The sequence below is a fragment of the Sandaracinaceae bacterium genome (assembly GCA_020633055.1).
In the GTDB taxonomy this organism is placed as follows: Bacteria; Myxococcota_A; Polyangia; order Polyangiales; family Houyiibacteriaceae; genus JADJJE01.
Genome location: JACKEJ010000016.1, coordinates 115,344 through 173,014 on the forward strand (window position 1 = coordinate 115,344; position 57,671 = coordinate 173,014).

The 57,671-nt window shown below is 71.8% G+C and carries 40 protein-coding genes (2 of these 40 cut by a window edge); 17 read left to right on the forward strand and 23 right to left on the reverse strand.

Annotated features, from left to right (window positions below):
• Together H6726_31260 and H6726_31265 are read left to right on the forward strand one after the other, a co-directional pair.
• Nucleotides 1-680, forward strand: the 3' portion of a protein-coding gene (locus H6726_31260; protein ID MCB9662162.1) for a PrsW family intramembrane metalloprotease. 397 nt of this gene lie to the left of the window's left edge; 680 of the gene's 1,077 nt are visible here — the last part of the coding sequence; its start codon lies off the left edge, out of view; the stop codon is at nucleotides 678-680.
• A gap of 4 nt (nucleotides 681-684) precedes the next feature.
• On the forward strand, nucleotides 685-1,851 hold the full coding sequence (locus H6726_31265; protein MCB9662163.1) for a hypothetical protein: 1,167 nt from the start codon (nucleotides 685-687) through the stop codon (nucleotides 1,849-1,851).
• Nucleotides 1,852-1,887: 36 nt separating this feature from the next.
• On the opposite strand, the gene H6726_31270 is transcribed toward H6726_31265, so the two are convergent.
• Nucleotides 1,888-2,445 carry a DUF4920 domain-containing protein gene (locus H6726_31270; protein MCB9662164.1) on the reverse strand — a complete coding sequence of 186 codons (558 nt, stop codon included), beginning with the start codon at nucleotides 2,443-2,445 and terminating at the stop codon, nucleotides 1,888-1,890.
• Between the two features lie 93 nt (nucleotides 2,446-2,538).
• Here H6726_31270 and H6726_31275 point away from each other — a divergent pair, with 93 nt between their 5' ends.
• Nucleotides 2,539-5,040, forward strand: a complete 2,502-nt coding sequence (locus H6726_31275; GenBank protein MCB9662165.1) for a tetratricopeptide repeat protein — start codon at nucleotides 2,539-2,541, stop codon at nucleotides 5,038-5,040.
• A gap of 28 nt (nucleotides 5,041-5,068) precedes the next feature.
• On the opposite strand, the gene H6726_31280 is transcribed toward H6726_31275, so the two are convergent.
• The gene (locus H6726_31280) at nucleotides 5,069-6,673 is read right to left on the reverse strand and encodes an EAL domain-containing protein (GenBank protein MCB9662166.1); all 1,605 of its coding nucleotides are present in this window, start codon (nucleotides 6,671-6,673) and stop codon (nucleotides 5,069-5,071) included.
• Nucleotides 6,674-6,879: 206 nt separating this feature from the next.
• Between H6726_31280 and H6726_31285 the strand changes: the two genes are divergently transcribed.
• A complete protein-coding gene (locus H6726_31285) occupies nucleotides 6,880-7,971 on the forward strand; it encodes a hypothetical protein (GenBank protein MCB9662167.1) in 1,092 nt (363 codons plus the stop codon).
• A 113-nt stretch (nucleotides 7,972-8,084) separates the two neighbouring features.
• Nucleotides 8,085-8,687 carry a Crp/Fnr family transcriptional regulator gene (locus H6726_31290; protein ID MCB9662168.1) on the forward strand — a complete coding sequence of 201 codons (603 nt, stop codon included), beginning with the start codon at nucleotides 8,085-8,087 and terminating at the stop codon, nucleotides 8,685-8,687.
• Here H6726_31290 and H6726_31295 read toward each other — a convergent pair.
• Complete coding sequence (locus H6726_31295; GenBank protein MCB9662169.1) at nucleotides 8,647-9,312, reverse strand: hypothetical protein; 666 nt, start codon at nucleotides 9,310-9,312, stop codon at nucleotides 8,647-8,649. The genes H6726_31290 and H6726_31295 overlap by 41 nt on opposite strands.
• A 239-nt stretch (nucleotides 9,313-9,551) precedes the next feature.
• Between H6726_31295 and H6726_31300 the strand changes: the two genes are divergently transcribed.
• The 3 genes from H6726_31300 to H6726_31310 all read left to right on the forward strand — a co-directional run bounded on the left by H6726_31300 (nucleotide 9,552) and on the right by H6726_31310 (nucleotide 13,286).
• Nucleotides 9,552-10,769, forward strand: coding sequence for an imelysin family protein (locus tag H6726_31300; GenBank protein ID MCB9662170.1), 1,218 nt, complete (start codon nucleotides 9,552-9,554; stop codon nucleotides 10,767-10,769).
• Nucleotides 10,770-10,771: 2 nt separating this feature from the next.
• On the forward strand, nucleotides 10,772-12,283 hold the full coding sequence (locus tag H6726_31305) for an HTTM domain-containing protein (GenBank protein ID MCB9662171.1): 1,512 nt from the start codon (nucleotides 10,772-10,774) through the stop codon (nucleotides 12,281-12,283).
• A gap of 64 nt (nucleotides 12,284-12,347) precedes the next feature.
• The gene (locus H6726_31310) at nucleotides 12,348-13,286 is read left to right on the forward strand and encodes a hypothetical protein (protein ID MCB9662172.1); all 939 of its coding nucleotides are present in this window, start codon (nucleotides 12,348-12,350) and stop codon (nucleotides 13,284-13,286) included.
• Nucleotides 13,287-13,406: 120 nt separating this feature from the next.
• On the opposite strand, the gene H6726_31315 is transcribed toward H6726_31310, so the two are convergent.
• The 7 genes from H6726_31315 to H6726_31345 all read right to left on the reverse strand — a co-directional run bounded on the left by H6726_31315 (nucleotide 13,407) and on the right by H6726_31345 (nucleotide 22,643).
• Nucleotides 13,407-14,408 (reverse strand): AAA family ATPase, encoded by a 1,002-nt coding sequence (locus tag H6726_31315; GenBank protein MCB9662173.1) that lies wholly within the window; start codon nucleotides 14,406-14,408, stop codon nucleotides 13,407-13,409.
• Between the two features lie 14 nt (nucleotides 14,409-14,422).
• Entirely contained in the window at nucleotides 14,423-17,434 is a 3,012-nt protein-coding gene (locus H6726_31320; protein MCB9662174.1) for an AMP-binding protein, read from the reverse strand.
• A complete protein-coding gene (locus H6726_31325) occupies nucleotides 17,431-18,309 on the reverse strand; it encodes a hypothetical protein (protein MCB9662175.1) in 879 nt (292 codons plus the stop codon). The genes H6726_31320 and H6726_31325 overlap by 4 nt, the downstream gene beginning before the upstream one ends.
• Nucleotides 18,306-19,118, reverse strand: coding sequence for a class I SAM-dependent methyltransferase (locus tag H6726_31330; protein MCB9662176.1), 813 nt, complete (start codon nucleotides 19,116-19,118; stop codon nucleotides 18,306-18,308). Before H6726_31330 ends, H6726_31325 begins: the two co-directional genes overlap by 4 nt.
• A complete protein-coding gene (gene asnB, locus H6726_31335) occupies nucleotides 19,115-21,124 on the reverse strand; it encodes an asparagine synthase (glutamine-hydrolyzing) (GenBank protein MCB9662177.1) in 2,010 nt (669 codons plus the stop codon). Before asnB ends, H6726_31330 begins: the two co-directional genes overlap by 4 nt.
• On the reverse strand, nucleotides 21,112-22,110 hold the full coding sequence (locus tag H6726_31340) for an alcohol dehydrogenase catalytic domain-containing protein (protein ID MCB9662178.1): 999 nt from the start codon (nucleotides 22,108-22,110) through the stop codon (nucleotides 21,112-21,114). Before H6726_31340 ends, asnB begins: the two co-directional genes overlap by 13 nt.
• A gap of 110 nt (nucleotides 22,111-22,220) precedes the next feature.
• Nucleotides 22,221-22,643 carry a PilZ domain-containing protein gene (locus H6726_31345; protein MCB9662179.1) on the reverse strand — a complete coding sequence of 141 codons (423 nt, stop codon included), beginning with the start codon at nucleotides 22,641-22,643 and terminating at the stop codon, nucleotides 22,221-22,223.
• Nucleotides 22,644-22,731: 88 nt separating this feature from the next.
• On the opposite strand from H6726_31345, the gene H6726_31350 reads away from it, so the two are divergent.
• Nucleotides 22,732-25,242: an insulinase family protein gene (locus H6726_31350; protein MCB9662180.1), complete on the forward strand. Its 2,511-nt coding sequence runs from the start codon at nucleotides 22,732-22,734 to the stop codon at nucleotides 25,240-25,242.
• A gap of 96 nt (nucleotides 25,243-25,338) precedes the next feature.
• Here the strand turns inward: H6726_31350 and H6726_31355 are convergent, their stop codons facing one another.
• Nucleotides 25,339-26,121 (reverse strand): class I SAM-dependent methyltransferase, encoded by a 783-nt coding sequence (locus tag H6726_31355; GenBank protein MCB9662181.1) that lies wholly within the window; start codon nucleotides 26,119-26,121, stop codon nucleotides 25,339-25,341.
• A 112-nt stretch (nucleotides 26,122-26,233) separates the two neighbouring features.
• Here H6726_31355 and H6726_31360 point away from each other — a divergent pair, with 112 nt between their 5' ends.
• The 5 genes from H6726_31360 to H6726_31380 all read left to right on the forward strand — a co-directional run bounded on the left by H6726_31360 (nucleotide 26,234) and on the right by H6726_31380 (nucleotide 33,112).
• Nucleotides 26,234-26,863 carry a TetR/AcrR family transcriptional regulator gene (locus H6726_31360; protein MCB9662182.1) on the forward strand — a complete coding sequence of 210 codons (630 nt, stop codon included), beginning with the start codon at nucleotides 26,234-26,236 and terminating at the stop codon, nucleotides 26,861-26,863.
• 640 nt (nucleotides 26,864-27,503) lie between these two features.
• Nucleotides 27,504-28,343, forward strand: a complete 840-nt coding sequence (locus H6726_31365; GenBank protein ID MCB9662183.1) for an electron transfer flavoprotein subunit beta/FixA family protein — start codon at nucleotides 27,504-27,506, stop codon at nucleotides 28,341-28,343.
• Between the two features lie 30 nt (nucleotides 28,344-28,373).
• Nucleotides 28,374-29,336 (forward strand): electron transfer flavoprotein subunit alpha/FixB family protein, encoded by a 963-nt coding sequence (locus tag H6726_31370; GenBank protein MCB9662184.1) that lies wholly within the window; start codon nucleotides 28,374-28,376, stop codon nucleotides 29,334-29,336.
• 227 nt (nucleotides 29,337-29,563) lie between these two features.
• Nucleotides 29,564-31,177: a zinc ribbon domain-containing protein gene (locus H6726_31375; GenBank protein ID MCB9662185.1), complete on the forward strand. Its 1,614-nt coding sequence runs from the start codon at nucleotides 29,564-29,566 to the stop codon at nucleotides 31,175-31,177.
• Between the two features lie 246 nt (nucleotides 31,178-31,423).
• Nucleotides 31,424-33,112 carry a zinc-ribbon domain-containing protein gene (locus tag H6726_31380; GenBank protein MCB9662186.1) on the forward strand — a complete coding sequence of 563 codons (1,689 nt, stop codon included), beginning with the start codon at nucleotides 31,424-31,426 and terminating at the stop codon, nucleotides 33,110-33,112.
• Nucleotides 33,113-33,255: 143 nt separating this feature from the next.
• Here the strand turns inward: H6726_31380 and recD are convergent, their stop codons facing one another.
• The 8 genes from recD to H6726_31420 all read right to left on the reverse strand — a co-directional run bounded on the left by recD (nucleotide 33,256) and on the right by H6726_31420 (nucleotide 50,282).
• A complete protein-coding gene (recD, locus tag H6726_31385; GenBank protein MCB9662187.1) occupies nucleotides 33,256-35,289 on the reverse strand; it encodes an exodeoxyribonuclease V subunit alpha in 2,034 nt (677 codons plus the stop codon).
• On the reverse strand, nucleotides 35,286-38,975 hold the full coding sequence (locus tag H6726_31390) for a UvrD-helicase domain-containing protein (protein MCB9662188.1): 3,690 nt from the start codon (nucleotides 38,973-38,975) through the stop codon (nucleotides 35,286-35,288). Before H6726_31390 ends, recD begins: the two co-directional genes overlap by 4 nt.
• Nucleotides 38,972-42,901, reverse strand: a complete 3,930-nt coding sequence (locus H6726_31395; GenBank protein MCB9662189.1) for an exodeoxyribonuclease V subunit gamma — start codon at nucleotides 42,899-42,901, stop codon at nucleotides 38,972-38,974. The genes H6726_31390 and H6726_31395 overlap by 4 nt, the downstream gene beginning before the upstream one ends.
• Nucleotides 42,902-42,979: 78 nt before the next feature.
• Nucleotides 42,980-44,998, reverse strand: coding sequence for a protein kinase (locus H6726_31400; protein ID MCB9662190.1), 2,019 nt, complete (start codon nucleotides 44,996-44,998; stop codon nucleotides 42,980-42,982).
• A 147-nt stretch (nucleotides 44,999-45,145) separates the two neighbouring features.
• A complete protein-coding gene (locus tag H6726_31405; protein ID MCB9662191.1) occupies nucleotides 45,146-46,213 on the reverse strand; it encodes a hypothetical protein in 1,068 nt (355 codons plus the stop codon).
• A gap of 101 nt (nucleotides 46,214-46,314) precedes the next feature.
• Nucleotides 46,315-47,550: a serine/threonine protein kinase gene (locus H6726_31410; GenBank protein MCB9662192.1), complete on the reverse strand. Its 1,236-nt coding sequence runs from the start codon at nucleotides 47,548-47,550 to the stop codon at nucleotides 46,315-46,317.
• A gap of 34 nt (nucleotides 47,551-47,584) precedes the next feature.
• A complete protein-coding gene (locus H6726_31415) occupies nucleotides 47,585-49,735 on the reverse strand; it encodes a bifunctional (p)ppGpp synthetase/guanosine-3',5'-bis(diphosphate) 3'-pyrophosphohydrolase (protein MCB9662193.1) in 2,151 nt (716 codons plus the stop codon).
• Nucleotides 49,701-50,282 (reverse strand): hypothetical protein, encoded by a 582-nt coding sequence (locus H6726_31420; GenBank protein ID MCB9662194.1) that lies wholly within the window; start codon nucleotides 50,280-50,282, stop codon nucleotides 49,701-49,703. Before H6726_31420 ends, H6726_31415 begins: the two co-directional genes overlap by 35 nt.
• A 94-nt stretch (nucleotides 50,283-50,376) precedes the next feature.
• On the opposite strand from H6726_31420, the gene H6726_31425 reads away from it, so the two are divergent.
• Nucleotides 50,377-51,600, forward strand: coding sequence for an MFS transporter (locus H6726_31425; protein MCB9662195.1), 1,224 nt, complete (start codon nucleotides 50,377-50,379; stop codon nucleotides 51,598-51,600).
• A gap of 34 nt (nucleotides 51,601-51,634) precedes the next feature.
• Here the strand turns inward: H6726_31425 and H6726_31430 are convergent, their stop codons facing one another.
• Nucleotides 51,635-52,537, reverse strand: a complete 903-nt coding sequence (locus tag H6726_31430; protein MCB9662196.1) for a hypothetical protein — start codon at nucleotides 52,535-52,537, stop codon at nucleotides 51,635-51,637.
• A 142-nt stretch (nucleotides 52,538-52,679) separates the two neighbouring features.
• On the opposite strand from H6726_31430, the gene H6726_31435 reads away from it, so the two are divergent.
• Nucleotides 52,680-53,243 carry a Uma2 family endonuclease gene (locus tag H6726_31435; GenBank protein MCB9662197.1) on the forward strand — a complete coding sequence of 188 codons (564 nt, stop codon included), beginning with the start codon at nucleotides 52,680-52,682 and terminating at the stop codon, nucleotides 53,241-53,243.
• Between the two features lie 66 nt (nucleotides 53,244-53,309).
• Here H6726_31435 and H6726_31440 read toward each other — a convergent pair whose 3' ends face one another.
• Genes H6726_31440 through H6726_31450 form a run of 3 tightly spaced genes read right to left on the reverse strand, consistent with a single transcriptional unit; the run spans nucleotide 53,310 to nucleotide 56,544 of the window.
• On the reverse strand, nucleotides 53,310-54,059 hold the full coding sequence (locus tag H6726_31440; GenBank protein ID MCB9662198.1) for an ABC transporter ATP-binding protein: 750 nt from the start codon (nucleotides 54,057-54,059) through the stop codon (nucleotides 53,310-53,312).
• Nucleotides 54,052-55,278 (reverse strand): ABC transporter permease, encoded by a 1,227-nt coding sequence (locus H6726_31445; GenBank protein ID MCB9662199.1) that lies wholly within the window; start codon nucleotides 55,276-55,278, stop codon nucleotides 54,052-54,054. Before H6726_31445 ends, H6726_31440 begins: the two co-directional genes overlap by 8 nt.
• Entirely contained in the window at nucleotides 55,279-56,544 is a 1,266-nt protein-coding gene (locus H6726_31450; GenBank protein MCB9662200.1) for an efflux RND transporter periplasmic adaptor subunit, read from the reverse strand.
• Between the two features lie 211 nt (nucleotides 56,545-56,755).
• Between H6726_31450 and H6726_31455 the strand changes: the two genes are divergently transcribed.
• Nucleotides 56,756-57,671 carry the 5' portion of a glycosyltransferase family 39 protein gene (locus H6726_31455; GenBank protein MCB9662201.1) on the forward strand. Its footprint extends 1,874 nt past the window's final position, so the window shows 916 of its 2,790 coding nt (coding positions 1-916); its start codon is at nucleotides 56,756-56,758; its stop codon lies off the right edge, out of view.

A 57,671-nucleotide genomic window follows, 5' to 3' on the forward strand; every position in this document is an offset into this window, starting at 1 on the left:
GCATCATCTACGCCAGCTTCGTCGCGCTGGGCTTCGCGGCCGTGGAGAACGTCCTGTACTACGGTCGCGCCGCAGCCGAAGGCGGGCTCGGCGGGCTGGGGGCCAACTTCGTGCTGCGCGGCATCCTCTTTCCGTGGGGCCACCCCGTGTACACGGCCATGACCGGCATCGGCTTCGGCCTGGCGCGTGAGGGGCGGCACCCAGCCCTGCGTGCCCTCGGGCCCGTGTTCGGCTACGCGCTCGCGGTCACGTTGCACGCCATGTGGAACGGCGGCGCGACGTTCGCCGGGATGAGCGAAGAGGGAGGCGCCATCTTCTGCATCAGCATCCTGCTGTGGTTCGCGTTCGTCACGGCCTTCATCGGGATGGTCATCGCCCTTGTGCGTCGTCGCGGCCGCATCCTGCGCGCGCACCTGCTGGACGAGGTCGCGCTCGGCAACATCACCGCCAGCGAGCTCGAGATCGTCACGAGCGCCTTCGGCCTCCTGAACTTCCGCATGAAGTACGGGCGTGAGGGCGCCGAGTTCGTGCGCGCCATCGCGCGCCTGTCGCTCTCCAAGTGGCACACCACGCGCGCGCAGTCGCAGAACATGAGCACCGTCAGCATGGACTTCATCCTGCCCCTGCGCGCCAAGATCGCGATGGGTCGGCAGTCGCTGGCCAAGCGCGGATATCGCTGAGCGCATGCGGCTGCACGTCACCTGTGCCCCGGGGCTCACGGGGCTGCTCTCGGCCGAGCTCAGCGCGCTCCTGCTGCTCGCGGGGCGACCCGCAGACGCGCTGACCGCGTCGAACGCGCTCGGGGTGGAGGCCGTAGTCGTGGACGTGGACGACGCGTGCGGGTTCGACCGCATCGCCTTGCTGAACCTGGGGCTCGGGCTGGCGACGTCCGTGCGCGTCGAGCTGGCCTCGTTCTCGGCGTCTCAGTTTCCACAGCTCGTGCGCAAGCTGAGGCAGGTCGCCTGGGGGCCGTGGGTGTCCCCCACGCTACCGCTCGACCTGCGCGTGCGCAGCGTGAAGAGCCGTCTCTACCACACGAAGGCCATCGCCGAACGCACCCGCCGCGCCATCGAAGAGTCGCTGCGCAGCCCGTCTCTCGCGACGCTCGACGAGGGCAGCGACGTGCCACACACACGCATCCACGTGGACGCGCTCGAGAACCGCTTCCACGTCACAGTGGACACCAGCGGCGAGCCGCTCTACCGCCGAGGCTACCGGCTGGCCACGGGCAAAGCACCGCTGCGCCCTGACTTGGCGCGAGCGCTGGTGTTGGTGTCCGGGTGGGATCGCGCGACGCCCCTGGGCGACCCGTTCTGTGGCGCGGGGACGGTGCTCGTCGAAGCCGCGCTGCTGGCGACCGGTCGCGCCCCAGGCGCGGGACGGAGCTTCGCCTTCCAGTACGCGCCGGCTCACGTCGCGACCGTCCTCGACGCAGCTGCCGCCCAGCTCTCGGAGCGTGTCTCTCCCCGCACGGCGCTGCCGCCGCTGCTGGGCTCCGACCGCGACGCGGGGGTCATCGCGTCGGCCCACGAAAACGCCGAGCGTGCAGGGGTCGCGCAGCACCTCACGCTGTCGGTCGCGCCCGTGTCGGACGCACCGGTCTTCACCCAGCCGCTCGGGCCACGCGTGCTCGTCAGTAACCCTCCCTACGGCGTGCGGGTGGGTGACGAGCGCACGCTCCGGAACCTCTACCAGCGCACCGGGAGCCTCGTCCGCAGCCTACCGCAGGGCTCGCGCGCGGCCTTCCTGACCCCACCGCAGCGAGCGCGTGACTTTGGCCTCACGCTCGCGCGCGCCTTCGAGAGCAATCACGGCGGACAGCACGTCGTGGCCAGCGTCACACAAGGCTGACGCGAAGGGCAGCCCCCTGGACCGAGGAGACGGGCATCAGCCCGGCGCCGGCGCGAGAATGACCACGCTGGTGGCGCTCAGCTCGAGCGCCACGTCGGTCGCCCCCGCACCCTCGCTGGCGAGGTGTTCCCGCTCGGCCGCGCCGAGCGGACGCACAGTGAGCGGCCCCTCCACGATCGCGCGCCGACCTGCGACGTCGCGTGGAAGGAAGAAGGCGTGGCCGGCCATGGGCACGCGCACCGCGCGCGCCTGTGAGTCGCGCAGCTCCATCCAGCAGCCCATGCGCTGACACACGGCGCTGATCTCCCCTTCGGTGCGCACTACCTGTCCGGTATAGCGCGCGGGCTCGTCCAGGAGCGCGCCGAGCGGCACGGTCTCTCCGTTCCCCACCAACGGAGCGCCGAAGCTTCGTTCCCCCGTCTGGGCCTCGGATGCGCCCTCCGCCGCGCCGGGCACACCGCTCGGGGTCTCCGCGTGCTCCGTGCTCCCAGTGCTCTCAGGAGGGACACCCTCGCGTGCGCACGCCATCGTCGCCAGGAACGCGAGCGGGATGGTCAGGAGGTAGGTGCTGCGCGAGCGGGGGGAGCCGTTCATGGGGACAGGAATTACCAGACGCGCGTCCAGGATGCAGCGGGGTCGCGCGGCGAGGCTGGTGTTTCACGCCGAGAGCGGTAAAGATGGGTCCCGATGTCGGACAGCGAGTCGATCGACGACCTGATGCAACGCGCCCGCAAGGCGCTGCAAGACGGGCGCAACGAGGAGGCGCTGGTCGACCTCCAGCGTGTCATCGCCCTCGCGCCGAACCTTGCCGAGGCTCATGGGCGAAGGGGCGAAGCGCTGCGCCGGCTGGGGCGCTACGGCGACGCGCTCACGGCGCTCAACACCGCCATCCGTCTCGACCCGCGCTACGCCTTCGCGCTCGCCTCACGCGGCGACACCCACCATCGGCTGGGCGACCGCGCCATGGCGATCAGCGATCTCGGCGTCGCCATCGAGCTCGACCCACGCTACGTGTGGGCCCTGTACCGACGCGGCGAGATCCAGATGGACGCGGGTCAGTACGACGCCGCCATCGCGGATCTGAGCGCCGCGCTGGAGGTGGACCCCCAGCACGTCTCCGCCCTCGCGTCGCGCGGTGAAGCCAAGCGCCTGGCGGGCCGCTTCCAAGAGGCCATCCCCGACTTCGACGCAGCCCTGGTGCTGAACCCGAAGCTGGCCTGGGTGCTGGCGAGCCGCGGCAAGTGCCACGCGCAGTGCGAGCGACGCACCGAGGCGCTGGCCGACCTGGACGAGGCCATCCGGCTCAAGCCCGAGTTCCCCTGGGCGCTCGCCCAGCGCGGCGAGCTGCACCGGCTCACGAGCGACCACCGCCGCGCCATCGCCGACCTCAGCAGCGCGATCGCGCTGGATCCGGGCAACGCCTGGTCGTGGGGGAGCCGCGGGGCGAGCTATCGCTCCACACGGCGGCTCGAGGAGGCCTGGGCCGACCTGTCGCAAGCGGTGCGCCTGGACGCCAACTACGCGTGGGCGCTGGCGAACCGCGGCATGGTGCTCTTCGAGATGGGCCGCTACGAGGCCGCGCTGGTGGACCTCGACCGCTCCATCGCGCTCGACGGAAACAACCCGTTCGCCATCGGTCGCCGCGCCGAGACCTACGTGGAGCTGCGTCGCTACGACGCCGCCCTGTTCGACTTCGAGCGGCTCTTGCAGCGCAACCCACAGGACTCCTGGGCCATCTCACACCGCGCGGACACGCTGCGCCTGCTCCACCGCTTCCAGGAGGCCATCGCGGGCTTCGAGCGGGCCATCGACCTCAAGCCCGACTACGCTTGGGCCGTCGCGTCCCGCGGCGAGACCCGCTTCATGATGGGGGACCCGGAGAGCGCGCTCGCAGACTTCGAGCGTGCCGTGGAGCTGCAGCCCGACTACCCCTGGGCCCACGAGGGGCGCGCCCGCTGCCTGCAGCAGCTGGAGCGTCACGAGGACGCCCTCGACGCCCTGGAGCCGCTCATCGCCCAGCAGCCCAAGTCGGCGCGCCTGTTCCGTATGCGCGCACAGTCGCGCCTGGCCCAGGACGACCTCGAGCGGGCGCTGATGGACTACGAGGTAGCCCTCGGCATCAAGCCGGACCACGCCGACAGCCTCATGGGACGCGCCAACGTGCTGTGGCAGATGGGCCGGCACGTCGACGCGGCGCTCGCCTACGCGAAGCTCGTGGAGCACCCCACGCACGGCAACACGGCGCTCGCGCGACGCGGCGACAGCCTGCGCGCGCTGGGTCGCTACACCGAGGCGGTGGCCAGCTACACGCGGGCGGTGGAACGCGACGCTGGAGACGCGCTCTCACTCGTCGGTCGCGCGCTCGCGCTGCACGCGCTGGGGCGCCTCGACGACGCGCTGGACGACCTGAACGCGGCGGAGACGCTGGACGCGGAGCTGCCCGGCCTCGCGAACGCGCGTGCCGAGACCTGGCTGGAGCTGGGTCAGCTGGACCTCGCCCTCGAGGCCTACGACGACGAGGTGGGGCGACACGGAGACGACGCCACGCTGCTCGCCGCGCGGGCCGAGGCCCATCGCCGCAAGGGAGACGGCGCGCAGGCGCTGCTGGACCTCCATCGCGCGCTCGACCAAGACCCCGCTTGCCTCGAGGCCCGGCTCGGTCGGGCTCGCGTGTACGGGGACTCGGGACGGCACGAAGCCGCTCTGGTGGACGCCGAGGCGGCGCTGGCCGCGGTCGCCGATTCGGTCCCCGCGCACGTCGCGGTCATCGCAGCCTTACGCAAGCTGGGGCGCCTGGACGCTGCGCTGGCCCGCGCCGACGACGCGGTGGCGCAGCTGCCCGGGGAGGCGAGCCTCTACCTGCAGCGGGCGCTGGTGCATCGCGAGCTGGGCCACGGCGGCGACGCGGCAGCGGACTTGCGCAGCGCGGAGGACCTCACCCGGGCGCGGCTGGACGCGGCGGGGGGAGACCTACACGAGCACCCTGCGCTGTCGCTCGAGCTGCTGGTGTACGTGATCGCCGCCGGCCGCCCGCTCGAAGCGCGCAAGCTCGCGAACGAGCTGCTGGTCCATGCGCCGCCGCGACACCTGCTGCGGCGAACGGTCGAGCGCATCGACACCCTCCAAGCAGAGCTCGGCGACGGCGAGGCCGGGGCACAGGTGCGCGCCATGCTGATGCGCGCGAAGTAGGCTCCGTACCCGCGAGCGAGAGCGGTCTTCACCGGTCCGCGAGCAGTCGGCGCTGAGCATCGGCCCCAGACAGCGGGCGCTCGAAGAGGTACCCCTGCCCCAGGTCGCAGCCCATCGAAGTGAGCCGCTCGCGCTGCCCCTCGGTCTCCACCCCTTCGGCGACGATGCTCATCCCGAGCGACTGACCCATCGCCACGACGGCGGAGACGATGTCGCACGCGCGAGCGTCGCGATCGATGGGGTCGATGAACGTGCGGTCGATCTTGAGCACGTCCAGCGGCAGCTCGGCCAGCGCCCGGAGCGAGGAGTACCCCGTCCCGAAGTCGTCCATGGCGAGCGACACGCCGAGGTCGTGCAGCCCGCGCAGCACGCGGCGGCTGGCGACGGCGTCGCGCGCCAGGGCCGTCTCGGTGATCTCGACGCGCAGGCGCTCGACCGGAAAGAGGGTCTCGCGAAGCGTCTCGGCGACGCGGTCGATCAGCGTCATGTCGTCCGACCAGCGAGCCGAGACGTTGACGCTGAGCGAGAACGCGCCCGCCACGCCCGCCGCCCACGAGCACGCGTTGCGCATGACCCAGGTGTCGAGCTCACCCACCCACCCGAGCTTCTCTGCGATGGGGATGAACTCGTCCGGGCCGACCACCCCGAGCGAGGGGCTGGTCCAACGCACCAGCGCCTCGAAGCCCGCGACGCGCTGGGTGTCCAGGGCCAGGATGGGTTGGTAGACGAGGTGCATCTCCCCGCGCTGCACGGCCGAGCGCAGCGCGCTCGCGACCTCGATCACGCGTCGATCCTCGTCCCGGATGGCGGTGCGGAACACGGCGCTGCCCGAGGTGTCTCGGATGTTGGCGTGCAACGCGGCGGTCTCGGCGTCGCTCAACAGCGTCGCCGCTTCGAGGTACCCACGCTTCGCGCTGGCGAAGCCGACCGCATTGCGGAGCGTGACGTCGCGCCCCTTCACGCGGTAGGGGGAACGCAGCTCGTCGTGGAGGTCTTCCATCCAGGCCTGCACGAGCTCTTCGTCGTCACCTTGTGGGATCAGGAGCGCGAACTCCGAGGGGCCAATGCGCTGCACGCTCGCGCGAGCGCCCAGCGTGGTGGTGATCCGCGCCAGCACACCGCGCAGCAAGGCGTCCGCGTCTGCGGTGCCGAGCCCCGATACGACGCGACGGAACTCGGGTAGGTCCACCACCCCGACGGCAAACGCGGACTGCGCCTCGGCCAAGAGGTCTTGCACGCTGTCGAGAAAGCGATCTCGCCCCGCGTCGCTGCTGACGTCGTGCAGCGCCATGAGGCACGCGACCTGAACGCCGTCTGGCGCGTCCAGCGCCGTGATGCGGACGTTGGTGCGGACCGGGAGGCCATGCCCGCGAGGCAGCAGCAGACGCGCCGACATGGCCCCATCGCGCAGCGCCGTGGCCACGGACGCACGCACTCGGTCCGCCTCGCCAGCGGGCAGACCGTCGAGCCACCCAGCGGGCGCCGCACCGGCCCAGACCGGCTCCGTGCCTCCTGAGAAGAGCAAGGCCCCGCCCTCGTCGACCACGACGATGGCGGCGGGCAGCCCAGCCTGCGCGACCTGCTTGGTCCCACTGGCCTCTCCGTCCTCCATGTCGTGCGCCTCGTGGGTCACAGACTCGCGAGGGTACGTCTCCGCGCCGCCCGGATCAATCGGGCTGCTCGCCCCTACGGGGGATGGCGCGCGCACGACTGCTCCGGGCACCACGTGACGCCGCGACGGAGGAGCGCTTGACACCCCCATTCGTTGACGACAGGGTGGCGCCGAATTGCGACGAGGAGCCGGTGTTGGAGCCCGCGGGGCCGGAGATGGAGGAAGAGATGTCGAGACAGGGATTGGCGACGTTGTGGATCGTCGCGCTGATGGGATTTGCCGGGTGTGGTGGCGACGAAGGGAGCGTGACTCTCGAGAACTTCGACGAGAGGCTGACCCGAGCGGAGTGTGACGCGCTGTTCCGCTGCGGAGGCACGGACGAGTACGACGCGTACGACCGCGCGGCGTATCGCTCGGCCGCCGTGTGCGCTGGCGCCGACTCCGGTGATGACATCACCGCTCGCGTGATGCGGCCCTACATCGACGCCGGGACGGTGGTGTTCGACGCCGCCGCCGCGGAGGCGTGCATCGCAGCGACCCGGCGCACCTGCGCCACCACTCCCGCGGCGCAGCGCGCGTGCGCCTCGGTGCTGCGCGGCACGGTCCCCACCGGTGGCGGGTGTGCGGCTCACAGGGAGTGTGAGTCGAACAGGTGCTCGATGGTGGGCTTCGGTTGCGGGACGTGCCAGGAGGCGAGGGGCTTGCCGGGCTCGTTCTGCTTCTTCGACTTCGACTGTCCGTCGACCCTCCAAGCGCCCCAATACTGCGACGACGAGAACACCTGTGTCGCTGGCATCCGGCCCGACGAGCGCACGACGGACCCGCTGGCAGGTGAGGAGTGCGTCGGCGGGCGATGCGCGCCGGGCCACTACTGCATCGCGTCGATCTGCTCGCCCTGGCGCGAGCGTGGTGAGGCGTGCGACGTCGACGAGGACTCGTGTGCTCCCGGTACGATCTGCGGTGAGCTCTCGACCGACCCGGGCAACAACGTCTGCGTCCCCATCGTGTTCGAGACCCGCCCCGGCGAGCTCTGTGACGACCCGTGGGATTCGGACGTCGTCGACCAGCTCGTCGTGTGCGACTTGAACGCCAACCTGACCTGTCGGTCGGGCGTGTGCGCGCGACTCGGGGGAGACGGCAACGCGGGGACGTACTGCGAGGTCGCGGCAGAGTGTGCCGACGGCCTGTCCTGCGTGGGCTCCACCTGCGTGGGGGACCCGCTCCCCGACGGCGCGGCATGTATGTACGACGTCGAGTGCGCCTCCTACGTCTGCGACCGTCTGTCGCAGGTCTGCGTAGCGCCGCTCAGCTGCGAATAGGCGCCATGGCGCATCCGCTCTGCAAGAGCGCGGATGCGCTGCCGGCAGCATCACCGCGCGGCCGCGCCCCATCGGGCGGGCGCTGGAGCCGGGCGAGGCTAGAGTAGTCGGTGATGACGCTCAGCGAGGTCGACCTCTACGCCTACGCGACCGCCATGTGCGGCGTGGCCGACCTCGCGGAGGCCGACCTCGCCGCCGGCGTCGCGAGCGTGCGTATCCGCCTCCTGGCGAAGGGCGAGTTCCTCCTGCGCGCAGGCGATCAGGCCGAACAGGTCGCGGTGGTCGTGCAGGGCCTGCTGCGCGAGCACTTCGTGCTGCCGGACGGAACCGAGCGGACCAAGGCGTTCGTGCTGGAGGGTCAGCTCAGCGGCTCGTTGGCGGACCTACTGTCGAGCGCTCCCTCCCGCGCCTACATCGTTGCCGAGGAACCCAGTCGGCTGCTGCTCATGCCGTTCTCCGCGGCACGGCAGCTCGCTCAGGAGCGGCCCGCCTGGCGCACCCTCGGCGCTCGGGTGACCGAGTCGCTGCTGCGGGTAAAAGCCGAGCGCGAGTACGAGCTGCTCGGCCTGGACGCCGCTGGGCGCTACGAGGCGTTCCGCACGCGCTACCCGGGGCTCGAGGCGCGCGTATCGGCCAAGCACGTGGCCTCGTACCTGGGCATCACGCCCGTGCACCTCAGCCGACTGCGGCGTCAGCGGCGCGCGGTTGGGCGATGAACGCCACCCCGTAGAAGCCCAGAACGAGCGCGGCGTAGCGCAGCCAGACGAGCGCGGAGAGCCACGGCCCGTCCGCGATGGCCCACGTCACGGCACCCAAGGGCAGCTGGACGTAGACCAGCGAGACGTGCATGACGCGCGACACCACGTCCCTCCCCGCGAGCGTCATTCCGATGAGCGCGAACGCGGCGTGACCCAGCATCCACTTGAGCTGGCTGAGCTGCGAACGCAGGAGGATCTCCTCGAGCGGCGGCGTCTCCCCGCCCTCGGCGGCGCGCAGCAGCGCGAGCAGGTGGTGGTTCTCGGCGAGGTCGAGCAGACCCGCCGCAACGCTCGCGCCCAACGCGAGCAGGTGGAGAGGGTGTGCGTCACGAGCGCCGAGGAAGCGGACGAAGAGCACCGTGGCGGCCACGTACGCCGTGATGAACAGGTCATCCACGGCGATGATGGCGCGCAAAGGCGTGGCGTCGCGTATCAACCAGGCGGCGTAGACGGCGGGCGGGTGGACCCACTCGAAGAGCTGCTGGCTGACGCCGGTCACCAGCGTCATGCCGCACAGCGCGACGAGCAACGAGCCAGAGGCGAGCGCCGAGCGCTGCAACGATGAGCTTGAGAGCGTGGTCATGCACGGATCGTGGCGGACCAGGTGCCACCCCCGCATGAACCTGGGTTTAGAACGTCGCAGGGGCGGTGCCCGGTGCATGCGCGCGGGGGGAGCATTGCGCCGCGCGCAACGCACGACCTGGTCGTGCGCGGCCCTGGTCGCGCTTGACCCGCCCCGCCCCGCGGTCTACTTCTTGAGAATGAATATCAATCTCACTGGCCACCGCGGATCGGCCGCGCGGCCGTGAGCTTGGCGCCATCATGACCACCACCACCAGCCCACGTCTCGGCCGCACTGCGCGGTCTCTCTCCAATGTGCTCCCCTGCTGGCTGCTCGCGCTCACGGCGGCGCTGGCTGCCAGCGCGTGCGGCTCGTCCCCAGAGGTGCTGCCCGGTCGCCGCCCGGAGGTGCTGGCGAACCTCGGCGCGAACGTGCTCCTGCCGAGCTACCGCACGCTGCAGGAGCGCACCAACGCGTTCGACACGGCCATCGCTGCGTACGCCGCGAGCGGGCTCGTGGCGGATCGGGACAGCGCGCGCGCGGCCTTCCTGGCGCTGATGGAGACGCTGATGGAGGTGGAGATGATGACCACTGGTCCGCTCGGCTCTGCCACGCTCACGCCCGGTGGCCAGGACCTGTTCGACGAGATCTACTCGTGGGCCGTGCTCCCCCTCAGCTACTGTGGCGTGGACCGCTTCCTGGCGGGTGATTCGTTCCAGGACGTCGCGGCGCTCGACACCGCCGCGCTGAACATCCGCGGCATGGGCGCCATCGACTACCTGCTGTTCGTCGAGACCACGGACAACGGATGCGAGGCGCTCGCGGAGATCAACACCGACGGAACGTGGGCGGCGCTGTCCGCCGACGCCGACGCGCTCGCGCAGCGCCGCGGTCAGATGGCGCGCGCCTTGAGCGCTCAGGTGAAGCAGCGCGTGGATCGGCTGGTGTCGGCGTGGGACGGCGGGTTCCTGCTGGAGCTCCAGGACCCCACCCGCGCGGGCGCGCTCTACCGCACGGCACAGGAGGGTCTGAACGCGATGGCCGACGCGTTGTTCGTGTTGGATCAGGTCACCAAGGACATGCGCCTCGGTCACGCGGCGGGCGTCGTCGACTGCGCGACCACAACGTGCCCCGAGGCGCTCGAGACCCTGTACGCGGGGGACAACAAGGAGCGCATCCTGCACAACCTGATCGGCTTCCGGTTGGTGTACACGGGTGGCACTGGGCTCGGCTTCGACGACCTGCTGGTCGACGTGGGCGCGGCGGAGTTCTCCGTGTCCATGCTGGCGGACATCGACGCCGCCATCGCGGCCGTCGGTCAGGTGGACGGCACGCTCGCCGAGGCGCTGGTGAACGACCTCGACGACGTGCGCGCGCTGTATGAAGCGATCCAACGCCTGGACACGGACCTCAAGACGACCTTCCTGGGCACCCTCTCGCTCGACCCGCCCAACCGCGCGGGCGCCGACAACGACTGACCATGGCGCCGCCGAGCGCCGTCACGCGCCTGCGCGAGCGCCTGGTCCGCGAGTTGGACATCGCCTCGCTGGCCGTGTTCCGTGTGCTGTTCTTCGGCCTGATGTGCATCTCCTCGGTGCGCTTCATGGCGGAGGGCTGGGTGGAGCGCTGCTTCGTGCTCCCGTCGTTCTTCTTCCACTACTGGGGCGCGAGCGGCGTGCAGGTGCTCAGCCCCAGCGCGATGATGGCGCTGCACGTCACCATGGCGGTGTCCGCCGCGCTCGCGTGCGTGGGGCTGTGCTACCGCCTCGCCGCCCCAGTGTTCCTGTGCAGCTTCGTGTACGTGGAGCTGTGCGACGTCAGCAACTACTTGAACCATTACTATCAAGCGGCGCTGCTGACGCTGCTGTTCGCCTTCGTCCCCGCGCACCGCGCGCTCTCGCTGGACGCCCGGCTGCGGCCGAAGCTGCGCCGCGCGACCGTCCCGGCGTGGTGCGTATACCTCCTGCGCTTCCAGGTGGGCGTGGTGTACGTCTTCGCGGGTCTCGCGAAGGCACAGCCGGACTGGCTGCTCCACGGTCAGCCCCTCGGCATCTGGCTCGCGGCGCGCCTCGAGACCCCGGTGCTGGGGCCCCTCTTCGCGTTGCCCATGACCCCGCTGCTCATGAGCTGGGCAGGCTTCCTGTTCGACAGCACCATCGTCGTGTGGCTCTCGTGGCGCCGCACGCGCGCCGCTGCGTACGTGGCCGTGATCGTGTTCCACGCGCTGACCCACGTGCTGTTCCACATCGGCATCTTCCCCTTCTTGATGATGCTCTCGGCGCCCATCTTCTTCGACCCCAGCTGGCCCCGATGGCTCGCGGCGCGCCTCGCCGCACCGCTGCGCACGCTCGGCGTCCGCACATCGTCAGCCCCAGGCTCCTCGCGTGGCGAAGATGCCTCCGCGACCCGCGACGATGCCGCAACGAGGGCTGGTGTCGGCGGCCCGGCTGCCCCGGGAGGCGCGGAGACGACCTCCGGTCCAGCAGTCCTCGCGCCCCTGGCGACGGCCGCGCTGTGCGCGTACGCGGCGCTGCAGGTGCTCCTCCCGCTGCGCACCCACCTCTACGGCGGCAACGTGCTCTGGCACGAGCAGGGCATGCGCTACTCCTTCCGCGTGATGGTCCGGAGCAAGACCGGCGCGGTCACGTATCGCGTCCGCGCCAGCGACCTGGTCAACGAGCAGATCGTCGAGCCCTGCCACTACCTGAACGCGCTCCAGGAGCGCGAGATGGCGGGCCAGCCCGACCTCATCTTGCAGCTTGCGCATCGCATCGCCGACGACTACCGGGCACGTGGACATCGCGACGTCGAGGTGCGCGCCGACGTGTTCGTGTCGCTCAACGGCCGCCCGCGGGCGCGCATGATCGACCCCGAGGCGGATCTCGCGTCCATCCCGGACGGCCTCGGGCCCGCGACGTACATCCTTCCGGCCCCGACCACCGCGCCCCTCGCCACGCACCGCGGCCGAGCGCACGCCGCCCGCTCTCTCTGACGACCGCTCGAGCACGAGAATCGCTCGGCACGGCGCGTACAGCTGTGCGAAGCTGCCGGCCGAGATGATCGTCTTCGACCGCATCACCTGGCTCCGCATCCTCTTCCGCTGGCACGGGAGCGCCATCCAGAAGGTGTGGCGTCGCGTGCTCTTCACGACGGCGCTGGCCGCCGCCGTGACCATCGCGCACCGCTACCACGACACGATGTTCCACGAGATGCTCACGCCCCTCCCGTTCACGCTGATCGGCGTGGCGCTCGGCATCTTCCTCGGCTTCCGCAACAACACCAGCTACGACCGCTTCTGGGAGGGTCGCAAGCTGTGGGGCGGCATCGTGAACGAAGCGCGCACCATGACGCGTCAGATCCTGACGCTGGTGGGGCCACAGGAGCAGGACGCCGAGTCGCTGGCGGTGCGCAAGGCGCTCGTCTACCGCACCATCGGGTACGTCCACGCCCTGCGGAAGCACCTGCGCGACGACCGCGACTTCGAGGAGCTGCGCCCCTTCCTGCCGGCCCCCGAGTTCGCCAAGCTCGAGCGCGAGCTGAACCCGCCGGTGGCCGTCCTGCAGCGCATGGGCGACGAGTTCAGGCGCTGCTGGAACCTGGGTTGGGTGCACCCCATGCACTTCCCGGCGCTCGAGAGCACGCTCACCAACTTCACGAACCTGCAGGGGGGCTGCGAGCGCATCAAGAGCACGCCCATCCCGTTCAGCTACAACATCCTCCTGCACCGCATCGTGGCGGTGTACTGCGTCTTCCTGCCCATCGGCATCATCGATCAGGTCGGCGTCGGGACGCCCGCGGTGGTCGCGCTGGTCTCGTACGCGTTCTTCGGGTTGGACGCGGTCGGCGAGGAGATCGAGAACCCCTTCGGGCTGGACGCCAACGACCTGCCTCTGTCCGCCATCACGCGCATGATCGAGGTGAACCTGCGCCAGCGCCTGGGCGAGACGGACCTGCCCCCGCTGCGCAAGCCAGACGAGCGCCACGTGCTGATCTGACTCACGGTGCACCCCGTGGGCGCGCCGCCCAGCGTGATCGGACACGCGCCGTGCGGCCCGGTCCCGCCGCCGACCCAGCTGAGACGCGCCGGGGACCACAGCGCTCCCACGCCGCCCCGCTCACGGACGTGTCGCAGACAGCAGCGCGTCCACCGCGGCCTGGGCAGTCGCGAGCCGCTCGTCCCAGGCCCCCCGCAGCACGACGAACGCACGCCCGCGCGCCTCGAGCTCGGCCCGGCAACGGTCGAAGAAGCGCTGCCGGGTGTGCGGCAGGAACCGCTGGGGGTCCGGGACGAACGGCACGTCCGGCGCGGTCAGCAGCGTGAGGTCGTAGCGGGCCGTGTCCGCGCGTTCGGCGACCTCGGCCGGCACCGTGCCCACCAGCTCGTGGGCGTAGAGCGCGGTGGTGAGCGCGTCGGAGTCGCACACCAGCACCTTCCGGGCCTCGCGCGCGAGCGCCTCTTCGGACGCCGCCTGTCCGCGCGCGATGTGGACGAAGTCGTCCGGGACGAGCGGCGGCGGCTCGGTGGACGCCAGCGCCCCTCCGGGCGCCACACGTGGCTGCGCGAGGTAGGCGCGTGCGTACTCGGGCACCCACGCTGTGTCGAAGCTGCGGGCGAGGGTGCGCGCCAGCGTCGTCTTCCCCGTCGACTCGGGGCCCACGAGACACACGCGCCTGACGAAGTACGGACGGACCACACGCGGCAGGGCGCCCCACGCCGCGAGTGGGTCCGCGCGCACGGCGCTGCCGCTCAGGCCGAGCGCGCTGCGATCGATGTCCACCGGCACGAAGCGAGCGCCGAGCTCCTGCGCCAGCCGCGCGCCGTAGGGCTCGGAGGCGAACACGAGGTCGACGGGTTCCGGCAGGACCCGGCGCAGGCTCGCACGCCAGATGCTCCAGAACTCGGGGTGCTCGCTCGGGTCCTGGGGGTTCTCGTCGCGCAGGTGATGGACGTGGGCCTGCGGGACCAACTCGCACATCCACGCGTGCCGTAGCCCGCCTGGGATGGTCTCGCGCGCGAGGGTTCCGACGACGACGTGCAGGCGCTCGACGTGAGCGGCCGCGAACTCGCACAGGTACACGTGCCCACGATGCGGCGGGTAGAACTTGCCGAGGACCAGCCCGACGCCCGTCCTCACGCGAGCGCGCTCCGTACGTACCGGCGCAGCATCCGCTCGTCGGGCTCGGGGGGTTCGAGGCTCGTGCCGAAGAGTGCGCGTCGAGAGTCCAAGAGAGAGAAGTGTGTACCGGTCGCCGCGAACAGGTCGAGCGCAGGATCTTCGGCGGCTCCACCACGACCGAGGCGCCCCAGCGACAGGGCCGCCAACACGGCGTCGCCGCTCGCGTCCGCGCTCTCCGCGGCCCGGGCGCACAGCTCGGGCCACGAACAGGTCTCGAGCACCACGCCCTCGAGGCGCATGGCCCGCAGCAACCGGGCCAACGACACCGAGCGTGCGGCCGCGACGTGGTACGTGCCTCCAACGCCGTGGCGCAGGTCGTGCGTGAGCAGCGCAAGCGAGGCGCGTGCCGCGTGGTCGACAGGGGTCGCATCGAACCGCAACGAAGTCAGCTCCTCCAGCGTGGCATGTGGACGTGCGCCCAGCGCAGCGAGGCCACGGATGACGCGAGCCAAGTGACCGCGTGCCACGCCTCGCCCTACGTGGTCCTCGGAGAGCAGGCCGAGTCGCACGACCGTGGTGCGCGTGGAGCAAGGGTCGACGGTGCGCAGCAAGCGCTCGGCCGCCCACTTGCTGGCTGCATAGTGGCTCGCGAAGCCGGCGACGTCGCCCAGGTCGTCACCTTCCATGCAGCGCTCTGGCCGCGGCGCCGCGTCCGTGAAGATGGAGAGCGTCGACACGTGGAGCAACGCCTTCGGCCGCGCCGCGAGCGTGAACTGCAGGACGTGTCGCGTGCCATCGACGTTGACCTGCATCAGCGTCCTGCCGATGCTCGCCGCGTTCAGCTGGGCGGCGAGGTGCAGCACCACGCCAACGTCCCGCGCGAGCTGGGCGTACGCGTCGACGGCGAGACCGAGCATCGGATCCATCACGTCTCCCAGCAGCCACGAGACCGGCGCCTGGTCGTCCTGCGCCGAGCCGGACCTGCCCGGCGTAGGGACGGGCTTCCGCGCTCCGAGGACGCGCTGCGGCGCTCCCCCCGCGGCCGGCCCGTCAGCGAGGTCCTCCTCCGCGCTCACGGGCGCCGCCGGGCGGCGCACCAAACAGTGGACGCGTCCCTCGCGGCCCACTGCGGCGCGCAGCGGCTCGAGCAGGGCGCCCCCCAACGTGCCCGTCGCGCCCGTGAGGAGCACGTGCGCGCCCCGTAGAGACGCCGGTGCCGCGTGACCGTACGTCCCGCTCGTGCGACGCGCAATCGCCACGGCGCGGACGCCCTCGGACACCGCTGCCTCGAGGGTCGCGCGCGCGCACGACCCGACCGTGTCCGAAGCGCGGAGTTCGCACACGCCGCGCGGCGTTCGACCACGCGCGACGTCCGCCACGGACACCGCGAGACCTCCCGCCTCCGCGCGGGCGACGACCTCGAGCGCACGCAGCGAGTCTCCTCCGTGCGCGTAGAAGTCGTCGTCCGGTGAGAGGGGCGCACGTCCCAGCGCCGCTCCCATGAGGGCCGCGAGCAGCGCCGCGCGCCCGTCCGAGGGCCGGGACCCGGGCACCTCGGGCTCGCTTCGCGTGGGTGCGCAGGCAGGAGCCCTCCGCTGGGCCGCGCGCATCGTCGACGCCACAGCACGCGCGCTCGCACGGTCGTGGGCGACCTTGCCGTTCGCCGTCCGTGGGAGCGCAGCGACGACCTTCACCCGGTCGGGCACCAGCGACGGCGGGAGCGCCTCGCGCAGTCCGGCGAGCAGCTGCGCCTCCAGCTCGCGGGGAGCGACCTGCGCCGCGGTCGGGTGGCGTTCCACCGTGGCGACCAGCTGTTCGTCCGCATCGAGCGACACCGTCGCGGCGGCGACGGGCCCCGCGCCGAGCAGCGCCGCCTCGACGTGCTCGGGCGCGACGAGCTGTCCGCGGCGCTTGAGCTGTCGGTCGACGCGCCCCAGGAACTCCCACGCGCCCGAGGGCGTGCGACACACGCGGTCACCGGTGCAGAAGGCGCGCACAGGCCCATCCCGGAAGCGCTCACGGGTCTGTGCCTCGTCCCCGAGGTAGCCGTAGGCAACGCCAGGCCCCTCGACCACCAGCTCGCCCTCCCACCCGTGCGGCCCGGGTGTTCCTCCGTCACGCAACGAATAACGGATCCCGGCGATGGGGTGCCCGATGAACGGCCGGCTCCAGTCTGAACCACAGCGCGCGATACTGGTGCAGATGGTCGCCTCACTCGGACCATAGACGTTGAAGAGCGCGACGTGCGGTGCGAGGCGGCGTACGTCGCGCGCGGGTGGCACCTCGCCACCGACCACGACCGTCGTGAGCGACGGCGGCAGAGCGCGCTCGTCGAGCGAGCTGAGGTACGCGGGCGGTAGGTCCACATACGTGACGTGGTGCCGTGCGAGAGTCTGCCCCAGACGTCCCGGCGCGCACGCCACCTCGTCCTCCAGCACCAGCGTGGCGCCAGCGAGGATCGCCGTCCCGAGATCCGAGAGGCTCGCGTCGAAGCCCAGCCCGAGCATGAAGAGCGACCGCGACCCGGGCTCCAGTCCGAACGCGCGCCGCTGCGTGTCCAGCACGGGCAGCAGCCCTGCGTGCGGGACGAGCACCCCCTTGGGCACGCCGGCGCTCCCGCTCGTGTACACCACGTACGCCAGCCCGGCGGGGAGCTGCGCCCGCGGCGAGTCGTGGCCACGCGCGACGAGCGTCGACGCCAGGCGCCCTGCGGCGAGGGACCACGTGGCCCCGCTGCGCCGGACGCACTCTTCCTGGTAGCGACGCGGCCACCGCGGACAGAGCAGGAGCGGACACGCCCCGACCTTGAAGAGCGCGACCAGGTCCGCCACGCGCAGGACGTCGCGCCCCCCTCCCAACGCGACGAGCGCTCCCTCGGAGACGCCCGCCTCGCGCAACGTCGCCATGACCTGGACCACGCGTGCGGACAGCTGCCCATAGAGGTAGGCGCGGCCACGATCCAACACGGCCACGCGCGCGGCGTGCTGGGTGAGAGCTCGCTCCAGCCGCTGCCCCAGCTCGTTCAACCAGCCACCTCCAGGTCCCAGGACGCGGCCACGTACGCGTTCGACGCGTCGCCGCGGCTGCGGTCGTCCACCTGCGGGGCCCCCCGCCGCAAGCGCATGTCCGACAGCGCGACGAAGCGCAGGTCCACGCTGAAGCGCGTCTCCGATTCGTCGTGGGGCGTCGGCCCGTGCAGCTGCGCACCAGCAAAGAGCAGCCGCCCGGCGCGAGGCAGGGCCGGGACCCACGCAGGCCGGGGCGGGACGCCCAGCAGGCGCGGATACGCGGCTGGCGAACGCGGGACTCCGCTCTGGAAGCCCCCCTGCGCTTGGAAGACGCCATGATCGAAGCGCTCCGAGTCGTTGCGCAGCGGCCACCGCAACAGGTCGGGGAAGAGCGACAGCCCGTCCAGCCGGCCCACGGCCCGGAGCGGCACCCAAAGGTTGATCTGCGCGCGCGGGTTGGCGTACCACGTGTCGCGATGGAGCGCGTAGGCGTCGCGTGTGCCGAGCGCGCGGTGCCCTCCCGGAGCCACCCCACGAAGGCGGATGCGGTCCACGAGAAACCCCGGCCCCGTGACGCCCAGCTCGGCCAAGAGCGCGCGTCCGATGCGCGTGGCTCCCGCGTCGGCGTCGAGCGCCGCGCGGGCGCGGGTGAGCGCCTGAAAGAACGCAGCGTCGTCCCGCCCATGGTGAGCGTGCTCGACCTGTCCATCGAAGGCGGCCGCCACGAGACCCCTCACCGTGCCCACCAGCGCCTCGCTCGTCGCGCTGGGCGGCAGCACGAGACACGCGCCTGCGTGGATGGCGCGGCGCTGCGCCAGGCCCATGCGGTGTGGGCGGGGCTCGTTGGCACCCTGTGTTTCGGGGGCGCCGAGCATGCGCGTGGGAACCGTCACGCGCGCTCCCCCCCGCGCTCGGGCCGCTTCGCGAGCAAGATCCACCGCCCCGCGTCGGCCGGGTACCCCACCTCCGCCGGGGCGACGGGACGCACGATGTCGAAGCCCGCGGCGCGCAGCAGGGCGTCCAGCTCTTCGCGCGAAAACAGACGTGTCTCGCCTGTGGATACGCGCCGGATGCCAGCGGGCGCGCTGAAGGTCCAGCGGTCCACCAGCATCCCACGCGCCTCGTCCAGCGTCGCCTCGCGCACCGCCATCAGCGAGCCATCAGGGGTGTCGCGCGCGCGCACGGTGCGTGGTCGGAAATGAGCCCGAACACGGTCCACGTCAGGGTAGTCGAGGGCAAACCGCCCCCCGGGCTTCAGCGCCGCGTACGCGGCGCGCAACATGGCGAGGTTGCGCGTGTCGTCCTCGACGTACCCGAAGCTCGTGTACCAATTGATGGCGGCGTGGCAGGGCGCCCTGGGGACGTACACGAAGGCGTCTCCCGACTCGAAGCGCGCCGTCGCGCTGCTCTCGGTCGGTAGGCTGGCGGTGCGGGCGCGGGCGCGCGTGATGTAGCCACGGGCGCCATCGACCCCCTCGACGTGCACCCCGCGCGCGACCAGAGGCAACGCCACGCGACCATCGCCGCAACACTGGTCGAAGACACGATCGCCCGGGCGCAGCCCCAGGACGCGCATCAAGCCGGTCGTGCGCGCCTCCGTCTCACACGACCGCTCGTCCCGGAGCCAGAGCGCCGCGAAGTCCTCGTCGAAGAAGTCCGTCCACCAGCCCGCGCCAGCCGTGATGCGACGAGGTGCGGTCACGCGAGCAGCTCCGACTCCAGCAGCGCGGTCGTCAGGAGCCACATCAGCGGTCCCTCCCATGCGCGGCGCTCGGCCAACGTCGCGGTGCGCAGCCGCTCGAGCGTGCGCGCCACAGCCGCGCGGTCCACGAAGGCTGGCGCGCGAGCGCCCGTCAACGTGGCCTGCGCCAGATCGAACAGGGGGCCCGGGCGCTCGGCCAGCAGCATGGGCGAGGCGAAGAAGGGCTGCTTGCGCCGCGCGCGCGCGGCGTCGGGCAACGTGCCGGTGAGCGCTTCGCGCAGCGGCCACTTCTCGACGCCCTGGTACACGAACGCGCTCGGGGAGAACGCGGCGCAGGCGCGCTGGACCTCACGATCCAGGAACGGGGGCCGGGCCTCCACGCCATGCGCCAGCTCGACCGCGTCGCCCAGCGTCGACAGGATGTATCGCTCGAACGCGCTCGCGCGCCACCACGCACGCGAGCGCTCGAGCACGTCGTCCGCAGGCGCGAGCGGGCTGATGGCGGCCGTCCCTTCGCCCGACCCGCACACGTCGAAGGCGGATGGCTTCGCTTCGTTCACGTCCACACGGTCGACCGCTCGCGCCCACCGCCCCAGCGCCTCGCGCGCGTTGCTGACGAAGTCGCCGAATCGCCCCAGCGCGTGGATGCGCGCGCCCAACGCCAGCTTCGCGGACACGAAGCTCGGCAGCCCTTCGGTCAGCGCGCCCCAGAGGTCCGAAGACACGCCCGCGCATGCGGGCGGACCGGTCTCGGCCAGCATGGCGCCACCGAGCGCGGCGCGCTGCTGGTCCGTCGGCGCGAGCCCTGCGTCGACGAGGAAGTGAGGGTAGCCGAAGGCCACCTCGTCCGCGCCCTCGCCACACAGCAGGACTCTGTGACCTGCCCGCGCCACGGCCCGAGCCAGCGCCCACTTGCCCACGACATGCGCGTTGATGGCGCTGCCCTCGGCGTCACGCGTCACACGCGGCAGCAGGTCCGCGAGCGCCACCGCGTCCAAGGCCACCTCGTGGTGCGGCGCCTCGAACCGACGCGCCGTGTCCGCAGCGAGTGCCCACTCGCACTGCAGGTCACCCGCGAAGCGGACCGTGAAGGCCGGCGGGGCTACCCCGCGTGCCCTCGTCGCCAGCGCGAGCACGGCGCTCGAGTCGAGCCCCCCGCTGAGCGCGCACGCGAACGACACCTCGTCCGGAATGCGCACGCGGACGGCCTCGTCGAGCGCGGCGCGCAGCTGCGCGTGGGCCGCCGTCGCCAGGCGCGTGACGCGCCTCGGAGCCACCTGTGCCTCGCGTGCGTCGGCCGGCCCCGAGCGCGTCACACCACCGAGCGCACTGTCGGCCCACGCTCGAGCAAGGGACCGTACACGAACTCCGTCGCGTTCGGCGAGCCACACGGCGCCTGCGGCCAACGGCGTGATGCCCGCGAACAGCGTCTCGGAAGGACCGGGGTACTGCAGCGCGGCCGCGCGGGAGAGCGCGTCCGCGGAGAAGCCAGGGGCGTGCCCTGCGGCGAAGAGCGCACGCGCCGTGCTCGCCAAGCGCAGCGTGGTCCCGGAGCGAGCGAGGTAGAGAGGCCGCACGCCGTCGCGATCACGTGCCGCGACCAGGCGACGACGCGTCACGTCGTACAGGACGCATGCGAACTCGCCGCGCAGGCCATCGGCGAATTCAGCGCCCAGCTCCTCGTACAGATGCACCAGCAGCTCGGCGTCGCAGCGCGTGCGCAGCCGGTGCCCGCGAGCCTCCAGTCCCGCGCGTAGCCCGGCCGTGTCGTACAGCTCGCCATTCAACATCGCGACGACGCTGCCGTCCTCGTTGGCGATCGGCTGCGCGCCCCCCGTGACGTCGACGATGGCGAGCCGCGCGTGTCCGAGAGCCACGTCTCGGGCCGCCGACCACCACTGCCCGGACCCGTCGGGTCCGCGGGAGCGCAGCGCGTCGACCCCCGCGTCGAGCGCCCCACGCGACAGCGGCGCGACGGGATCCCAGAGGGCGATCAAGCCGCACATGCGCGCCCGTCGCAAGCGAGGAGAGGCTTGGACGCGGACTCCCCGACGACGCGTCCCCGCGCGTCTGCCGCGCCGCGCGTGAGCAGCGCGTGAAAGCGCTCGTAGGAGTGGACCTCGCCCAGCCACGCGCCGACGTCCACGGAAGGGTCCGCCAGCTCCTCGGCAGCCCGCTCGAAGGGCGCATAGGACACGGCGCGCACCGTCAAGTCGCGCTGCACCCAACGCGCGACGTCCACTGCCAGAGGCCGCGCCGGTCGGCTCTTCAACACGAGGGTACCAGCCGGGCGCAGCGCGTCGACCAACGCCGCCACCCCACCGGGACCGACTCGGGTCTCGATGCCCAGGTCGAAGCGCTCTCCGGCGGGCGGGGCGATTGCACATGTGACGTCGGTGAACCCCGCGCGGCGCAGCACGAATTCCGTGAGCGTCGCGATGCGTCCTTCTCCGACGAGCAGCGTGCGTGCGTGGGGAGCGAGCCCTGCGTGCGCCACCGCCAGCGCCGCGGCGTAAGGCTCCAAGAAGGCCGCGACGCGCGGGTCGCCCACCCCGGGCAACGGCACGCAAGCCCGCAGCGGCACCACGGCCTCCTCCGCGAACACCCCATCGACGGCGACCCCCAGCATGCGAGCATTCGGGCAGTGCTGCGGGCGCGAGCTCGCGCACGACGGACACACGCCGCACCCGAGGAAGGGGTGGAACGCCACCAACGTCCCGCGCTCGAAGGCCTCCGCGTGCGCTGCGCTCGGGTCGGTCCCCGCGCTCAGCCCGACGATCCTTCCGGCCGCCTCGTGCCCCAATACACGATCGACCGCACATGGCAGCTGTCCGCGCGCTGCGTAGACGTCCGTGCGACACAGCCCCGCCACGAGGAGCCGCACGCGCGCCCAGCCGGGCTCCCGGGGCAGCGGCGGGCGCGGGCGCACGCGCAGGGCCGCCCCTTCGGACGTGCGCACGATCGCACACATGGTCTCTCTCGGCGAGGTCATGCTGGCTACGTGCCCGGTCCGGGGGCGAGGCGTCAAGTCACCCTACGCGAACGCTCGAACGGCGTGGGGAGCCGCTCACCACCATGCCGACTCCGGAGCGCGAGCGCGCGTCAAGCTGGACGCAGCACGCGCACCCCTTGCCCCAGATCCTCCCAGCGCTCGCCACCCGGCTGCGTGGAGAGCCAACGCTCGAGGCGCACGCGGTGAGCCTCGGCCATCGCGCTGAAGCGCAACGCGCTGCGTCGATAGGCCCCTGACGGCTCGCAGGTCTCGGAGGGTGGCGCATCGTTGTGGGTGTGTACCACGTGTGCCAACCCCCACACGGGGTCCGAGTCGGGGCGTCCATTTGGGTCAGGCAGTCGAATCTCCAGCTGCACGGCCTCGGCCTGCTCCGCGACGGCCGAGCTCGGACGCTCTAGCAGGATGCCTCCCTTGGACAGGTTCATCACGAACGACGAGTAGCTCGACTCTCCCACGATCTCGCGCACGAAGAGGCCCACCTCGACTCGCTTTTCTTGGCGACGGTCAATCACGACCACACTGTGCGTTCATGTGGGATGACGCGGCAAGTTCCTGGCGTTCGCGCGCAGCCCAGAGGGCCGAGGCTGCTATACAGTCCGCGTGCGACACGCTGCCCCTCGCTGCCCGCTCCCGCTCCGTGCAGCGCTGATCACGGCGCTCGCGACCGCGCCGCTGCTCGGCTGCGCGCGCGGCACCGCCAGCGCGACGACACCCGGCGCGGTGCACGCGCCCCTCGCAGACGACGGCGAAGCGCTGCCCCACGAGGCCGAGCTCACCTGGTTCGTGCGGCCGTTGCCGACGAACGGCACGGTCCACGTCACGCTCTTCCTGGACGCTGGCTCCCGCGACGCGACGCCACCGCAGGTGGCCACCCTCGCAGCGTTTGCGTTGGCCGAGCGCCTGTCTCGGGGCGACGGCGGGCCTCGCGTCGATCCGCGCGTCACCCCTGACGCCACGTCCTTCGAGCTCACGTGTCCCGCGACCGAGCTGAGCGCGTGCGTCCGGCGCTTCGAGGCGGTGCTGCGCCCAGACGCCCTCGCCCCGAGCGAACTCGTCGCCGCGCACCGCCGCCTGCGCGGTGACCGCGCGCGGGCCGTCGCCGACGAGACCCGCGCCGCTCAGGCCGCAGCGCTACGAGCCCTATTTGGCGCAGAGGCGCCCCAGCTGTTCCCGCTCGGGGAGGAGCAGCAGGACGCGGCTGCCACACCGGAGCAGATCACCGCGTTCGTGGCCGCACACTACGGCAGCCAACGCGCCCTGCTGGTGGCGGAGGGAGACGTGCCCGCCGACGCCCTCGACGAACCAGGGGCGGCGCTCCGCAGGCTGCCTCACGCGCGCGTCGATCGCGCGCGGCGCGAGCTGGGCGGTGCGTCTGGCGTGGCCGTCGAGGTGGGTCACGCCGGCGCAGCGGCGGTCGCCCTGCGGGCCCGCGACGCGGAGCACGCGCGCGCCACGCTGAGTCTCCTGCGTGACGTCGCGTTCGTCGGCGAAGGCCCCGCCGGTGGCATCGACCTGGCCGCATTCTCGCTGCGCGGTGCGAGCGTGGTGTTGCTCACGGTGCCGAGCGCGCGCCTGCGCGAGCCGCCCTCCGCGACGGCCATGCGCCTCGCGACGCTCGCCCTGCGCGCGAGCGACGCGGCAGACGCCAGCCCGTGGCGCAGTCCGTCGGGCGCGGCCGAGCCGCCAGCGCGCGCGTGGCCAGGTGCGGGTGGGGTCGCGGCGCTCGGACAGCGCTGGGCGGCGCAGCAACCCGGCGGAGCCGGGACGACGGCGCCCTTCGAGCGCGACCGCCTGGGCCTCGGGATCAGCGTGGACGGGGGGCGCGCCGACGCCCTCGAAGCCGTCGATCCGGACGCCGAGACCCGCCGGGCCGCCGAGGCCGCGCTGGCGCGGGCGCTCGCCGAGGCCCAGCGACACGCGCGTCCGTGGCGTGCGCAAGAGGCGCTCGCGACCCAGTTCGCGCTGCCCGACGAGTCGGAGGGAGGGTCCGCGCCGCGTCTCTTCGGGCCGGTCAGCGCCGCGCTGCCGAACGGCGGACGCGTGCACGTCGGGTTGAGCCCGACAGGCGAGAGCGGGGTCCTGATCGTGTTCGACGGGGGCGCCGGGGAAGATGGAGAGCCGCTGCACGGACGCTCGGCGCTCGCCATCACGGCCCTCGCAGAGCGCTGTGCACGCATGCTCGGGGCACTCGATGGCGTAGCGGTGGCCACACGCATCGACGCCGATCGCTTGGGTCTCTGGTTCGAGGACACTGGGGCAGGCTGGGCCCGTACGGTGGACGTCGCAGCCCGCTGCGCCCTCGAGCACACCCCCGATGACACCGACCTGCAGGACGCGAAGCTGGCGCTGCGAGCCCAGCTCGGTCCCGAGGGCTCCGACGCGCGTATGCGAGCGTGGGTCGCGGCGGCGCTGAGCCCCGCCGAGCCAGGTCGTGTGGCGCCGTTGGGCTCCGGCGAACGCCCCGACGCGGTCCGCCTCGGCGATGTGTCGCGCGCGCTCGAGCGGCTGCGCGTGGGCGCTCGCACCCACGTCGTCGCGCTGGTCCGCGGCAGCTCCGTGCGCGCTGCACGTCGTATCGCCGTACGCGTAGCCGCCTTGCAGGCGGGAGAGCCCTTCGCGCCCAGCCGCAGTCGGGCAGTCGGCGACTCGCCCCACGCCGTGGCGTGGGTGGGCGCCACACCGAACCACGCACGCCTGTTGGTGGCGTTGCGCGACCCTGTCTCGGGCGACGATTCCGAGGACGTCCCTCCCGCGCTGCTCGGGCGCGCTCACGCGGCGGCCCTCGCAGCCCAGCTGCGCAACATCGGGCTCGACGTCGTGTGGGTCGGAGGAGGCGGGGGAGCCTACGGGCACTGGTCAGCGCTGGCCATCGAGACCACGCTGGACGAGCTCGACGCGCTCCCCGCCCGCATCGAGGGCGCGCTGCGCGGCGAGCTGCCCCTCCAACCACTGCTCGCCGAGCTCGCACGCACGGCCGACGCATCGCTTGCGGAGCGAGCCCTCACGCGGTTGCCGAGCGTGGCGGCCAGCGTGCGCAACGCGAGCAGCGGCCCCCGCTACATCGTCGCGCGACCTCAGGGCGCCGAGGCTGTGCGTCGCCGTGGGGGCTGAGCGGTCGCGAGGCGCAACGCTGGTCGATGGCACGCGAGACGCCAGGGCACCGGCGCTCGAGCCGCTCGGGCGGCGGGCGCCCTCGACCCGCCAGGGTCAGGGTGAGACAGCCCCGAGGTACTCGGACTCGAGCATCAGGTCCGCGAACACCGCCTGGTACTCGAGGTGCGTCTCATGCTCGCGCGTACGGAACACACGGCCCTCTTCCCGACGCATGAAGGCGTGGTAGTCGGGCGCGCCGGGCACCTTCACGTTGTCCGCCAACACGATCGCCCCGGGGCGCAACCAGCCGGCCTGCAGCACGAGCTGCAGGTCCGACAGGTAGACCGACTTGTCGTGGTCGACGAACACGAAGTCGAGCGAGCCCGCGTCGAAGCCGTGCTCGGCGCGCAGGCGACCCAGCGTGCCCCCGCCGTCCCCCAGCGTCCCGACCACCACCGTGATGCGATCCGAGACCCCCGCGTGCGCGAAGATGCGACGCGCGATGTCGGCGTTGGCGGCGCTGAACTCCACGCTGAAGACGTGCGCCTCGGGGGCCGCGCGCGCGACGCGGAGCGCGCTGTATCCACAGTAGGTCCCCAGCTCCAACACCCGCCGTGGGGCAGCGCGACGCACGGCCGCGTCCAGGATGACGCCCTTCTCATCCCCGACGTTGATCAGAAAGGCCTCGTCGTAGGCGTACTGATCGATGACGCGAATGACGTCCCCGAGGTCGCCCTGCCGCGCGTGGGCCGCGACGTACTGCGCGAGGCGCTCCTCCCGGCCGTCCCCCACCTGCCACGTGCGGAGCAGCCGCTTGCGGCCGAGCGCCATGCGCAAGAACGACCAGCGCAAGAACGGCACCTTCTTCCACGTGCGCAACGACCCCGGATCCACCATAGCGCCGCGAACGTAGCACACCGTTGAAGTCCTTCGCCGAATGAACCATCATTCAGTCGCGCGGAGCCCTCCTCGGGGCGTTGCGCCCGACCGCCCACCTCCAGAGCCCCCGATGTCGACCGCACGCACCGCCACGAAGACCAAGCCCCGCCGCGCCCCGGACAACGACAAGCGCGAGCGCATCCTGCGCGCCGCCATCAAGGTGTTTGCGCGCAAAGGCTTCTACGCAACGCGCGTCAGCGAGATCGCGAAAGCCGCGGGCGTCGCCGACGGCACCATCTACCTGTACTTCAAGAACAAGGACGACGTCCTGGTCTCGATCTTCGACGACCGCATCAGCCGCCTGCTCGTGGTGCTGCGCGACGAGTCCGCGGCCTGCGCGACCGTCGAGGAGCGCATCACGCGCGTGGTCGAGCTGCAGCTGGGCCTGCTGGAGGGGCAGCGCGATCTCGCCGAGGTGGTCACGGTCAACCTGCGCCAGAGCTCCAAGCTCCTGAAGCAGTACGCGGCCCCGCTCTTCATGGAGTACATCGAGCTCATCGCCGGCATCATCTCCGAGGGCCAGCGCGAAGGAGCCCTGCGCTCCGACATCAACCCCAAGGTCGCCGCCCGCGCCCTGTGGGGCGCCCTCGACGGCATCACCGTCACTTGGGCTGTCGGCGGCGACGCCGACCCCGTCGCGCTCCGCAAGGCCGCCAAGCAGCTGGCCTCCCTGTTCCTGGAAGGCCTCCGAGCTCGCTGACCCGGGCTGCCAACCCGGGGTCACAAGCCACCGGGACGCGAGCCACCGGGACGCGAGACACCGGGACACCAGGACTCGGGCCACGGGACACCAGGACACCGGGACGTGGGGATCGGGGACCGGAACAACGGGACGCCGTCGCGCACAGACGAGCCCTTCCCGCCCAGAAGCGGACCTCCCGCCCCCTCCCCCGGGCGACCGTCGCGCGCAGATGAGCCCCTTCCGCCGAAAAGCGGACCTCCCGAGTCCCGCCCAGGCCCAGTCCCGTCCGTCGAGCCTAGAGACGTGACCGAGGGAGGGGGGAGCTCCGCGCCCGGGTGTCGGGGGGGCCCCATTGCAAGCGCCTTGGCGCGCCGCAATGGGGGAGGCACCGCAGGGAGCGCCTGCGCGACCGAGCCCGGGCGCGGAGCTCCCCCCTCCCGCGCGCGATCCCCTCGCAACCTCGATCACGTCAGGAGCCCCACGGAGGAGGACGACCGAGAACCGCGCCCCGAGGCGTCCGTGCTTGACTTCTGGGCCTCGGCCACCTAGATCCAACGCGGTTTCTCGTGCTCGCGCGAGGCCGCATTTTCGCGCAGTCGTGGCCACCGACGAGCGGTGAGCTCAACGCCTGAGCATCCTACTTTCCTCGGAGGAATGGGTGAAGATCCTCGTCCCCATCAAGCGCGTTGCGGACCCCGACAACGCCAACAAGGTCAAGGTCAGCGGCGACGGAACTCAGGTGACGTCGGAAGGCCTCGAATGGAAGATGAACCCGTTCGACGAGTGGAGCCTCGAGGCTGCGCTGCGTCTGACGGAAGACGGCGCGAAGAAGACGCGCACCGGTGAGGTCGTCCTCGTCACCATCGGTCCCAAGGACGCGGCCCAGACCGTGCGCCAGGGGCTCGCGATGGGCGCCGAGCGCGGCATCCTGGTGGAAGCCAACGACCAGGAGCTCGACTCCAACATGGTCGCGCAGATCCTCAAGGCCATCGTCGACAAGGAGCAGCCGGACCTGGTGGTCATGGGCAAGCAGACCGTCGACGGCGACAGCAACGTCGCGGGCACCGTGCTGGCCGAGCTGCTCGGCTGGCCCCTCGCGAACTACGCGATGAGCCTCTCCACCAGCGACGACGGCAAGACCCTGACGGTCAAGCGCGAGCTGGACACCGGCGTCAGCACCATCAAGGTGACTGGCCCGGCCGTGGTCACCACATCCGACCGCATCCTCAAGCCCGAGTCGGTCAAGAACGGCGTCACCCCGGCGGACTTCAAGTACCCCGAGGCCGAGGGCGGTCGCTACGCGTCGCTCAAGGGCATCATGGCGGCCAAGAAGAAGCCCATCGAGGAGCTCACGGCTGCGTCGCTCGGCGCCACGCCGCAAAAGACCCTCACCTACACCAAGTTCGAGCTGCCCCCCGCGCGCTCGGGCCAAACCACCTTCGTGGAGTCGGTCGAAGAGCTCGTGCAGAAGCTCAAGACGGACGCGAAGGTCCTCTGAAGTCTCACCACAGGAACGGAGAACAACACCATGGCAAAGACTCTTGTGGTTGCAGAGCTGCTCGAGGGCGCGGTCCGCAAGACCTCGCTCAGCGGCGTGACGATGGCCCGCCAGGTCGGCGGGGACTTCGACATCCTCTTGGTCGGTGAGGGCGCCAGTGGCGCCGCCGCGGAGCTCACGGGCTTCGGCGCGGGCAAGGTGCTCACCTGCGACATCGGCGGCGGCTACGTGTGCGAGAAGCACGCGGCCACCATCGCGGCCGTCGCGGCCGACTACGAAGTGGTCGTGGCCTGCGCCAGCGCGTACGGCAAGGACCTGCTCCCCCGCGTGGCCGCCAAGATCGGCGCTGGCGTGGCGAGCGACATCTCGGGCATCAGCAACGACGGCGGCAAGCTCGTCCTGCGTCGCCCCATGTACGCCGGCAACGTCTTCGGCACGCTCACCATCGACACGGACAAGAAGGTCATCACCGGCCGTCAGACCGAGTTCGACGCGGCGGAGCCGAGCGGCGGCGCCAGCCCCGTGTCCGCGGTGGCCGAGGTGGCCGACGCGGCCGCCGGTCGCATCGAGTTCGTGAGCCTCGAGGTGGTCAAGAGCGAGCGCCCCGATCTGGCCGAGGCCGACGTGGTCGTCTCGGGCGGTCGCTCGCTCAAGAGCGCCGAGAACTTCACCAGCATCATCGAGCCGCTGGTGGACACCCTCGGTGCCGCCATGGGCGCCTCGCGCGCCGCGTGCGACGCGGGCTACGTCTCGGCCGACCTGCAGGTCGGTCAGACCGGCAAGGTGGTCGCGCCGAAGCTCTACATCGCCGTGGGCATCTCGGGCGCCATCCAGCACCTCGCTGGCATGAAGGGCTCGAAGTGCATCGTGGCCATCAACAAGGACAAGGAAGCCCCCATCGCGCAGGTGGCGGACTACTTCCTGGTCGCCGACCTCTTCGAGGCCGTCCCCGCCCTCACGGCGGAGGTCAAGAAGGTCAAGGCCGCCGGCTGAGGCGACGCCTCCCACAATCGAACGAGGCTCGGCTCACGCCGGGCCTTTTTCGTGGGCGCGACGCGACTCGGAGACGTGAACGGCGCGCGAACTATGGGATACTGCGCAGGATGCCCGCTGCGTCGCGACGAGAGAGACCGCGCCCGAAGCGCCCCATGGTGGCGTGCCCGCGCAGGGCCGCGGCGAGCCGACCGCGCGAGCGTGTCGCGTTTGCGTTGAGCGCGCTCATGGCCGTGTGCGGAACCCTCGAGAGCCGTGCGGGCGCACAAGAGGTCTCGTACACCGGCGCATGGCAAGCCAGCCCCCTCAGCGTGCGCTACGCGCTGCAAAGCTGGGGACCCGACTGCGGACCGCGCCCTGGCTCCTCGAGCGAGCCCGGCGGACGCGTGACCATCAGCGCGGAGGGCAGCCACCTGCGCTTCTCTGGAGCCGTCTCGGGGTCGACCAACGCGTGCTGGAGCGACAACGCGGAGGTGCGTCGCGTGTCCGCCTCGGCGCGGGGCGAGAGCTGGTCTGCCAGCTGCGCGACGGTCGCGGGCAACCCGCGTGGGGAGAGCGGCCGGTACACGTACACCGTGCGCGACGCCAACACACTCGGGTACTCGGAGCGCACCACCTACAACTGGCAGCTGCGCGAGTCCACCTGCACCGCGACGCGCACCGCGACACGGACGCTGACCCGCGCCGTGCCGCTGGCCGTCCCCAACGAGCTCCCCCCGCCGCCCGCCGAGCTGCCGCCGCCCACCCCGGTCGCCACGCCCGAACCCACCCGCGCGTGCACGCCCGGCGACCCGACGACCCTGCGACTGCGCGTCCCCGAGGAAGGCCCGTTCGAGCCTGGCGCCCGTGTGTGCCTCGCCGTGCGCGTCGCGGACGCGGCCGGGTGCGCGCTACCCAACCCACGCATCGAGTGGCGCGTGGCCGGCCCTCCTGGGACGAGCGGACGGATGGACGGTCGCTGCTTCGTGACCACGGCCAACGCGGCGGAGGCCGAGGGTGCGTACGAGATCACCGCCACGGCAGGGACGCTCGAGGCTCGAGCCGAGGTGACCGTCCGGACACCCGACTTGTCGGGGCTCATCGCCGTCCGAGACCGCGAGACGGGCGAGCACACGGGCGGCATCGACCGAGCCGAATCGGAGCACGCGTCCGGGGTGGCCGCCATCACCTCCGGTGGGCGCGGACGGCTGCCGCTGCTGATCGGGGTCGGTCTGTTGTTGCTGGGAGCCACGTGCGGATTCGCGCTGCTGGTCCTCCGTGTGCGGCGGCGCCCTGCCCCCCAGCGCACGGCCACGTCGGACGAGCCTTCCGACCGAACCTCAGCGCCACCGCCGAAGCTGCGTCCCGCCAATCCGCTCGAGAATTCGGGTACTGCGCTCATCCCACAGAAGGCCGCCCTGCCTCCCGTGGCCCGCCCGGACCCAGCCGCCGACCCGGCCGCTCGCGCACGCGCGGTGACCCTCGACGCGCCCCCCGAGGCCAGCGCGGCGCCTGCCGCAGCCCAGCTCGGTTCCAACGAGCCAGTCAGCTGCCCCGTGTGCGGTGCTCCTGGCACGGGCGGAGAGCGCTTCTGCGCGAAGCACGGGGAGCGCCTGGTCCCCCACGGCAGCAACCCACTGCGCACTGGGGGCATGATCTGCCCGACCTGCCGGCGCGGCTACCCCGCAGACGCGGAATTCTGCCCGCACGATGGAGCCGTCCTCGTGCCGTACACGCTCTACCGCCGCCAGGACACCACCCGGGACGCGCTCCCGCGCATCTGCCCGAGCTGCGGCGAGCGCTACGCGCAGCACGTCACGTTCTGCGGCAAGGACGGCAGCTCGCTCACGACCGTCAACTGACCCCCTCGCGCCCGCCCGCCTTGGCCTGGAGCCAGGATCGTGTCGCGGCCCTCCGTGTGCTCGCACGTCGCTCATCTCGTGCCACTCGGCACCCAAGGATGACAGCGCTCGCGGTTCGGTATGAACGAGACACAGCGCGATCTTGATCCAACGAGCTTCGCGCGCTTATCATCACGTCCCGACAAGGGATTCCCGCATTTACCCGTCTCGGAGCCCCCTCCGAGCAGACCAGAGGACCGCCAGGAAATGAAAATCGTCTGTGATAGCTGCTCCGCGAAGTATTCCATCGCGGATGAAAAGGTCGCCGGCAAGGTCTTCAAGATTCGTTGCAAGAAGTGCTCGAACGTCATCGTCGTCCGAGGTGACCAGGTAGAGGGCGGAAACGACGAAGACGAAGCCACGCGCGTATTCGACTATGGCGGAGACGCCGCATGGCACCTGGTGCTCGACGGCGAGCAGCAGGGCCCGTTCACGCCGCTGCAGATCGCGGGGATGCTGTCCGAAGGCACGGTCGACTACGAGTCGTACGTGTGGAAGGAGGGCTTCGACGGCTGGAAGGCGCTGAATGACGTGCCCGAGCTGATGGCTGCCCTGGGGAGCGGCGGCGAAGGGGCGGATCACGTCGCAGACGACGACTCGGGGAGCGACCCGTTCGCAGCGGCGAGCGGCGGCGACGCGGGCGCCCTCTTCGGCAGCGAGGCCGCCGCCAGCGCGGGGGTGAGCGCGGGCGGCGGGAACGACCTGTTCGCGAGCGAGGGAGGCGGAAACCTCTTCGGCGGGGGCGACGATGTGGTGGCGTCCACGCCGAGCCCACGGGTGTCGGCCGGCTCGGCCATGACCGGTCAACGCAACGAGAACTCCGTCCTGTTCTCGCTCAGCAACCTGCAAGCGCTCGCGACCGGTGGCGAAGCCGCGAAGCCCGCAAGCAAGCCCCTGGGCGGGTCCTCTTCGCCGCTCGGTGGCGCGGGCCTGCCGGCTTCCTCGGGTGGCATGGCCATGGGCGAGGGCTCCGGCCTCATCGACATCCGCGCCCTGGCGAGCGCCACGGCCGCGGTCCCTGCCGCGTCGCCGCTCAGCGCGCCCAAGGCCGCGCCGGTGGACGACCTCCTGGCCATCGGCGCGGGGCCATCGCTCGGTTCCGCGCTCGGCGCGCCGGTGCTCGCGCCGGTCGCGGCGGAGCCGCCACCTGCCCAGCCGGCGGCGGCCAGCGGGGGCAACAACAAGGTCGTGCTGATCGCGGCTGCCGTCGCGGTGCTCGCGGCGGTCGGCGCCGTGGGCTTCGTGCTCACGCGCCCCCCGGAGATTCGCGAAGTGGTCACGCAGGCCCCCGCGCCCACCCCGACGCCAGCTGCGGAGACCACGGGAACGACCGCCGCGGCGCCGACCGAGGGGACGGCCCCCGCAGCTGCCCCCGCCGAGGGGACGGCCCCGGCCGAGGCTCCAGCCGCCACGGACGACAGCCACGGCAGCAGCGGCTCCTCGTCCAGCAGCTCACGTTCCCGCGGCAGCTCGACACCCTCTGCGGCCACGAGCATGAGCTCGGCGCCGGCGGCGAGTGAGATGACCAGCAGCGCACCGGCCGCCACCCCCGCGCCCAGCATGACGAGCTCGATGTCCGCGAGCATCGACGACCTGCTCGGGATGGCCGTCGCGCCCATGGAGTCCGCCTCGGCCGACCTGCCCGACACCCCGTCGCGCTCGGCGGTCTCCAGCGCCCTCGGCGGTCGCGCCGCAGCGGTGCGCGCGTGCGGCAACGGCACCAGCGGCACGGCAACGGTCGCGGTCACCTTCGCCAGCAACGGGCGCGTCACCTCGGCCAACGTGTCGGGCGGACCCTTCGCGGGCAACTCCTGCATCGCGAACGCCGTGCGCGGCGCCCGCGTCCCGCCCTTCCGGCAAGCCACGTTCAACGTGAACTTCCCCTACCGCCTCTGACCCGCGCTCCGCGCGGAGCCCACTCGCACGCGCCCGCTCGGCTCTGCCCGGCGGGCGCGCTGCGTTTGAGCACCTCGAGACAGCGCGGCACGTCGAGACATCCCGCACGGGACGTCACGGCGAGTGAGCGGCGCGCCGCACGCTCAGCCGGCGAGGTCGGCCTGCACACGCTCGCGCAGGCCGCTCGAGCGCGTGACGGGACGCCCGGTCGCCGTCTCGATGGCCCCGCGCGAGCCCACCAGGGTCACGCTGGAGCGCGCGCGCGTGATGGCCGTGTAGAGGATCTCGCGTGTCAGCAGGGGCGTGTCCACGTCGGGCATCAGCACGGCCACGGCGTCGAACTCCGACCCTTGCGCCTTGTGCACCGTGATGGCGTAGGCGAGGTCGACGATGGGCTCGATGGCGACCAACGGGAACCCCACGAAGCCATCGTCCCGGCGGAAGAGCGCGAGACGCCGGGGCGCGCGCTCGAAGTCGAAGCGCCCCGTGAGCACGATCCCGGTGTCTCCGTTGAACAGCCCGCGCACGTAGTCGTTCTGGTGGACCATGATGGGCTCGCCCACGGCGAGGCGGGCGCGCGGGTCCTGCGAACGCTGCGCGTGGAACTGGCGGTTCACGCGCTCGACCCCGAGCGCACCGGCGCGCGTGAGCGCGAGCAGACGCGCTGCCTCCAGCTGCGCGAACAGAGCGCGCAGGGACGGGGTGAAGCTCTCGTCGGGGTGCCCCTGCGTGAGCAGCAGCTCGCCACCGAGCGACTGCGCCGCGCGCAACAGCGGTCGCAGGTAGCGCTCGTCCCAGCGCGCGAGGAACGCCGCGCGCGCGTCGGCGCCCGACGCGTGCACCCACTCACAGCCGTGGAAGGTCAGCGCACCCGCGTTTGCCCGAGGAACGATGGCCGTGTCGGACGCGGTCTCCCACAGCGGCTGGACCTTGCCGCGGTGGACGGCGCGCGCCACCGACAGAATGGTGCGTCCCGCAGGGTCCTTGGCGTCCATGCGATAGCTGTGCGTCAGGCGAACCACCGCGTCTCCGCGCAGCGTGCACAAGTCGCGGAACACCGCGCCTGCGTCCACCGAAGGCAGCTGATCGGCGTCGCCCAACAGGACCAGGCGCGTGCTGGGTGCGAGGGCCCTCAGCAGGCGGTCCATCATGGCGACGTCGATCATGCTGGCCTCGTCGACGATGACCACGCGCGCCCCGAGGGGGTTGCGCGCGTGCGCGCGGTAGCGCCCCGTGCGCGGCGAGAAGCCCAACAGCCGGTGCAAGGTCTGGCTGCGCGGAGGCGTGCGCAGCAAGGCCATGTCGTCGAAGGTGGGCGCCCGCAGCGCGCGCAGCGCCTGTGACACCGAGCTGCGCATGCGGTCGGCGGCCTTGCCAGTGGGCGCCGACAGCGCGATGTCGGTCTCGGGGTCGTAGCCCAGGCGCACCAGCACGCGCAGCAGGCTGACGACGATGCTGGTCTTGCCCGTCCCCGGCCCCCCCGACACCAACGCGAGCGGCGCCTGCGCAGCGACGCGCACGGCCCCCAGCTGCTCGCGCGACAGACGGAGCGCGCGGTCCCCCGCGTACGCAGGCGCCGCGATGACGTCGCGCAGCGCGCGCTCGAGCCGCACCTCGTCGAGGGCGGACGGCACCGCGGCCGAGCGCCCCGCGTCGGAGCCGCCCTCGTGTGGCAAGCGCGCAGCCACCGAGGCGGCGATGCGGCCCTCGATCGCGAACAGGCGCTGCACGTACAGGTAGTCGCCCGCCACGACCAGCGGCCCGGAGCTCTCCGGACCGACCACGGCCGGCGCGAACGCCCCCCCCTCCCCCCCGCGACCGGCGACCACCTGCGCAGCCAGCTCGCGCACGCGGGCGCCGCGCGTCTGCCCCAAGCCTCCCTCCTGCATCTCGTCCAGCAGCGCCGAGAGCTCTGTGGCGGCTCGCCCGTGGATCCCGAGGCGCGTCGAGCCGCGCTCCTGCGCCACGAGCAGCGCGAGGACCAGCACCGCGAGGGCGTCACGCGCGGAGGGGTCGAGCTCCGCTGGGAGAGCGCTCAGCTCGTGGGCGCGCAGCGCGAGCGCGCGGTCCAGCTCGAGCGCGTCGCAGACCTGCAGCAAGGGCGCGTCGAAGGGCGGAGCAGCCGCGTGCGCGCGTGCCCACCGGGCGTGACCCGCACCTCCCGGATGCAGGCTCATGGGCGCGCCCCCTGGCTACTGGCGCGTGCGAACGACGTCTCGCGAAGCTCCCGCTCCCAGCGGGTCACGTCGTCGAAGGACGGTCGCTCGAACACCACCCCGGCTTCGCCTCGCGCGAGGGGACGGAGGAACGCGTAGAGGTGCCCCCCGAAGCGCTGCTCGTACGCGTCCGCGTCCCAGACGTCGAGCAGGCGCAGCACGCCCAGGGTGTACAGCTTGATCTGCAGCGCGTAGTGGGCGCGTACGTGCTCGGCGAGCAGCTCGAGGCCCCCGGCCACCCGGTCGCTCTTCCAGTCGAGGAAGTACACCGCGCCTTCGTGCTCGAAGACCACGTCCACGACGCCCCGCACGACCCCCCGCTGCACACGAAACGGCGGCGGCGACGCGTCGCCGAGCCCAGCGGGGAGCTCGCCGCCCTGCGTGAGGCTGGGGTGCTGCGCCTCGGGGATGGGGAACTGGAAGCTCATCTCGCGCACGACGCGCGTCGCGTCGACCAACGGCACGGAGGCCCTGCGGGTGGGCAGCGGGCGGCGCAGGGCGTGGTACAGGAGCTCGGCGGCCGTGGGCACGTGCGTAACGTCCACGCCGTTGCGCGTGGCGCAGTTGTCGAGCAAGGCGCGCAGCTCGGCGCCGCCCGGGGCCGCGTGGAGCATCTCCTCAGGGGCACCCACGCGCGCGACGTAGCGCAGGTCGACCCGCTCGAGGGCCTCGTGGAGAAACAGCCCGGTGGCAGCCCCGCCCGGCAGGTCGAGCGCGGCAGGCGCCCCTTCGTGAGGGTCCACCATCGCGGACGCGCCCGCGTCGTGCACGTCGGCCTTGAGCTCCTCGTGCGGTGTGCTCTCGCTGAGGCGACGGTAGCCACCGCCCGCCATGCGAGAGTAGGACGTGGCGAGCGGCCCGCGGTGCCGTTCGCGCAGCGCGACGAACTCACTGGCCGGGAGCGGCGCCGGCCCCGCGAGCAGGAGGTCGCCCGCGGGCTCGGCGCGCAGGAGGTCGTTGGCCCGCTCGGCGCGCACCGCGGGGGCCCCTGGCGCCGCTGCAGGAGCGACGGCTGGAGGTCCAGCGTCGAGCCGCTCGTCCTGCAGCGCGCTCCCACCGGCCACCGCGGCGCGGACCGTGAGAAACGTGGGCCGCGCGTCGAGCAAGGCCTCCAGCGCCCCTTGGACGGGCTGATACCCCGCCTTGCGGTGCAGCCGGTAGCCGCCCGCGCCGCCGTCGTCCCCGAAGTACGGCAGGTACAACCGCGAGCGCGCGCGCGTGAGCGCGACGTACAGCAGCCGCTCGTCCTCCTCGCGCTGCTCCCGTTGGACGTCCGCTTCCACGCCTGCCGAGAGCGGGCGCATGAACGCCTCACGCCGACCGTCCACGTGACGCACGCGCGGCCCCGGCCCCGGGCGGTCGGAGCTCGCGAGCCCCCCGAGCACGAACACGACCTCTGCCTCCAGCCCCTTCGACTTGTGCATGGTGAGCAGCTGTACGGCGGGCCCGTCCGTGGCGACGCGCTCGATGTCGTCGGAGACCTGCGGCCCAGCCTGGCGCGCGATGAGCTGCTGGAAGTCCACCACCAGCTCGTCCACGGTGCGCCTCCGGCCGTGCGAGCGTGCCAGCAGGACGTCCACCAGGTGCTGGTAGTTCGTGAGCTGGCGCGCGCTCTCCGACGCGAAGAGCTCCCGCCTCGCGAGACCGCTGGTGTGCAGCAGCTCGTGCGCGAAGCCCGCGTAGTCGCGCAGCTCGCAGCGCTCGCGCAGGCGCATCAGCCGCGCCACGAGTGGGTGATCGTCGTGCAGCTCTTCGTCGCCGCGCAGGTCGCCGAGCGACAGCCCGAAGAAGGGCGTCAGCCAGGCCTTGAGCCGCGCGCTGCGGTCGCCGGGGTCAGCGACGGCGCGCAAGACCATCAGGAGGTCCTCCGCCTCGCGCGTCTGGTACAGACCGTGTCGCTTGAAGTAGGCGCACGGCACCCCGCGCGCTGCCAGCCGGTCGTGGACGCCGTCGAGGTCCGAGCCGTTGCGACCCAGCACGTAGATGTCGCCCGGGTGGAGCCGCCGCAGCGCTCCGTCCCGGCCCACCACGAGCGAACGCGGGCCCTCGCTCAGCAGCGCTTCGATCTCGTCGGCCACGGTGTCGGCGAGCGCCACCCGCGCGCCGAAGGCGTTGAGCTTGTCGGACCCGTTCGTCGCAGCGGGGCGCAACAGCACGAGCGGCACCGCGGGGCTGCCATCGAGGTGCTGCGCCCGGAGCCGCGGGTCTCCACAGTCCACCGGCGCGTCATAGCGGATGGAACCCGTGAAGAAGCCCCGCGCGAACACCGCGTTGTAGGCGCCGATCATGGCGTCGGTGCTGCGGAAGTTGTGCCGCAGCACCACGCGCGTGACGTGCGGCGCGAGCGCGTCCCGTGCGGCGAGGTAGGTGTGCACGTCCGCGCCCCGGAAGGCGTAGATGGCCTGCTTCGGGTCACCGATGAGGTAGAGCGCGCGGCGCTGCGCGATGGGCAGGCGCCGCGGGTCATCGTTCCCGTCGAAGAACAGGCGCCGGAAGATCTCCCACTGCGTGGCGTCGGTGTCCTGGAACTCGTCGATGATGGCGAAGCGGTGCTGCGCACGAAGGGCCGCGGTGAGGCCCACGCCGCCCTCTCCGCGTAACGCGTCACGCAGGCGTGTGAGCAGGTCGTCGAAGTCCAGCTCGCGCGCGGCGCGCTTGCTCTCGTCGGCCCGCGCCAGCACGCGCGGCAGCAGCGTCTGCACCACCAGCATGGAGAAGTGAGGGATGCTCTCCAGCAGCGCGTCGAACGGCGCGAGCGCGTGCGCCAGCGCCGGGTTCTTCTCGCGGCGACCGTTCACCCAGTCGAGCGCGGTCTTGGTGCCTTGGGGTCGCTCGCACCACGCGGCGATGGCCGCGGCCGCCGCCATCAGGTCCTCGGCGCCCAGCACCTGCTGCGCGCACGCGTGGAGGGCCTCGAGGTGGCCGGTGAGCGAGTCCCGCGTGCGGGCCGTCTCCTGCCGCGCAGCGGCGAGCAGCGCGTGCCTACGCGGGAGGGCGGCGCACCCCTCGGCCAGCTCGCGCACTCGCTCGAGCGAGGCGGGAGGCATCAGCACTCCCGGCTCGGAGGCCCACGCGTTCAGCGTGGCGGTCAGGCCCTCGGGCGTGTCGACCCGCAGGGCGGCGCGGAGGACCGCGTGGGCCGGATCGCTGGGGCGCAGCGCTTCACGCAACACGGCGCGCACGGCGCGCTGGAAGTGCAGACGCGACTCGGCCAGGGTCTGCTCGAACAGCCCGCGACTCCGGAACGCGTGCTCCTGCAGCACCCGCTGGCAGTAGCCATGGATGGTGTAGATGCTGGCCGCCTCGAAGCCCTCCACCGCCTCGCGCAAGCGCTCCATCGCGCCCTCGTCCAGGGTCCACGCGTTGTCCTCCGGGGGCGGATCGACCCGCGGGTCCTCGGGCCCCGCGTGGACCAGCGCCACCAGGGTCTCGCGGACCCGCTCGCGCATCTCGAGCGTCGCCTTCTCGGTGAAGGTCAGCACCACGATCTCGTCCAGGCGCGCGCCGGCACGCACGATCAGGTCCACGATCAGGTGCTCGAGGGTATAGGTCTTGCCCGTCCCTGCGGAGGCCTCGATCCACGCGTGCGACGCGAGGGGGAGCTCGTCCAGCACCTGCGGGCGCGCGAAGCGTCGCGGTTGGCTCACGCGGCCTCCCCCGCGCGGAGGCGCGCATAGAGGTCGTAGCGGCGCGCGTACATGGCGTACAGCTCGTCGACGGGCGGCACGGGGTACTCCTCCGCGTGAGGGACGCTCCCATAAGCGCGCTGGCCGGCGTCGTCCCGCACCTTCAGGAGCGCGGCTCGCCACGCGTCGGGAGGCCGCGAGCCCCACTCCGGGAGCGCCTCGAGCAGCGGCGTGGGGGGCGCGAAGTACGCGTGTGGTCCCATGAGGAGGTCGCGCACGAGGTCGAGCAGGTAGGCGCGCGCGGTCTCCTGGGAGAGCCCCCCCAGCACCAGCGCGACATCGCGTGGCTCGTCGGGATACAGCACGTGCACGCTGTGACGCGGGGCCTCTTCCCCGCTGGCCGTGAGCAGCAGGTGGTCGAGGAAGGCCCGCAGCCCCGCGCGCTCCTCCCGCCGGGCGCGGGCGCGGGCCGCCGCCGGTCGGGCGGAGGTCTCGAGCTGCAGCGAGCCGCGCTGCCCGAACAGCGCCTCGGTGCGCCCACGGACCAGGACGCGGAGGCGCCGCTGCCCGTCGCGGGGGTCGTCCAGCTCGAGCGTCAGGCTGGGCAGCACGCGCGTGACGTCACCGTCCTCGAGCGCCTCACCCAGGCGCACGCGCTGTGGTAGCGCGTCGGGGGCCAGCCGGGCGAGCTGCTCGTGCCACGCCCTCAGCAGAGCGAGGTCATCGCCCCGCCGGGCGACGGCCAGGGAGGCGACCGGCCACGCCCCTGCCCCCTGCATGCGCCCCACCGTGCGGTCGTAGGCCGCCTCGAGGGAGCCGTGTGTGGTGCCCTCCCAGAACGCCTCGCGCAGCGCGGTCACCTCGACGAGCTTGGGAGGCTCGAAGGGCTCGTCTTCCACGCTCTCCTCACCCTCGCCGTCGTCGTCGCGGCTCACGCCGAGCAGCGCCTCGGCCCAACCGCTCTGCGGGTCGCTCAAGAAGCGCGCGAGGTGGGTGCGCGACAATGAGAGGGTCGTGACCGGCCGCTCGTCGTCGTCCTCCACGGAGGTGACGTTCGCGCCGGGCTCGGGGCCCGTGGCCCGAGCTCCCGAGGTGGCTGGACGTGGCGCGGCTTCGGTGCCGGCCGAGGCGCCATTCGGAGACGCGCCGGCCGACGTGACCAGGTGCCAACCCTCGGACAGCGAGATGGTGCGCAGCTCCTGCGTGAGGCGCTCGAACACCGGCTTGGGGAGTCGCCCCCCGAGCGCGCGCAGCGTGTCCTCGAGAGCCGACGCGTCGCCATGTGTAGCCTCCTTGGGATCCTCGTCGTCGCCCGCAGGCCGCCCATCACCCCCACGCGCACCATCACCCCCGCGCGCGCCATCGCCGCCGTCACACGCGCCGTCACGACCGCGCTCGGCCTGGCCGCCTGCATCTCCGCGCTGGGGCCCGCCCACGCGCTGCGCGTCCGTCGAGCTCTCGGCTCGCTGCGCGGCGCGCCCCAGCTTGCCCAGCGCGCGCAGCCAGGCCTCCATGTGCGCCTCCGGGAAGGCGCTCGCCGGGTCGAGCGGCTCGTGTCGAAAGAGCGCATGCGTGGTGACCAGCGCGCCCTCCTCGGGCTCGCGCACGTAGCTTCGGCGCAGCGTGTCCAGGAGCAGCCTGACGGTGGGCGAGGGCGCGATGGGGTCCCCCGTGTAGGGCTCGCGCGACACCCACGAGAGGTGCAGCACGTCGCGCGCGCTCAGCAGGACCTCGAGGAACATGTACTTGTCGCGCTCGCTCGCGCGCACGTCCCCTACGCGACGCTTCTCGAGGCGCAGGTCCAACGTGTCGTGCACGTCACGCGCCGGGAAGGCCCCCTCGCCCAGGCCCAGCACGAAGGTGTGCCGAAAGGGGATGGCGCGCATGGGCAGGAACGACGAAACCACCACGCCGTCCGCGAGGTAGTCGCCGCGCGCGGCGCTCAAGGCCGAGAGCGACTCGGTCACCAGCATGGACGCGACCCGATACGACACGGGCAGCCCACGGACGTCGCGCTCCAAGAGGCCACGGGCCACCGCGAGACAGCTGCGCAGCTCGCTCTGCTCCGCCTCGTTCGATGGAAGGACGTAGCCCTCCCACACGCCGGCGAAGAACGAGGCCCACTCCCGCAGCGGTCGCGCCTGGGCCCGCGCGAAGCGCGCGTCGGCGATCAGCCCGCGCAGCAAGAGCGAAAAAGCCCTGGCCCAGGTCGGGTCGGCCGCGGCGGGCAGGTAGGTGGAGTCGCCCAGCGTGAGACCTTCGGGGGGCAGCGGTGCGTCGTCGGTGGCGGCGGGCTCCACGCTCATGAACTCACCCAGCGCCACGCGCAGCAGCCCCTGCTCCCAGTTGAGCCGATCATCGTCCACGTAGGTCCCCGCCAGGTCGGACCGGTCCAGGCCGTAGAAGATGCCCAGCTGCTGCACCAGCGCGCGCACCTGTTCGCTGGTGGCCTCCGGGAGGTGGGCGAGCAGGTTGGGGTGCGTGAGCAGCGCCATCAGCTCTGGGCGGGCGAAGCGACCGAGGGGCAGCTCCACCAGGGCCAGGCAGGCGTCCACCACGCGGCTGGTGTTGGCCAGCGCCAGGTCCACCACCGAGTAGGGGATGCGGTGAGCCTCCGAGAAGACCGCCTCGATGTGCGGGAGGTACTCGTGGCGCGCTTCGTTGGGGAGCAGGACGGCGATGTCGTGGAAGCCGATGGGCGCGTCGGTGGTGCTCGCGGCGCGGACGGCGCGCCAGACCTCCTCGGCCATGACCTCGACCTCGCGCCGCACGCTCGGGCAGGCGTTGAAGCGCAGCGAGCGGTCCGGCTGGCCCCGCCCTTCCTCCGGCCCCTGCGCGACCGGGGCGCGCAGCAGGATGTCGCGCTGCAGCGCCTCGAGGACGGTGGGCACGCGCCCCGCGGCGTGGGCGCCCGCGGTGGGATCCACGAAGCAGGGCTCGAAGTCGGCATCCGTGAGCTCGTTGAGCAGGTGCACGTGCTCGCGCCCCGGCCGCCCAAAGGCCACCAGCAGCGGTGGGTCGTCGGTCTGATGGAGCGCCAACGGGCCATCGGGTGGCACGCCGTCCGCGAGGCTGGCCCGGGGGCCGCGCCGCGACGGAAGCCTACGAGCGGCGCGCAGCTCGGACTCGCTCGGCATGTCCTCCCAGAACTCCATGCACGGGTTGTTCACGTACAGGTGCAGCTCGGACACGTCGCCCAGGGCCGCGTACAGCCACTGGAACACACGCGCGACATAGCTGACCCCGAAGACGTGGAGCGTGGGCTGGAGGGAGTCCTCCGCGGGGAAGAGCAGGCCCTCGGGGAGCGGGCTGGGCGCGGAGGGCAAGGCCTGGAGCTGCTGCAGCGCCGTCATCAGCGGGACGTAGCGGGCGCGCGGCGCGAACACCGGGCGGGGTGCGTCCGGCGCCACCAGCTCGGCCATCAGGGCCGCTTGGAAACGCGCGCTGCTCACGAAGTCCGGGTGCTGTGTGCCGAGCTGCCCGCGCATGAATGCGTCCAGGAGCTCCGGGCGCGCGAAGCCGTAGGCCTCGAAGAGTAGCCCCAGCCGACGCGCCAGCTGCACCCGCCGCACGTCGCGCGCGTCCGCGTCCCGGCCGGCGTCGAGGTACGCGCGCACGTCACGCATGGCGTCGCTCGCGAGGCGCGCGTCGTCGTGCAGGAGCGCCAGCAGCAAGCTCTCGAACGCGCCGCGATCCATGATGCGCACGTCGGGCAGCGCGCGCTCCAGCCAGGCGCTGACGAACCGCTCTAGCCGCGCGAAGCGCAGGTTGGCCGCGACCCCCAGCGCCTCGCTGACGCCGCGCTCCAGGTACGCCTCCATGTTGCGGTTGGGGACGATGACCTGGACCGGCTCGAGGGGGTGCGCGCGGCGCCGTTGCGCACGGAGCTGGGCCACGAAGCGGGCCAACAGAGCCTCGGTGCGGTTGCTGTAGTGCAGGCGGATCACGCGCAGCCAAGGCTGACACAACGACGTGACGCTGGCGATCGCTCAGGACGTCGCACCAGCCTCGCCGGCTGCACACGCTCACGGACGACGGGAGTTGCGCGCGGCGGGATACTCGGAAGGGTTGCCCCGTCGTGGCAAGTCGTCCGCGTCGTCCTCGCGCGCCGCGCTACGCAACCACGACCACGCCGTCCATCCGGGCCCGAGCCAGGCCGCGAGCCCGATCAGCAACATGCCGTACGCCGGGAACATCGCGATCAGCAAGCCACACGTGGTAAACGCCACCGCCAGCGCGAGGAAGCGTCGATCCGTGAGGGTGCCCACCATGGCCGCGCCCGTGCCGAACAAGAACACGTCGAGGGCCACGTCGCGAAACTCCGTGTGCCCGAGCGTCAGCGCCACGACCCGGTTCAGCAGCGTCAGCAGGCACAGCACCACCATGGCCACGACGAAGCGCCGCCCTGCCCGGTTGGGCATCATGCGGCGCCGGAACAGCGCGCCGCCGATGATCAGCGTCGCGGCGAGCCCGCCGGTGAAGGCGAACGAATGCCAGGTCGCGTACTCGTACCAGCCCATGCGCAGGCCGATGAACCCGCCCACTGGGAACACGCCGAGCACGAACGACACGATCAACACGAACAGCGCTCTGTCTCGTCGCCCGTACTTGGGGTCCTGGTCGTAGCCGATGCGCTCGAGGCGCGCCTGCCGCTCGAGCCGCTGCGCCACCTTCTGCTCGAGAGCCTCGATCAGCGCGCGTTCGTCCGGATCGCTCGTCTCCACTTCGCGCAGCGTCGCGGACGCAGCGGTGGCATCGCCTCGCGAAAGCTGGTGCTCCGCCATCAGCAGCAGCGCTTCCACCAATCCAGCGCGCGCGCGCTCGTTGTCTGGCCACTCCTTGAGCGCCCGCGAGAAGCCGAAGCGACACTCGACGAACTCACGCATGACCTCGCGCTGCATGGCAGCATCCACGGGTGCGCGCGCGTTCTCGAACGTCTCCTGGCGTAGACGGTCGCGGGCCACGGACACGCGCAAGCGCGAAAGGGTGAGCTTGGCGTCGTCGGCCAGAGCCGCAGACGTGCGATGTTCGAGGAACGCCGCCACGGCCGACCGGAAGGCCTCGGCGCTGTCGAAGCGGAGCTCCGCCCGTGGCTCGAGGGCACGCGCCGCGATCGCGGCCAGCTCAGCAGGCACTTCGGGGCCGAACCGGGGCGCCCGTGCTTCGTAGGCGGCGTAGAGCACGTCGCGCACGCTCCCTCCTTGGTGCGGCGGGCGTCCCGTGAGGATCTCGTGCAGCACCGCACCCAGCAGGTAGACGTCGGTGCGCTCGTCCAGCACGGAGCTGCGGCGGTCCACCATCTCTGGGGCCATGTAGCTGGGCGTCCCGACCACCTCGGCCACTTCGTCGGCCATGGGCAGCCAACCGCGGTGGTGGTCGCGCGTGCTCACCGCCACCCCCCAGTCGACGAGATACACGTCGCGGAAGCCACCGATCATGACGTTGTCGGGCTTCAGGTCCAAGTGCAGGATGCCGCGGCTGTGCGCGTAGTGCACCGCATCGCACACGTCCATGAGCACCCGCAGGTGCCACGCCAAGCGATCCTGCGCCTCGGCCGGGAAGCCCGGGTGGTTGTCGTTGCGCAGCATCGCGCGCCACGACACGCCGTGGATGCGCTTCATGACCATCAGCGGCGTGCCCTCGTCGTCCGCCTGCAGCGCGTAGATGGGCACGATGTTGGGGTGCTCGACCACGCCCGTGATGCGGGCCTCGGTGAGCAGCCGGTCGATGGAGTCCGGGTCGCGCAGCTCGGGCTTGAGCGTCTTGACCGCCACCTCGCGACGCAACGCGCCTTGCTCGCCTAGCGAGATGATGCCCATGCCGCCCTCGGCGAGGGGTTCGGTCAGCCGCAGCGTCGCGCCCGTGCCCTCGAAAGGCACACGCTTCGACTTGTGGCGCGGCCCCGCCACGGGGCGGTCGGAGCGCCGCAGCCCCACGGGCCGGATGGTGGCGTCCGGCTCGAACATCCCGGTGGCGGGGAGCGCGAGCGTCTCCGCCAGGTCCTCACGAGTGAGGCCGCGCCGGGTGGGGTTGTCCGATGCCATGGTCGCCCTGACACTACCCACCCGCGTGTCGACTGTCGAACTACCGCCACGCGCGGGAAGACGCTTCTCCCGGCCTACGATGCCCCATCGAACACGTGGGCAGAGAGGGCGCCGTGAGCCCCTGCCCAGCAGCGCGACGAGATATCGTCAGCGTCGACGCGAGCGACCGCGACCGGGGGGCGGGTTGGGGGCCGCCCCCGCGGGCGGCTGGCGCGTGGCCATGAGCCGGTAGGGGACGGTCCCCGTGCCGCGGGCGCTGTAGGTCCCGATCCACACCAGGTACTGCCCTGGCGGCCAGCTGTCCTGCTGCAACATCGGCTGCAGGTTGCCGCCACCGTCGTCGTCGCACAGCCAGCGGCCGTCCGGTGTCCGGATGACCATGGTGGTGTCCTCCGCAGCCTCCACGTACAGGCGCAGATAGCGCGCGCTGCCCTGCACGTAGAGGATGTGGTCCGGGATGCTCTGCACGTAGCCGCGGCACGAAGGCTCGGCCGCGTCCTGAGCCCGGATGGTGCCACCCGCTGCGCCCTCGAGCACGGCCGGGTCCGGACGCAGCCGGGCGTCGATCCAGCCAGGGGTGCCGTTCCCCTGCATGGCGTCCACCGTCATGGTCAGACCCGCCGGCTGCGGCGTGGGACCAGGGCCGGGGTGCGGCGTGGGTCCGGGATTCGGGTTGGGGTTGGGCTGGATGGGCATGGGCTGCGGCCCCACCTGCTGACCGCTCGAGCCGGGCACCACGCTGGGGATCTCGGTCAGCTTCAGGGAGTACGGCACGGCGGTGCCCTGCTGGTAGCTGCCGACCCAGATGCGGTACATCCCGGGGCCCCAGGCCTGCTCCACGGCGGGGTTCAGCCCGTAGGTGTCGTCGTTGCAGATGACCGTGTTCTGCGGCGTCTGGATCATGATCGTCGTGTCGCCCGCGGCCTCGACGAAGATCCGCATCCAGCGGAAGTTGCCCCGCAGATTGATGATGTGGCTGGGGTGCGGCGAGATGAACCCACGACACTCGGGGTTCACCCCGCTGGCGTCCACCTGGCCACCGCTCTGCCCCTGCAGGACGTGGGGGTCCGGCATGAAGCCAGACGTCAGGTTGGCGCCGCCGAACATGGACTGCTGAGCGAGCGCGGTGTCGCTCGCGCCGCTCATCACGGCGGCCAGTGCCAGCGCCGTGCACATCACGGCCCCCGTTCTCGGCTTGCTCTCGATCCCAACCATGGTGCCCACTTTCTCGATTGACGAAGTCTCCGCTCGGGAGGGTAGCAATCCTCGCACGAAACGCGAAGCCCGGGGCTCGGACGCGCGCAGCCCAGCGATATTCAGCGCATCCACCAGTAGGCGATGGCCGCGCCGACCGCCATGATGGCCGCCCCGCCCAGGACCACGAGGGGGATCATCCACGTGGGCACGTGGAGGGGCTGCTCTTTCGCCTTGCTTGGCACCAGCGCCCCGCCCTTCCCGCGGGCGCCCTTGCCGCTCGGCTCCGCGGCGGCCGCATAGCCGTCAGGTGACGAGAAGCGCGGGCTGCTGGAGCGCCGGCCGGGGTCGTCGACCTCCGCCGCGGGGATGGGCATGCGCACCGTGGGCTTGCCGCTGACTGCAGCGGGCGCTGGCGTGGCCGCGACGGCCGCATAGATGGACGCCGCGTCCGCGAAGTCCACGGCGAACTCCTCGGGCGTGGCGTAGCGCTGCGCGACGTCGGGGTGCATGGCGCGCCGCAGGCACTCCGCGAGCGCCTCGGGGTAGTCGGGACACAGGTCCGCCAGCGGCTGGGTGCGGCCCGTCAGGATCGCCCCCAGCAGCTGGCCGTGGTCGCTGGCTGCGAAGGGCGACTGACCGGCCAGGCACTCGTAGGCGATGACCCCCAGCGCGTACACGTCGGCCGGAGCGCCCGCCGCGTGGGCGCTCTTGATCTGCTCGGGCGCCATGTAGCGCGGCGTGCCAATGACCGTCCCCGTGGCGGTGAGCTTCTTGCTGCTGAGTGACAGCGACAGGCCGAAGTCGAGGATCTTCACCTGTGGCGGGCGCGCAGAGGTCAGGAAGATGTTGTCCGGCTTGAGGTCCCGGTGGATGATCCCACGGGCGTGCGTCTCAGTGAGGGCGGCGCACGTGGCGGTGATGACGGGGCACAGCTCCGCAGGGTTCATCGGCCCGTGATTGGCCACGTGCTCGCGCAGCGTGTGCCCCTTCAGGTACTCCATCGCCAGCCACAGCGTTCCGTCGGGTGCAGCACCAAAGCCGTGGATGCCTACGATGCCTGGGTGGTGGATGGAGGCCAGGATCTCGGCCTCGCGCCGGAAGCGCTCCTCGGACTCGCCTGACGCCTTGGTCTTCTTGAGGACCTTGAGCGCCACGCGGTGCCCCGTCTGCATGTCCCGGGCGTCGTAGACCGTGCCCATGCCGCCGCTGCCCAGCACCTCGTCCACCTTGAAGCGGTCCGCGAAGAAAAAGCCGTCCTCGAACGACGACATGACGCGCGTGGGCTCCATCTCCTCGAGGTCGAGCTCATCCAGCGTATCGACGCTGTCCAGCAATCTGTCGACGCTGATGGACACCAGGCACTCTCTCCGCGCGACGTGTTGGCTCGCCCTAGATCCGCTCGACGGCCATGACGCCGGTGAGCTTCTCGATATCCCGCATGACTGTTCGGAGCTGCTTTACGTCGGCCACATGAACATGAAAGACATTGACCGCCCGGTCCGTGGTCTCGGACCGGCAATTGGCCTCGCGGATGCTCAGCTTGTGGTCCGTGAACACACCCGAGACCAGCGCCAGGATGCCCTGTCGGTCGTTTGTCGTCACGCGAATATCCACGGGCAGGTCCATGCGCGCGTTACTGGCCCAGGCGACGTTCACCTTGCGCGCCGCGTCCAGTTCCATGGCCTTGGGGCACTCGCGGCGGTGGACCGTCACGCCGCGGCCGCGGGTGATCCAGCCCGTGACGTTGTCGCCTGCCACCGGGTTGCAGCACTTGGCGAAGCGCACCAACAGTCCGTCCATACCCTCGATGAGGATGCCCTCGTCGGTAGTCTTGGGCTGGATGCGCCGCATCGTCTTCTCGATGAGGCCGGGCTCCAGGCTCTTGCGCTCTTCGGACGACGCCTCGGGCGCGATGACCTCGACGGCGCTGGCGACGGAGACGCGCCCGTAGCCCACCGCCGCGAAGAGCTCCTCGGCGGACTGCATCTTGAAGTGGTCGAGGGTCTTCTTGAGCTGGGGCCCCTTCAGGAACTTGGAGAACGACAGCTCGCGCTTGTGCACCTCTCGCTCGAGCAGCTCGCGGCCCAGGCGCACGCTGCGCTCCCGCTCGCGCTCTCGGAGGTACTGGCGGATGCGGGCGCGGGCCTTGCCGGTGACGACGTGGTCCAGCCAGTCCTTGCTGGGGTGCTGGTCCTTGCGGGTCTCCACCGACACCACGTCCCCGTTGCGCAGCTTGTGGCGGAACGGGGCGATGGCGCCGTTGACGCGCACGCTGTGGCAGTGGTGTCCGAGGTCCGTGTGCACGGCGTAGGCGAAGTCCAGCGCCGTGGCGCCGCGTGGGAAGGTCTTCACGTCGCCCTGGGGCGTGAACACGTAGACCTCCTCGGGGAAGAGGTCACCGCGCACCGAGTCGTAGAACTCGGCCGGGTCGGCCACGTCCTTCTGGAACTCCATCAGCTGGCGCAGCCAGGCGAAGCGCGCCGCGTCCCGGGCTTCGAGCCCGCCCGTGTTGCTCTTGTACTGCCAGTGCGCCGCGATGCCGAGCTCCGCGGTGCGGTGCATCTCGTGGGTGCGGATCTGCACCTCGACGCGGCGGTTGCCGGGACCGATGACCGTCGTGTGCAGCGACTGGTACATGTTGGGCTTCGGGAGCGCGACGTAGTCCTTGAAGCGCCCGGGCACGGGGGTCCACTCGGAGTGCACCACGCCGAGCGCCGCATAGCAGTCGGAGACGTTCTCGACGAGCACGCGGAACGCGATGAAGTCCTGCACCTGCTCGAACTCGCAGTCCGAGCGCTTCATCTTGCGCCAGATGGAGTAGAGGTTCTTGCGGCGCCCGGTCACGTCCACCGCGAAGCCGCGCGTGAGCAGCATCTTGCGCAGCCGTGTGACGACGTCCCCGATGAGCTTGTCCGTGTCCTTCGCGATGGCGGACACCTGCTCGTCCAGGCGCGCGTAGTCGACCGGGTGCAGGTAGCGGAACGCCAGGTCCTCCAGCTCGATGCGCAGCCACTGGATACCGAGGCGGGCCGCGAGCGCGGCGTAGATCTCGAGCGTCTCGCGGGCGATGCGCTCCTGCGAGTCCGGCTTCATGTGCTCGAGCGTGCGCATGTTGTCGAGCCGGTCGGCCAACTTGACCACGAGCACTCGGATGTCGCGCGCCATGGCGACGACCATCTTGCGGAAGCTCTCGGCCTGGAGGTCTTCCTTGGACGCGAAGTTGATGTTGCCGAGCTTGGTGACGCCGTCCACCAAGAAGGCGATCTCGTCTCCGAACTCGGCCTTCAGCTGCGCGTCGGTGATGCCGCAGTCCTCGACCACGTCGTGCAGCAGGGCGGCGCAGATGCTCGACACGTCGAGCTTCATCTCGGCGATGATGCCCGCCACCGACACGGGGTGGACGAAGTACGGGTCCCCCGACTTGCGCATCTGACCGTCGTGACACTTCGCCGCGAAAACGTAGGCCTTCTCGATCAGCGCGGTGTCCGCGCCGGGCTGATAGACCTTAACTTTCTGAACGATGTCGTTGAGTCGCACGATGGTTGGGGGGGAGCGAGACTCTGGCCCGCCCCCGGAAAACGGAACGGAGTGCCAAACTAACACCGCCATGCGGGGGTGCCAAGCAAGGGACGTTTACGAAACAGTCGGATTCAGTCGTCGATGGTGACAACCCCCGACGCCCCGAGGTTCCGGCCAAGGCCAGGTCGAACAGCTCGATGCGTACCACTCCGTCGGCCGGGGCCTCGAAGTGCCGGACGAAGCGCTGCGACCCGAACGCGCCCGTCAGGGTGGCCCGCACGTCGTAGTGCCCCGGAGCCACCCTGATGGCGTGCTCCACCAAGCGCGGCCCCTCCTCGCCGAAGCCGAAGCGGGCGCTGCCGAGGTCGTCGTCCCCGTCTTGGTAGACCAGCTCGAGGCCCGACACCGCCTGGTGCGCAGGGCCCAGGTCGTAGCGCAGCTGCACTTCCCTGGGAATGACCGGTAGGAAGCGCGAGGCGACCACGAGCACCCCGACGACCGCGACCACGCGAGCGAGGCGCGTTCGGTTACGCCGGAAGAACTCGGACAGGCGCGCAGGCAGACCCATCCCGGGATCGTAGCAGGGTCGCGACGGTGCGCTTCCGGTGCTTCAGGCGAACTTCTGCTTTCGCTCGAGCCCCTGCGCGTGGCTCACTGCGCCCGTGGCCGGCCTCACCCCCTATCAGCGCAAGCTCCTCGCGTTCCTGAGCGTGGCGACGTTCTTCGAGGGCTACGACTTCTTCGCGATCACCCAGCTGCTGCCCCACCTGCGGGCGGAGTTCGAGATGGACAAGACCGCGACCGGGGTGCTCTTGGGCGCCACCAACATCGGCGCCATCCTCGCGTTCTTCCTGGTGCGGGCGGCGGACCGCTTCGGCCGTCGGCGCCTGCTGGGCATCACCATCGCGGGCTACACGCTCTTCACCATCACCAGCGGCCTGGCCGTCAGCGCGTGGGACTTCGGGCTGAGTCAGCTGTTGGCCAAGGTGTTCCTGCTGGCCGAGTGGGCGCTGGCCATGGTGGTGGCCGCGGAGGAGTTCCCAGCGGAGAAGCGCGGCACGGTGATCGGGATCATCCAGGCCTTCAACTCGCTGGGCGCCATCATCTGTGCGGGCGTGGTGCCCATGCTCGTCACCCTGCACTTCGGGTGGCGGTCGGTCTACTTCGTAGGAATCCTCCCGCTCTTGGCCCTCGCCTACCTGCGCCGGGGGATGCAGGAGACCACCCGCTTCGCCGCCGTGCGCGCCGAGAGCGGCGGCGAGGAGCCGGGCCTGTTCCACATCTGGCGCACCCCCTACCGAGGGGCCGTGCTGCGGATGGCGGCCATCTGGTTCTTTGCGTACATCGCCGCACAGTGCGGCATCAGCTTCTGGAAGGACTACGCCATGGCGGAGATCCACCTGGAGGAGCAGCAGGCGGGCAACGCCATCGCCCAGGCCGCGGTGGTGGCCATGCCGCTCAACTTCGCGGCGGGCTACCTGATCGACCGCATCGGCCGCCGCTGGGGCGCGGCGCTGGTGTTCGGCACGGGGTCGGTGTCCATCTACTTCGCCTACACGCTCACCAGCCTGCCAGCGCTGACCGTGGCGCTCATCTTCGCGGTGTTCAGCGTGAGCTCCTACCTGCCCATCCTGAACGCCTACAGCACGGAGCTCTTCCCCACCGAGCTGCGCGCCTCGGCCTTCGCCTGGTGCAACAACATCCTCGGGCGCGTGAGCTACGTGCTGGCCCCGGCCATGGTGGGCTACCTGGCGGACCAGGCGGGCGCGTACGGGCCCGTCGTGGTGTGGACGGCGGTCTTCCCGCTGGTGACCACGGGGCTGGTGTTCGCGCTGCTGCCGGAGACCAAGGGGCTCGACCTGGAGGCGACGTCGGCGCTGCACTGAACGCGCCCACAGCCTCGCGGTGCGAAGTTCCGAATCAGGGTGGGAGCGGCGTGATGCCATCGACCGCCACGCGCAGGTGCATCGGGGACAGCGGAATCGTGGAAGACGCGCCCGCGACACCCGTCGTCACGGACATCGTGAACCTCGCATCCGCGCCGCAGTCCAGCCCGATGAGCACTGTGTCGTAAGCGGGTAGCGCGACCAGGAGTGGCGGACGCGTGGTGGTCACCGCACCGACGAGGCGCGGATCGAGGAGGCGCGTGGACTCGTAGTAGTACCCGTTCTTGATGGTCAACACATTGCCGCACGAAGGGGGGAACCCGTTGGGCAACGGGGCCAGCTCGGCCAGGGTGTTCTCGAGCGCCGCGGCATGGGCCTGGTCGGACGAGAGGCCGAGCGCTCCCGCGTCCGCCGCCCCGTAGACACGGCTCATCGGTAGGGAGTCCACCATGACGATCGCGACGAACTCGCCCACGACGTGTCGGATGACTGCGCCCTCGATCAAGGTCGCGACCTGTTCGCCATGGGGGCGCGTGCGGATGGCTAGCCGGAGGTGTTCACGGGAAGCCGCGTCCAAGCCCCGGTGCTCGCGCAGGGCCGTGACCACGTCGTCCATGAAAGCATTGACCGTCGCATCGCAGTCCAGTGGCTTCTCGAGGCAGTCACCCCAGACAGCTTCGAGAGAGACGCGCGCGGTCCTGCACTCTACGGTGCGAGCGTCAGCGTCGGCGCAGCCGCCCTCGGGCACACGTTGCGCGAGGGCCTCGGCGAACAGCCACGTGAACCCCTCTCCATCGAAGTCGGCGGCGGCGTCCGAGTAGGTCGTCGGCGGCGCGGGGAACGCACCGCCGCAGGAATGGACCGGCTGCGCGCAACCCGTGCCCAGAACGGCCACGAGGACCAAGGCGAGGCGGGCGAGGCGGCGCGTGACACGCATGCAGCAGACACTACACCCCCTCGCGCGGGGGTGCAGCCAGCGTACGCGCTGCCGAAACCGCAGCGCCGCAGCTCACGTGACCCATACCCATGCGAAACGTGCTCGGTCCCCGCCGCCCCGCGGCCATGCTACGTTCCGAGGCATGGGTGCTCCCGCCGAGAAGCGCGCCACGTACCAGGATGTGCAAGAGGCGCCCGCGCACATGGTGGCGCAGCTGGTGGATGGCGAGCTGAACCTGCAGCCCCGCCCGCGGGCGCTGCATGCCCGCAGCGCGTCGGTGCTCGGCGGGTTGCTGGAGCCTCCGCTCGGCTGGGGGGACGGCGGGGGCCCCGGAGGCTGGGTCATCCTGGACGAGCCCGAGATCCACTTCGGCGACGACGTGCTGGTGCCAGACCTCGCGGGGTGGCGCCGGGAGCGCATGCCCGAGCTGCCCGACGTGGTGTACTTCGAGCTCGCGCCCGACTGGGTGTGCGAGGTGCTGTCGCCCAGCACGGCGGGCTTCGACCGCGTGAAGAAGCTCCCGGTGTACGCAGCGCATGGGGTCTCGCACGCATGGCTGGTGGACCCGGCCGAGCAGACCCTCGAGGTGCTGGAGCTGAGCGATGGGCGCTGGACCATGGTGGGCGCCTTCCAGGGAGACGTGCCAGTGTGCGCAGGGCCGTTCCCGACGGTGACGCTCCCCCTCGGGCGCCTCTGGACGCGCTGAGCAGCACGCTCCCGAAGGGCTCGGCCCCGGATGCCGCTGCCGTGAGGTGAGAACGCGCGGGGGCAGCTACGTGGCGTGCAGCTGTCGACTGGCGTGAGCCAGGAACACGTCGCCCGCCGCGCCGTCGTAGCTCACGCGACCGTCGACGAGCTGCACCACGCGGTCGCAGCGCGCCGCGAGGGCCAGGTCGTGCGTGACGATGATGAACGCCGTCCGCGCCTCGGCGTGGTGCTGCCGCATGACCTCGAAGACGCGCGCTGCGCTGCCCGTGTCGAGGTTGCCCGTGGGCTCGTCGGCCAGCACCACGCTGGGCGTCTGGACGAGCGCGCGCGCCAGGGCCACGCGCTGCTGCTGCCCTCCGCTCAGCTCGCCGGCGGGTGCGTCGATCTTGTCGGCCAGGTCCACCTGCCGCAGCAGCACCTCGGCGCGCGCGCGCATGCTGGCCTTCATGCGCCCCTGCACGGCGGCCATGGGCAGCGCCACGTTCTCCCAGGCGCGCAGCGTGGGGAGCAGATGGTGGAACTGGAAGACGAAGCCGAGCGCCGAGCCGCGCAGCGCCGTCCGGCGCGTGTCGTCGAGCCCGCTGGTGGCCGCGCCCTGCACCCACAGCTCGCCCGCGGTGGGCACGTCCAAGAGCCCGAGCAGGTTCAGGAACGTGCTCTTGCCCGAGCCGCTGGGGCCCACCAAGGCCACGAACTCGCCCTCGTCGATGCACAGGTCGATGCCGTGCAGGACGCGCACCCCCGGCTGGAACTCTTTGACGAGCCCCTCGCAGCGCAGCACCGGCGCGCCACCATCGCTGTGCGCGTCAGCCATGGCGGATGGCCACCGCGGGATCGAGGCGCGCCGCACGCAGCGCAGGCATGGCCGCGGCCAGCACGCCCGTCAGGATGGCGAGCGCGCTCGCGCCACCGAACACCCACAGCTCGTAGCGGATGCGGAAGGTGGGCCCCGAAGGGACCCGGCTCATCGCGTCCTGGAACGCGGCCAAGAGCAGCACCCCGAGCCCCGAGCCGAACAGCGCGCCCAGCAGGCCCAGGAGCGCCCCCTGCAAGAGGAAGATGCGCAACACGGCGGAGCGGGACGTGCCGATGGCGCGCAGGATGCCGATCTGCCCCTGCTTCTGCACCACCGACACGACCAGCACCGACGCGATGCCCATCGCCACCGCGATCAGCACGAACACCCGGATGAGCGTCGTGCTCATGGACTGCGAGCGAAGCGCCGACAGCAGCTGCGCGTTCTTGGCCATCCAGCTCTCGGCCGCGAGCCCCGTGCGGCGGCGCAGTCGGGTCGCCACCTCTTCGGCCGCGAAGACGTCGTCCACCTTCACGTCCAGGTGTGTGACGCCCCCGGGGATCTGCAAGAGCGCCTGGGCGCTGCGCAGCGCCACCAGCAACCACTGCGAGTCCGACGCGGGGCCGCCCAGGTCGAAGATGCCGCGCACGATGAAGCGCGCCTCGCTCCCGTCACCTGCGGTGACGCGCACGGTGTCCCCGAGACTGACGCCGAGCTCTGCGGCGAGCTCGTCCCCGAGCACGGTGTCCTGACCGCCGACGCGGTACTCGCCCGCCACGATGTTCTCGGCGATGGGCACGACGCGCGCGTACTCGTCCGGGCGCACGCCCTGCAGCAACACGGTGGCGGTCACGCTCCCCCGACGCGCCAGCGCAGGCCCCGACACCCGCGGCGCGACCACCGTCACCCCGCGCAGCTCACGCGTGCGCGCGGCCGTCGCAGGCCACTCGTCGATGGAACGCAGGCGCTGGCTGGGCCGCTGGATGTCGCGCCCCACGAACACGCCCTCGGCGGGGTCGGGACGCAGCAGGGGACGGGCCACCTCCTCGGGGGGCTCGAGCGTCACGTGCGCCAAGCTGCCCAGGGTCTTGTCGATCAGATCCTCCTGCAGCCCCGCGATGAGCGCGGTGATGAAGACCTGCACGGCCACGCCGACCGCCACGCCCACCACGATGAGCGCCGTCTGCGAGCGCCCGTCGCGAAAGAACCGCAGCGCCAAGAACCACGTGAACGGCACTCAGCGAACCTCCGACGTGGCGGGGGTCGGACGCTCGCTCGGGTCGACGCGCGCGCCCTCCTCGAGCGCGGCCAGCGACACGCCCGTGGCCGCGAGGACCACGCGGTCGCCCCGCTCGAGCCCGCGCGTGACCTCGTACAGCTCGCCCGCCCGCAGCCCCACCGCCACGGGCCTGCGGACGGCGCGACCGTCCGAGACCACCCACACGGACGGAGCGGCGCCGCCTGGCTCCTCGATGGCCTCCGCCGGGCAGATCACCACGTCGGGCAGCCGCGCCAGCTCGATCTCCACGGACGCCGTCATCCCCGGGAGCAGGAAGTCCGGGACCGGTTCCGCGATGGCGAGCTCGACCTTGACCGTACCGCGCGTCGCGTCGACGGCCGGGGCGATGCGCAGCACGCTCGCCGGAAACGTGAGGTCCGGGCGCGCCTCCACCGACGCCAGGGCCGACTGCCCCACCCGGATGAACGCGAGGTGGCTCTCGTCCGGGTGCACCTCGAGGCGCGGGGCGCCGTCTGCCACGAACTCGAGCAGCGCCTGCCCCGCCTGCACCACCTCGCCGGGCTCCACGTTGCGCTGCAGCACGCGGCCCGCCGCGGGGGCGCGCAGGGCGGTCTGTTCGAGGCGCCGCTCGGCGCTGCGCAGCGCGGCTTGGGTGCGGCGCAGCGCTGCGACGGTGAGCCGCACGTCAACGCCTCCCGCGCTCGCGCTCTCGGCCTCCGCCTCGGCCTGACGCAGCTGCGCCGCCGAGGTGTCCCGCGCGCGACGCGCGTCGTCCAGCTGCTCCGACGGGAGCACACCACGGCTGACCAGATCGTCCGTGCGCGCGTAGCGCAGCTGGGCCTGGTCGGCCTCAGCTTGGGCGCGGGCCTCTGCGGCGAGGGCCACCCGCACGCCCGTGTTGCGCAGCCGCGCCAGGCGCACCTGAGCCTCGGCCACGGCCGCGCGCGCCTCTTCCACGGCGGCGCGCGCGTTCGCGTCGTCCAGCTGGAGCAGCACCTCGCCTTCGTCCACGTGTTGCCCCTCGTCCACGCTGACGCTCACGACGCGGCCGCTCACCTCCGGCCCCAGCGTCGTGCGCCGTGGCGCCTCCACTTGCCCAGACGTGACGACCGTGCGGACCAGGGTGCCCCGCGTCACCCGCGCGGTCTCCACGCGCACCTCGCGCCCCACCGTCCACCAAGCCGCCAGGGCGGCGCCGAACGCGACCACCACGATGGAGGCCAGCAGCCGGGATCGGAGCGAGCGCGCGCGGGGGGCAGACATGCGAGGAAGGTAGCCTGGCTGGGCGTGGAGACAACGCCGCGGCATCCACGTCTGGAGGCTCGGCCACCCACGCGGGACGACGCCGTGCCGGGGAGGTGCAAGGCGCGGCGGACACGACTATGCTCCGCGCGCGCGACCCGATCGGCTGAGCGTCCCGTGCGGAGAGTCCTCCCGTGACGGCAACCGGCAGCCCTGGCCCCTCCTTACGCTTGTGACAGACACGACTACCGAAAGCCCCTCCCCCGCTCCGTCCACCCCGGCGACGCAGCGCGCCCCGCTCCCCCGCGAGCGCCAGCTGGGCTGGTCGGCCTTTGCGCTGGGCGTCACGGCGATGTTCCTGCTCATGTCCAACAGCGACCACGCCCCGGGCGGAGTGCTGCTGGGCATGTTCGCCACGCTCGTGGCCGCGCTCGGACTGCTCGCGGGGCTCGGCTGCTTCGCCCGCACGGACGGCGCGGCGCCGTTCACGGCGTCCCCGCTCGGGCATGCGGCGGGCGAACCGTGGTTCCGTCGGCCGAGCATCATGCTGCCCGTCAGCCTCGGCGTGGTCGTCGCGTGCGCGCTCGTGTTCGGCGTCGAGACCTTCCGCGTCGACGACGTCTTCGGGATCCCCCTGGACGTGGCGTACCTGACCGTCGCCATCGTGCTCGCGCTCCTGCTGCTGGTCCCGGCGGCCATCACCCGCCCCGGGCTCGGCGTGTTCGTCGTGGTGGGGCTGGTCTACCTCCCCACGCTGGGTATGCCCGCGCTGTGGGACCCGTGGGAGACCCACTACGGCGAGGTGGCGCGCGAGATCCTGGCGCGCGACGACTGGATCAGCACGTGGTGGGCCCACGAGAAGTGGTTCATGTCCAAGCCCATCCTCATCTTCTGGATGGAGGCGCTCGCCATGGGCGCGCTGGGCGTGGACTACCTGCCCGACGCGAACCCGCTGCACCCCGAGTGGGCGGTGCGCCTGCCCATCATGCTGCTGTCCATCGCGGCGCTGATGGTGGTCTACGGCACGGTGAAGCGCCTGTTCAATGCCCGCGCCGGCGCGTTCGCCGCCCTGGCCATGGCGACCGCGCCACACTTCTTCTTCCTCGCGCACCAGGCCATCACGGACATGTCCATGGTGGGCAACATGA

Excerpts from the sequence above, each read along its gene's own strand:
- H6726_31265 (MCB9662163.1), top strand. The coding sequence starts at position 685 with ATGCGGCTGCACGTCACCTGTGCCCCGGGGCTCACGGGGCTGCTCTCG.
- H6726_31270 (MCB9662164.1), bottom strand. The coding sequence starts at position 2,445 with ATGAACGGCTCCCCCCGCTCGCGCAGCACCTACCTCCTGACCATCCCG.
- H6726_31275 (MCB9662165.1), top strand. The coding sequence starts at position 2,539 with ATGTCGGACAGCGAGTCGATCGACGACCTGATGCAACGCGCCCGCAAG.
- H6726_31285 (MCB9662167.1), top strand. The coding sequence starts at position 6,880 with ATGTCGAGACAGGGATTGGCGACGTTGTGGATCGTCGCGCTGATGGGA.
- H6726_31290 (MCB9662168.1), top strand. The coding sequence starts at position 8,085 with ATGACGCTCAGCGAGGTCGACCTCTACGCCTACGCGACCGCCATGTGC.
- H6726_31295 (MCB9662169.1), bottom strand. The coding sequence starts at position 9,312 with ATGACCACGCTCTCAAGCTCATCGTTGCAGCGCTCGGCGCTCGCCTCT.
- H6726_31300 (MCB9662170.1), top strand. The coding sequence starts at position 9,552 with ATGACCACCACCACCAGCCCACGTCTCGGCCGCACTGCGCGGTCTCTC.
- H6726_31305 (MCB9662171.1), top strand. The coding sequence starts at position 10,772 with ATGGCGCCGCCGAGCGCCGTCACGCGCCTGCGCGAGCGCCTGGTCCGC.
- H6726_31310 (MCB9662172.1), top strand. The coding sequence starts at position 12,348 with ATGATCGTCTTCGACCGCATCACCTGGCTCCGCATCCTCTTCCGCTGG.
- asnB (MCB9662177.1), bottom strand. The coding sequence starts at position 21,124 with ATGTGCGGCTTGATCGCCCTCTGGGATCCCGTCGCGCCGCTGTCGCGT.
- H6726_31340 (MCB9662178.1), bottom strand. The coding sequence starts at position 22,110 with ATGACCTCGCCGAGAGAGACCATGTGTGCGATCGTGCGCACGTCCGAA.
- H6726_31355 (MCB9662181.1), bottom strand. The coding sequence starts at position 26,121 with ATGGTGGATCCGGGGTCGTTGCGCACGTGGAAGAAGGTGCCGTTCTTG.
- H6726_31360 (MCB9662182.1), top strand. The coding sequence starts at position 26,234 with ATGTCGACCGCACGCACCGCCACGAAGACCAAGCCCCGCCGCGCCCCG.
- H6726_31370 (MCB9662184.1), top strand. The coding sequence starts at position 28,374 with ATGGCAAAGACTCTTGTGGTTGCAGAGCTGCTCGAGGGCGCGGTCCGC.
- H6726_31375 (MCB9662185.1), top strand. The coding sequence starts at position 29,564 with ATGGCCGTGTGCGGAACCCTCGAGAGCCGTGCGGGCGCACAAGAGGTC.
- H6726_31380 (MCB9662186.1), top strand. The coding sequence starts at position 31,424 with ATGAAAATCGTCTGTGATAGCTGCTCCGCGAAGTATTCCATCGCGGAT.
- recD (MCB9662187.1), bottom strand. The coding sequence starts at position 35,289 with ATGAGCCTGCATCCGGGAGGTGCGGGTCACGCCCGGTGGGCACGCGCG.
- H6726_31400 (MCB9662190.1), bottom strand. The coding sequence starts at position 44,998 with ATGGCATCGGACAACCCCACCCGGCGCGGCCTCACTCGTGAGGACCTG.
- H6726_31405 (MCB9662191.1), bottom strand. The coding sequence starts at position 46,213 with ATGGTTGGGATCGAGAGCAAGCCGAGAACGGGGGCCGTGATGTGCACG.
- H6726_31420 (MCB9662194.1), bottom strand. The coding sequence starts at position 50,282 with ATGGGTCTGCCTGCGCGCCTGTCCGAGTTCTTCCGGCGTAACCGAACG.
- H6726_31430 (MCB9662196.1), bottom strand. The coding sequence starts at position 52,537 with ATGCGTGTCACGCGCCGCCTCGCCCGCCTCGCCTTGGTCCTCGTGGCC.
- H6726_31435 (MCB9662197.1), top strand. The coding sequence starts at position 52,680 with ATGGGTGCTCCCGCCGAGAAGCGCGCCACGTACCAGGATGTGCAAGAG.
- H6726_31440 (MCB9662198.1), bottom strand. The coding sequence starts at position 54,059 with ATGGCTGACGCGCACAGCGATGGTGGCGCGCCGGTGCTGCGCTGCGAG.
- H6726_31450 (MCB9662200.1), bottom strand. The coding sequence starts at position 56,544 with ATGTCTGCCCCCCGCGCGCGCTCGCTCCGATCCCGGCTGCTGGCCTCC.